The sequence below is a fragment of the Prevotella sp. TF12-30 genome, assembly GCF_003436715.1.
GTDB lineage: Bacteria > Bacteroidota > Bacteroidia > Bacteroidales > Bacteroidaceae > Prevotella > Prevotella copri_A.
In genome coordinates, this window is the sequence record NZ_QSQJ01000021.1 from 1 (window position 1) to 57671 (window position 57671).

Sequence of the window (57671 nt, forward strand, 5' to 3'; positions counted from 1 at the left end):
AGTTAAGAACAAGCCTTGACACAGTTTAAATTACACCCCCTTCCCTCTTCCGTTATCAACAATCTATTAACCTTAAATAAAAACCTTTAGCCTATGAATTTTAATTTCAAATCAATAAGATCAAATGAACAAAATATTTCTAAGAACCCATTAACCTTCCTCCTCAGACATCTGCTTCAACTTCTCTGTAAGCGCATTTGCAATCTCACGCTTATCTTCGAGAGTGACGGTCTGCAGCTTCGGACAATTAAACTCCAGCATCTTGATGAAGGTGCTGACCTTATCCTTCGGCTCGCATTTGTACCATGCAGCCATAAAATCATCCCAAGCGTCTCTCGTGAAGTCGGCACACAGCTCACGAAACTCCTTCTTGATAGGAGACTCGTAACCTTTCTGCTTTCCGCCGGATTTCGCCCGACCTTTTTCGAACTGACCTTTTGAATTTCTGTCTGTAGCCATATCCTTCACTAAATATGATGCAAAGGTACACACAATCCTGCACATAGAAATCTTATCTATTAACTTTTTGCTGCTAAGTTAATGGATAAGATGCTTATATAATAAGGTATAGTTATCTTTGCTGCAGTTTAAACGTTTAAAATAAATTTTTATGTTAGGATCATTAATCGGTGCAGGACTCGGTGTTGCAAGTAGTATCTTTGGTGGCATTTCTGCCAGAAAGGCAAGACGAAAGCAGGAGCGGATGCTTGCACAGCAGGAACAGGAAAATCAGGCATGGTATGATAGGAAGTACAATGAAGACCCTACCAAGCGTGCCGATACGGTTCGTTTGCTCACTCAGATGCAGGAGCAGATCAAGAACAGAAACAAGGCTGCTAAGGGCAGACAAGCGGTGATGGGTGGTACGGAAGACTCCACCACTGCGGTGAAGGAAGCGAACAACAAGACTCTTGCCGACACGACCTCCCAGATTGTTGCTGCAAACGAGGCTCGCAAGGATGCCATCGAAGGTCAGTATCAGGCGAGAAAGGATGCTATTCAGAACAAGAGGATGGGGCTGGAAGCTGAGAAGGCTGCTGGTACTGCTAATGTGGCTGCTGGTGTTGCCGGAACTGCTGCCAATATCGCTGCCACCATTGATGGTGGATTGGGCGGTGTAAAGAAGGCTCCGAATATGAATGTGACTCAGGAGCAGTTAAGTGGTATCGCCAAGAATCCTGATGATGTTCTCGGCTTGAAGGCTAAGACTACTGGTCTCCCTTCTGAGGGTGAGCTGAATAGTCTAGGTGCTAAACTTCAAAAGGTAAACGTATAGTTATGGGATTGGCAGATTATTTACGAACGAACAATGGCTTGAAGACTACACAGAGTGTACTCAACAAGCAGCAGAGTGGTGTGGATGCTGCTCAGAAGGCTTCTCCTGAACAGATCAATATGAACACCGCACAAGCTATGCTCCATGGCAAGGAGGAGCAGCTTACTCCTCCCAAGGATGCACATGAGCAAGCGGTGAGGATGAACCAGCAGACTGCCGAGGGTATGCTGAACGGCTCTATCCCTATCGTGAAGAAGGAAGAGCCGAAGCCGGAAGCTAAGCAGGAGCCGGAAAAGAAGCAGTTGACCTATGCGGAAATGTATAAGATGCTGAATCCTGCTGATAGTGAATCTCCTGAGCAGAGAGCACAGAGAGAGAAGAACGAGAAGCGGAAGGCTCGTATCGCTGCCTTTGGGGATGGTCTTCGGGCACTCGCCAACATCATCTTCGCCAGCAAGGGAGCCAAGGTGGTACACAATCCTGAGTCGGATATGACTGCTGCCATCAACAAGCGCAAGGCTTATATGGATGCCCAGCGTGAGAAGAATCGGGCGGCTTGGCAGACTGGCTACCAGAGGGCATTGGCTCTTGATGAGGAAGCGAGAAAGAATAACCTGACTCTTGCCGAGCAGATGAGGTATCACGATATTATTGCTAAGAACAATGATAGCAAGAATGATCTGAGCCAGCAGAGAATTGATCAGGGCAACAGAAGACTTGATTTGTCGAAGATGAAATATGATACTGATGCTGATTACAAGAAGTCTATCTTGGCTATCAAGAAAGCTCTGGCTGATGGTCAGATTTCCCACTGGCAAGCACAAGAGGCTATTCAGCGCATTAATGCTGCGACTGGTCGTATTCGTGCCAACAAGTCGGGTAGTGGTGGCTCCCGAAAAGGTTCCTATTCGGGAGAGGTTGATGAGTATATGGATTTGATGGAAAAAGACCCTGATGGTATGGCTGAGGCTGCTAGGGAAGTCAGAAAGATGGGGTACTCCCCTAAGACTGCTGCCGGAAAGAAGGCTCAGAAGATTGCCTATCAGCGTAAGCATGGTAAGCCTAAGCAGCATCATACATCATCATCCAATAATGGAGGTAAGAAGAAGACTGGTGTAAACTGGTAACAGAGTTGGTAACAAAAAATTGGTAACAAACATATATATATTATGGCAGAAAGACCATTATACACTTTATACAAGAATCTGAAAGCACAGAACTATGATGTGCCGGACGATTACAATAAGTTTGAGAGTGCCCTGACCAGAGACGGAAAGGGCGGTGCTGACAACAGACACGCTATCTATGAGAACTTGAAGGCTCAGAACTTCGATGTTCCTAATACTTATGAGCGTTTCTACTCGGCACTTTTTGAACCTCGAAGCAAGACTTCATCTAGAGCGAAGGGTGGCAGCGTTCCTATGTCTGCTGTTGACCGTGCTCGTTTCTCGGCTGGGGCAGCAGCTATCTCGGCTAGTGCTAACAATGCGGTAAGACAAGCAAAGCGAAACATTCAGACCAAACTGGGGCAAGCAAAGAAGTTCAATGGTGGCAGGGTTTCTCCACGTCTAAAGAACCCTTTGCAGAATCAGAATGTACAGAAGAATGAGTTCAACTACAATTCCACAACTGGCAAGACTGGAACCTATACTACAACAGATGGTGTAGAGTTTAATAACGAGTATGATGCTGCTCAGTATCAGAATCAGTTGGATAAGCAGGGGGAGCAGTATATCAATGCAGTAAACACTGGCGAGATTCCATCCGTCTTCGATGTTCGTGACAAGAATGGAAACTATGACTTGCAGGAGAACATCAACAAGAATGGAACCTATCTTACTGAGGAGGGTGCTCGCAATCAGTTTGATAAGAAGCTGGCGGATGCCTATGCCCGAAAGAAGGAGATTGAAGCTCTTATCGCTGAGGATCATCGTCAACACGGAAATCCTTTGCTCTCTTATGGTGCCAGTATCGGTGCAAGTAACGGAAGAACTGCTGAGCAGAGTGACTATAGCAACAAACTGGCAACATCCCTTGCTCTGGTTAAGCAGCAGATTGGTGCGCTTGAAGCGGTGAAACAATACCCTACCAGTAGTTGGGGTGAGGACGCTTTGAAGGCTCTTGACAATACGGCATTCACGGCTAAGACTTGGGATTTCGGTCTGACTGACTTTGCAACTATGGGGCAGATGGAACGTATCAAGACCAAGATGGACAACAACCTTCCAATCTCCGGCTCCGATAAGATGCTCTTGAAGAGTAAGCTGGGTGCTGATGCTGCTGCGGCTCTTGAAGACGAGAAGATGGGCAACATCTATCGCTGGACAAAGATTGCCGGACAGTCTCTCCCATTTATGGCAGACTTCTTCCTGACTGGCGGCTATGGTGGTATTACTAAGGCTATCAGCCGAGGGGCTTTGAAGTTCGCTGCTAAGCGTGGCATGGGCAAGGTGAGTGCTGCCATCTTGAAGAATACTGGTATCGTGGCTGGCGATGTTATCGGTTCGTATGCCATGGCAGGATCAGAACAGGCGATGAAGACTGGAGCAGACATTATGCAGCGACATCTGGGTAGTCTATATCAGGATGAGAAGGGTGATTACAAGTTCGGTACTTTCGATGAGAACGGAAATCTCATGCATGAGGGTGGCGAGTCTATGGGTACTGCTCTCTATAAGGGTCTGACCTCTGCTATGGTGGAGAACTATACTGAGAAGCTCTTCGGTCATAGCTATGGTATCAAGAAGGGTGCAATCAACTTTATGGAGAAACATGGTATGAATGCTTCTGCTGAGTTCTTCAAGAATATCGGCAAGAGTGGATGGTACACCAATTCCAAGAAGTGGATGGAAAAGTTCGGCATCAATGGCTTCGGTGAAGAAGTGATGGAGGAAGAGATTGGCATTCCTCTTCATGCTCTATTGGATGGAGATAATGAGTTCTCTGACCTCCTTGATACTAAACAGCAACTTGACATCATCGGTGGTATGGCTCTATCTGTCGGCTCTATGTATGCGATGGGTGCTGGCTCCCGACCAGTCAAAGGTGTGTACAATCGTGCTCAGTACTACCGATTCCGTAACAAGGTGAACGTGGCTGATAGTGATGCTCAAAACCTGATGGGCGATAAGTGGGCAGACATCAAGGATAAGATTGATAACACGACCAACGAGCAGATGGGTGGTGTGTTGGCTGACATTCTCAGACAGAGAGACACTATGAGCAAGGAACAGATTAATGCTGCCATCAACTATGGTATCAACCTGATGAAGATGCGTGGCTACAATGTTGCCAAGACTGCCGAAATGAATGCTAGAGAGATTACCAACGAGCCAACAACTCCTGAGGAGCAGCATCAAGAGGATATTGATAATGCTTACTCTGAGGGTCACGATGCTGATGATGCAGACAAACACGACATTCAGTTGGAGCATGAAGACCAGATGAAGACTCTTGCCGGATTGCTGAATATCTCCGAGCAGCAGTTGTCTGCTATGAATGATGATGAGCTTCAATCCCTGACTGGGCAGAACGACAAGCTCGACCAAGCTATCTATGACTACCAGTTGTCTTCTGCTCGTTACCAAGGTGTGACAGATGATGCTCAGGATAAGATTGATATGGCGGCAAATCAGGCAGCTCAGCGTGTTGATATGTACACAGACAAGAGCCGTGGCTCCGTCCGTAACGCTACGGTTAAAGCTAGTGGTGGTGCTGAAGATTATGGTGTGTACATTATCTCCGGCAATATTGCTACCAACGAAGATGGCTCTATCAATGTAGCGGATAGCGATGATATGATTCTCTTCTATGATCCTACGACAAATTCTGTTGAACATGCTGATGCTCTGAGATTCGCTGAACTGGGTGATGAAGTTCCTGCCGATGATGTGAAGGCTCAGGCGGTAGCTGATGCAAAGGAAAATGCTATCAAGGAAGTGGCTGGCATTGTTGACGGAACAATAGATGTTGGCTCCCAGTTCAAGGTTACTGGTGCTGATGGTTTGGAACATACCTACGAGATTCTTGCCGACTATGGCGATGGTACTGCTGCTATCTCTATTGATGGTAACGTGGTAGAGAATCCATATTCGCTTGAAGACTTGCAGCAGTTGAAAGACTTGGAGGATCAGAAGAAACTGGAAGCAGCGAAGGCTCAGCGTGAGCAGATGGAGAAGGAGCGTGCTGAGCAGACTCAGGAGACAGAGCTGCCGGAAGAGACTCAGTCTTCTCTTGACTTCAACCAGATTCTTAATGATAATGGTAACGTGGTGCTCGTTGATGTACTGGATAAGGATGGCAACACTAAATATCCTGACTCTAAGTTGTTCCTCATTCGTGATACTGGTGCTAAGGCAAAGGTTGTTGAAATGAAGAGTGATGGCACATTCGTTCCTCATGCAGTGAGCAAAAAGAATGTGGCTACAATCTCTTCTATGTCTCTTGATGAGTACAAGCAAGCGATGGCAGAAACCTCAATGATAGAGGAGAATAGTGGTGCGATAGAGGAGAATAGTGGTGCGATAGAGGGCGATAGAGGTGGAATAGAGGTGAATGATGAACTCCCACCAGTTCCTGATAATGTGACAATCAATGGTGATGGAACTTACTCTGTTGATGGTGCTGTGCAGGGTGGAGAAAATACTACTGCTCCTGCTGAACAGACAGAACAGACTCCTGCTATGACTCTCGAAGATGGAACCATCGTGCCTATGCTGGAGGATGGCAATCCTGATTTCTCGAAGTTGACTGCTGATCAGACTGCTGAGTTGTATGACTCACAGTTTGGTGAGGATGCTGATAGCGTAATCAGTGGATGGGTATCTGATGCCAAGAAGGCACTCGACAAGGCGAACAATATGACCGTGAAGGGTAAGAACTTCGTGGAACAGAAGGCGGCAAAGGAAGCCAAGGAGAAGGCGATTGCTGATGCTCAGGCGGCTTATGACTCTGCTATCGCTATCCGTGATGCTTATAATGAGCGACAACTTGCCAAGGTGGAAGACACTGCAGATGGAAGAAAGAATCTCATTGAGAAGGCAAGAAGAAAGTTCTCTCGCTTGAAGAGTGCTGTAAAGGATGATGCAAAGGCAGTATCTCAGCTATACAAAGATGTTGTCGGCTCTCTCCTGCATCGTCTGTATGATGGCACTGGCATTGATGTGACTGATACGATTCCGCTTACCGCTGAGGAGTATGTGGCTAGCAACCTCGGTGCTCACTCTCTCAACTATGAGGGAACAGAGACAAGCAAGGGTGTTAAGCAGGAAACTGGATTGAGCAGAGAAGAGTTTGCCAAGACTCAGCTCCTCGCTGCTGATGGCAAGGGAACTACCATTGATGATCTCGTACATAGTCTGTGGGAGAATCGTCCATCCAACCTTGAATCTCTCGATACTCAGAATATTCGCAATGCCCTTATTGGTGTGCTCACTAGCGGTTTCAAGGCTTCGGAAGCTAGAAACTATATTGAGAATCTCCGTATCGCTCAGGCTGAGAACATTCTTGAAGAGCAGAAGAAGGCGGCTGACAACGCTGTGTTCGCTGAGGAGAATAAGGCTGAATCAGAACAACAGACAGAAACGGCTCCTGAATCTGAGGAGAAGATGGGGGAAGATAACTCTGATGAGATTAATGATGAGGAGAATGAGAATATAAATGAGCAGACAAATGAGAATATAAATGCTCCTGAGGTTCCTGAGGATGCAACGGATGAGAATCCGCTTGGTGCTCAGCGTGACCAGACTGACCTTCCTTTCTCTGCAAAGGAGAATGGCAAGCAACAGACAACTGCCGAGCGTGCTGCTGATGTAGAGAAGAATAAGGTGGATGATATGAAGGTCGTTGACAACATCGTTGGCGAGAAGACTCGCAAGGCTTTCGAGAGACTGGCTAAGATGATGGGTGCTAACATTCAGTGGCAGTACTCAGACAAGTTGGGCAACGGATGGATTCAGGAGACTACGGATTCCGATGGCAATGTGTCTCGTACAATCTTCCTTACTCTTGACTCTTCTATCACGGAAGGTGCTCAGTTTATCTTCGGTCACGAAATGACCCACCAAATCAAGAGACTGAATCCTGCTGCATACAATGAGTTGACTCAGCTTGTGCTCGATACCTATGGCTCTGATGCCTTCGACAAGGCGATAGACGAGACGATGAAGAGATATTCCGATGCAGGATTCTCTGGACGTGCTAGAGATTACTACGCTGAGGAGGTGGTTGCTGATGCGGTAGGCGAAATGATTCGTGATCTCAACTTGGCTCACACTCTCGCTATGAAGATGTCTCATCCTCTGCTCGCTGCTATCCATGAGATATTGCAGAAGATTAAGTTGGCTTTCTATGGTACAGAGTATAATGATGTGACCAAGAACATCATCCGCTCCATTGAACAGGCTTACGTGAAGACTGCCAAAGGTGAGGTGACAAATTCTGAGACTGGTGAAGATGTTTCATTCTCTCTCCGTCAAAAGCCTGAGCCTAAGAAGAAGGGTATCGGCTATAAGGTGTTCGTATTGAAGGATGGCAAACTCTATCCACCTATGGTAGCGAACCCTGATGGTGCAGCCACTCCAGTTGGTGTATGGCTCGATGCTGATGCGGCTCCTATTGCTGGAGAAAGCAAGACTGGCAGACCTCAGGTTAAGCAGGGCGGCAAGGGAACACAAGGAGGTAGTGGTAAGCTAGCCTATAGACCAGGCTGGCATCTTGGTGTCGTGCCTTATGCTATCCAGTTCAACCGCAAGGATGCTGATGGCAACAAGACTCTCTTCCCTAAGAACTTCGTCTTCGCTGAGGTGGAGTATGCTGCTGATGTAGATTATCAGGAGGAAGCTCGCCAAGAGGGTATCAATCCTTCGGGTAAGTATCAGCATTCATTGGCTGGCTTGAAACATCTGCCTACCGATGGCTATTATATGTATCGTACCAACCCGAACCCTGAGACTGACCCTTGGGTGATTACTGGTGCGATGAAGGTGAACCGTATCTTGACCAGAGCAGAGCAAGCGGAACTTGTGAAGAATGCTGGTCGTGAACCTCAGCAGATTCAGGATGGCGATATTGTTACTGATGATGTTGTGAACAGCATCAATCAGGAGATAGCTGCTGCTCCTAAGTTCTCGTTAAAGGTATATCATGGTAGCGGTGCTGACTTCACAGAGTTTGACTTCGACCATATGGGCGAAGGTGCTGGCTCACAAGCATTCGGTTGGGGTGGCTATGTTACATCTTCCGAAAAGATAGCTAGAGGGTACACAAGTTTAGCTGCTCAAAGTAACGGATTGAAACGAGAAGAACTCAAAAGCAATATATCTAGAGCAAAGGAAAGACTTCCGTTTATGCGTGAGGGAGAATATAAGACAGAGTTGGAAAACGAGATTAAACAGTGGCAGAAAGAATTGGCTAACCTTGATGAGTCAAAGAATCTGTATGAGGTTGAAATTCCAGAGAATAATGGCAGCAACTATCTGGATTGGGATGCTCCTATAACTGATGAACTTATAGATAAGGTGGTTAAAGCACTACCTTCTTTGCGTAGTTACGATATTGAGTACTTTAAGAAGGATAGAACCTTTGATAACTTCTATAAGACTATCTCAATGAGAAGTGTTAAGGATGATGCGTCCTTCAATGATGATAAGGCAGCAAGCAAGCTTCTCGCTTCTCTTGGCTATACTGGCATCAAGTATAAGGCTGGTCGTAACTTTGGTGGTGCAAAGGAAGGCGATACCAACTATGTTATCTTCAAGCCTGAGGATATGAAAATCACAGAGCACACCAAGTTCTCGTTGAAAGATAATCAGGGGAATCCTCTGAATCAGGATGGTACTTTGAAACTGGATAAGATTAAGTCCGTTGATGAATTGACGGATGGAGACTTCTTGCATCCTACCAGAAATGTAGAATTGCCTAGTTTACCAAAGAAAATTGCTGATGCTATCGGAACAGAAGGCAAGCCAGTTGTTATCAAGAAGAATATCTTTGAGCGTAATTATATAAGACATAAGGACGTTACTCCTGAATTGAGTAAAGTAATCTTTAAGTCTGCTTTGTACAATCCTGATTTGTATGGTCAGAATCAAAAGAAAACTAGACCATATAATTGGGTACTTATCAACACGAAGGACGAGAAGGGCAATAACCGTACAGTATTATTAGAGGTAAATCCTAATAAAGATAATGTGGAAATCGTTCATTGGCACTTTGTTGACGAAAGAGGATTGCAAAAAATAAAAAAGCAAGCTGACCGTGAGGACGGGCAACTCCTCATACTGCCTTCCAATAAGGAAGAGGTCGGTGCCCTTTCCGACCCTACGGTCAACTTGTCTGCTGCAAAGATAGACAATTCTTCTGAAACTGCCAAGGAAAATGGCGAAAAGTTTTCATTGAAGGATGAAAAAATCAAAAGTGTTGCAGAAAAGTTTGGAGTAAATGAGGATGATGTTGCTATGTATGCGAATGCAGTTGAACGAGGTTCTACTGCTGAGGCAGCACGTGCCAGAGCAAACATCAAACGATATTTATTGCAGGCAAATGAAGACAAGATTTCCTCATTTAAGGATATTATTAAGTACACCAAACCTATAAATGAAGCCTTGAAAGAGAACTTTGGTGACCTTGACGCTATGATTGAGGAACGAAGAAAGCAGGTGGAGGCTCAGCGTAATGCTATGGAAGCTGCAAGAAAAAGAGCGCAGGAAGAGGAAGAGAAGAGACAGAAACATCTGGATGAACTCTCTCTGATTCCAACTGATGAACTTGATAAGCGTTATATGGATGCCATTGCTAATAATGATGAATCAACGGCAAGGGAAATGCTTGATGAATCAGCCAGACGTAATGGTTACGGTGACGTTGATAGCGATTACCAAGGTCAGGGAGCGTGGGCTGCTCCATCAAATCCTCAATATGAGTCTGATGAGGCAAGAAGAGCCGACATAGAAAACTCTCCTGATGTAAACTTGGAAGATATTGCATTAGGTTATAACTTGCAGCCTGATGATTATTTTGACAATCCAAGAGCGTATATGAACAATACTGCTTATGGATTGGAGTCTGCTCATGTTATAAAGAATGCACTTGATGCCATTAAGAATGGCGAGAAAGATGTTAAGGTTAAGGTTTATCGTGCAGTTCCTACTTCTGTAAAGGAAGGCAAGTTGCGTAATGGTGACTGGGTTACTCCTTCAAAGAAGTATGCTGAAATGCACGGTGACAATAGATTGGAAGGAAAATATCGTATCATTGAAGATGAAGTTCCTGCAAATCAATTATGGTGGGATGGCAATGATGCTAATGAGTTTGGCTTTGATGATGGCAGGGAATACCGATATAAGAATGCTAAGAATAATCGTAAGTTGAATGACCTCATAACTTATGATAATAAAGGCAACGTAATACCTCCTTCAAAGCGTTTCAATTCTCGCAAGAATGATATTCGTTTCTCTCTTGCTGGCGAGCGTGGTGCGGCTGCTGCTGACAAGGCAGAGGAGCGTACCATCCGTATGGATAACCTCTCCGTGGCAAAGGATATGGAGAAGAACAAAAAGAAAGCTAAGGCTATCAAGATGGCTACTGGCTGGGAACGTGGTGCTGATGGCAAGTGGAGATACGAAATGCCGGATGCCATGATCAAGGACACGATGGATGTAGGCGGTGGACATATTGTTAAGCGTTATGAGGATGATATGCTATGGAATGGTGGCAAGCTTTCTGATGTGATTGATGCTCCTGAACTATTCAAGGCTTATCCTCATTTGAAGGATGTACGTATTGAAACGGATGCCATTATGAACGATATGCCTTCAAATGGCGAATATAATGCCAAGACAAACACCATTACCATCCATGCTGACGAGCTGAAATATATGAATAGTATATTGAATCACGAGATTCAGCATGCAATCCAGTCTATTGAGGGCTTTGATAGAGGAGGTAGCCCTAGATTGGTTAGAGGTGAGATTAAGAAGAGATTAGCAGAGGTCACTAAGCAGATTCGCCAGTTGCGTGCAGAAGGCAAGGAAGATGAGGCTAAGGCTATTGTTGAGAAGAACAGAGGTCTTTATAACGCTTATCAGGCGAATGATGATTACAACAGCTACAAGTCGCTTGCTGGCGAGGTGGAAGCAAGAAATGTGCAGGAAAGAATGAATATGTCTCCTGAGGAAAGAAGAAGAACTCTCGCTGAATCTACTGAGGACGTGGCTCGCAAAGACCAGATTTTCTTGGGTGTGGGCGATGTGTCCTTCTCTCTCCGTGATATGGCTGACGGAAAGGAGAGTGGGGCGGCTGATATGGCTGAGGACTTGAAGAGTCTGAACACTCCTGGTGAGGTGGATGATGCTATCAATACTGCCATTGATGATATGCCTAGCGGCTGGCAGATGGCTAACAAGAAGATGATTCATATTGCTCAGGCTCTGGGCGAGAACCGCAAGGCTGAGATTGCTGGCGTGGAACCTAAGTTCTCCCTGAAGGATGGCTCTCTCATAAAGGCTGGAACCTACTTTAGCGGCGGCGGTCTTGTTGAGGAAGGCTTAAAGGGTATCATCGACCCTGTGGTGGCAGTGGAGTATGACGAGAAGATAAGCGGTGTTTATCGCAATAACTTCGGTCAGCATATCGTTACTGCTGATGTTCGTGACGTTGATCCAAAGGAATTGGTGAAGCAGATAGATGGCGAGGTTGAGTACTTCCATGCCAGCCCAGTCTGCAAGAACTACTCTCAGGCGAAGAGTAACCATGCAGAGGTGGAACTTGACAAGGAGACTGCTGCTAGTACTGCCGAGTTTATCAATGCTGTTAAGCCAAAGGTGGTGACCATTGAGAATGTGAAGGGCTATAAGGATTCAGATGCGATGAAGATTATCACGGATGCGCTTGATGCCAACGGCTACACTTGGGATGCAGATGTGTATAACGCTGCTGACTTTGGCGGCTACACCAACCGAGAGAGATTGATTGTCCGTGCGGTTCGTGATGGCAAACTCCCTGCCAAGCCTGAGAAGATGGCACGCAAGAGCGGATGGTATGAAGCTGTGGCTGATATTATCCCGACCCTGACCGAGAAGAAGAATGGTGTGGCTCCTTGGATGGATATTCGCTTGAAGGCTGATGGCATTGACTGGAGAAACATTGACAAGCCATTATATGTGATGGGTAGTGCCTATGCTGACGGAAAGATTCCTCATGCCTTCGCTGATGAACTGCTGCCAACACTCAGAACGAAGAGTGGTGATGTGATTGTGATGCCTGACGGCAAGGTATATCGTGCCATGGGTAGAGTGCTCGCAAGAGTATCAGGAGTGAGCGATGATTACAAAATGCCATTCTCTGAGAACCTGAGCCATACCATCATCGGTAATGGTATTCCTACCCAGTTGACCGAGCATGTTATTGCTCCTCTTTTGCAGAACACCTTGCGCCCAACAACTCCTGAGGATGGCAATACCAAGTTCTCCTTGCGCTATGATAAGTTTGAACATGACTTGAACCAGTGGAAGAAGGATAATAATCTGCCTAAGGATGCCCAGCGACCAACCATCCCACAACGCAACGCTGGTGAGAGTGCCGTTGACTTCCTGAGGAGAGTGGACGAGTACCGCAAGCAGATGGCTCTGTGGAAGACTGCTCCAACCTACGAGCAGCATCTTCTGAGTGATGATACTGCCCTTGGTGAGTTCAACCGAGAGTTGCAGAAGGGTTCAGTGCTCAAACGTATCGCCTTCCAAGATAGTATGCTGGCTATCCGCAAGGCTCAGGAAGCTATTATGAAGGAAGTGGGTGTTGACCGTCTGAATATGGCTGAGGATGCCTATACTGCCGAGAACCGCAGTCATGGCAAGGGAAAGAACGAGTTTGAGGAGTACAACAACGAGTTCCTTCAGCCACTCAGAAAGGCTTATCATCAGATGAAGAAGGTACTGGGCGATAGCTACGACAATGTGCGAGTCTATATGATGGCTAAACACGGCTTGGAGCGTGATGCTCAGATGGCTTTCAAGAAGTCTCTGGAAGCTGACTATGAGAATGTGAATCAGAGAAGTGCAGCATACAAGGCATACAAAAACGACTTGGATCGTGTGTCAAATGATGCAGACTTGGAGTTTGGCAGGGTAGATTTCACCACTTGGAGACAGAAGGATAATGCTCTCCGAGGAAAGTACTCTCCATCCTATATGGACTACCGCTATGATGATAACGGAATCGCCTACGATTATTCCGGCTTGTCTTCACTCTTCGATGGTTCAGACTTCGAGGAAGCTGCTCACAGACTGGTAAGAGATGTGGAGACCAAGCATCTTGCCGAGGTTCAGGCTCTTTGGAATGCTACGAATGCTGCCACCAAGAAGATTCTTCGTGATGGCTTCAAGGCTGGAATGATGAGCAAGGATGCCTACGAGTATGTGAAGGGTATGTATAGCCACTACATTCCTCTCCGTGGCTGGGATGGTACTACTGCCGACCAAGTCTGGGACTATATCGGTGGTGGCAAGGGTGCGTTCAATCAGACCTTGAAGACTGCACACGGACGAACCTCTATCGCTGATGATCCTATCGCATACATCGAGAATATGGCAGAGAGTGGAATCCTGCTGAACAACAAGAACTGGGTGAAGCAGCACCTGATGCTCTTGGCACAGAATCATCCTACCTCCCTGCTCACCCTGAGCAAGGCTTGGTATGTGAAGAGTACGGATGCCAACGGCAACGAGGAGTGGATTCCTGCTACCCCTCAGATTACTTCTCAGATGAATAGTAATCAGGTGAAAGCTGCCATTGATGCTTTCGAGCAGAAGATGGAGCAGATGGCTCAGACTGGTGATGCTACCCAGCAGAGAGACGGACTGAACATAGCCTATCCTCAGACTCATAGCGAGGAGAGAGAGCATGAGGTGCGAGTGATGAAGGATGGCGAGGAGTATGTAATCTACGTGAATGGTGACCCTCAGTTGGCTCAGGCGATGAACAATACCAGAGCACACCGAGTAAGAGAGATTCAGAGCGGTAAACTGGATAGGGCTGCTGCTTGGTTGGGAAGAAAGATGGCTGCTGCCTATACCAGTCTTTCACCTCTCTTCATTCCTTCCAACTACTTCCGAGACCTGACCATGACGCTGGCTTCTACCGCTATTCGTGAGGATGGCAGATACAATTATCTCCTCCGAAAGAATCTCGCTACCTCTTGGAATCTCGGTTTTATGCTGAGAGACTATCAGAACGGCAAGTTGAGAGAGAAGGTAAGCAACGGAAATGCTACGGCAAAGGAACAGATGTTCTATGACTTTATGATGAATGGTGGCGAGACTGGCTTTGTCTCTTCGCTTGACGTGGAAGACTTGAAGAAGAAATTCAAGAATGACTTGAAGGATTTGGATAGATGGAAGGCGAACCCAGTAAAGGTAGGTCATACCATCATGGATAGTATCGAGTTCCTGAACAGAATGATTGAGGATAGCAACCGATTTGCGGTCTATATGACTTCCATCCAGTATGGTCGCTCCATTGATGAGGCTGTGAATGATGCCAAAGATGTAACTCTGAACTTCAACCGCAAGGGTACTGGCGAATACGGATGGCAGATGATTAGAAACCTCTATCTCTTCATCAATCCGGCTGTACAGAGCTTGCAGACCTTGGGTGCGCTTACCAAACATCATCCTTTCAAGTTCACGGCTGTTACTGCAGCTTGGTTGGCGAGTGGTGTGCTGGTTCCTATCGTTAACGCTGCCCTGATGAGTCTGTTGGGCGGTGATGATGATAAGGATAAGTATTGGCAGTTCTCTAAGTGGGATAGACGAAACAATGCCATTATGTGGATTCCGTTTACCAACGAATATGTGAAGATTCCGCTTGCTCAGGAGTTCCGTGCCTTCTATGGCATAGGCGATATGATTGCTTCCAAGATGATGGGTGGCGAGTTGGCAGAGGAAACTTGGAGCCAGTATGCAGAAGACTTGCTCGGTCAGGTAGTAGATATGCTTCCGCTTGACCCGACTGGATATGATGGCAACATAGCAGTCAGCCTGATGCCGAACCCTATCCGTCCTGTCTTTGAGTTGGCTTTCAATGTTGATTTCACTGGCAAGCCATTATTCAAGGAGACAGAGTACAACAAGTATGACCCGAACTTCACCAAGGCATACGTGGGAACTCCTGATTGGCTGGTGCGAGTATCAAAGATGGTTAACTCAATCGGAAATGACTATCCTGATGTACAGCAGAATGCCATAGATGCTTTTGGAGACCCAAGATATAATCTGAACAACCCAGCAGTGGTTGATCACGTCTTGTCTTCCTATCTCGGTGGTGCATACACAATGGGTAGTCAGGTGCTCGGTGTCCTCACCAAGTCACTCAACGACCCGAAGGAAATCAAGATGGCAGACATACCATTGGTAAGCAAGTTCGTGAGCAACCCAGATGATAGACCAGTCACCAAGAAGCAGGGTGATGAGTTCTGGAATATGAAAGAGAATCACGACCGAGCAGCCAATACCCTGAACAAGTTGAAGAAGCAAGCTAAGGTGGATGGCGATTACTCTATGCTGGAGCGGTTCTACGGCTCTGAGGAGTATAAGCAGTACAAGCAGGAAGATGTGAAGGTGAAGAAGTATGAGGAAGACAAGAAGAAGGAACGTGCTGAGGAGAGTGGGGAGGAGTACAGACCTCACAAGCTGAATGCCGAGGATATATATAAGGCTCACGCTACTCCGAAGGATGATTTCGAGGATTTGAAACTGAAACAACTCTACACCAAGTTGAACGGATTCAAGACTTCCTACGACCTCTTGGTTGACACGGCTCCTGGTCAAAGCGATGGTTACTACAACACCAACAAGGTTGCCATTGATGCCATTGACGAGATTTCCCTTGACAAGCAGGAGATTTCCGAGTTGAAGAAGGGCTTCTTGGAAGATGGCAAGGATGCCTACAATGCCGAGGACATGAAGAGAATCCGTGAACTGAGAAAGCGAATCCTCTCCGTGCTGGAGCCAGCCAATAAGGTGGTTGTGGCTAACCAGAAGGCGAAGGCTGAGAAGAAGTAATGCAAATATGACTATCCCCCGAAGGTGTCATGCTTTCGGGGGATAATTGTCTCTAGGCAAGGAATCTGCTTTCAATCCGGCACAAAACACCCTTGATTTGATAGGAAAAAGTTTCAATCTGAAAGTATTAACAAAGATTATACTTTAAATTCCCTCAAAATAACTTCGTTTTCAAAAAATCCCATTATCTTTGTAGTATCTAAGAACATCTGTTTATCAGATATTTAAATCAACGGTTCAATACCATTAAACTTTAAAAACGAAACGCTTATGGATAAAAATGAAAATGACCAACGTGTCAGTAGAATGTTCGGCGAGATAGTTAAGCTTATCCCCGAACGCAGCAAGATCAAGACAGACTTGCTTTATTTCAAGTATGCGCCTATATTGGTCATGCTTTTCAGATGGTATGGTATATCTCAGTTCTATGACAACAAAATGGAGATAACGCTGTGGTATGAAGAGAACGAGGAACCTATCTGGTTCTTCTACTTCATCACTTACATTCTTTACCCGATTTCTCTTTGGAAAGGTCAGGTGTTGCACCGATTGTGTGTAGAGTGGCGCATTCCGATTTTCTATATTGCAGGAGTCAATGTGATTCACGTCATGTATGATTCCATCGTTATCACGAATCAGATGTACTATTGTGATATGTTCCTAATTACACTCATTTTAATTATATATGCTTATGTCGCAATTAGTAAATTACAGCATCATCGAAGCAGGACTTCGTGCTCTTGCAGATAAGGCACATGAATCAGCAGTAGCCCAAGCAGAAGGCAAGCCTATCCCTTGCGGTCTGTCAGAGAATGATATGGAACTGGTGGTACTCCTTACTGCCATGATGAATGATACCCAAGCCAACAAGGGCTGGTGTGCTCACGAAATGGGGAAGTCTATCTCTTCCTTTGAGAAGTATGTTCACGATGGAAAGATACCTGAGGGCATCCACGACCAGTTCGGTCACGAAAAGAAGTGGAACAAATCGCTCATCAGGTTCTTCGCCAACAAGAAGGCTTTCTTCCGCAAGCAAGCCCGAAAGTATGGCATAAGCATATAGCATCCACTACACATTATTATATATAGGAGAGACCCAATCGCCCCTCCTGTATTTTTACGACCTTTTCCGTAACCATAAATCTTTGCTCATCATATACTTATAGAACCTTTTACGAGTTTATCAATCTCTATCCATATTATTCGTATCTTTGTGCTCGTAACGTTACAAAGTGAGTATCATTTAGTGTTTAACAAAAAAGATTTCAGGATAATATGGAAAGTAAAACGTATGTATTCGGAAACGAAGGCTCAACATCCAACAATGGGATGCTCGGTCTTCTCGCACCCCTTCTCCAGAAGCAGGGTGTTGACCCAAATGTCCTTCTTGCCATGAAGGGAAACAATGGTTTCGGTGGCGAAGGTGGATGGTTTATGTGGGTAATCTTCCTCTTCTTCCTCATGGGCTGGGGTGGTAATGGATTCGGTTTCGGCAATGGTCGTGGTGGTCTTGCCAATGAGATCAACAATGACTATGGTCGTGGTCTCCTGATGGATGCCATCGGTGGCAACCGCAATGCGCTCAGTAACCTTGCCACTCAGCTCAACTGTACTGAGGGGCAGATTCAGAATGCCATTTCTGCCTTGACTTCTCAGGTTCAGAGTGTAGGTAATCAGGTTGGTATGAGCGGTATGCAGACTATCAATGCGCTGCAGCAGGGTAATATGCAGATTGCTCAGCAGATTGCAAACTGCTGCTGCGAGAACCGCTTGGCTATCTGCCAGCAGACTGGAACCTTGCAGAATGCCATCAACAACGTGGCTGTTGGTCAGGAGCGTGGCTTCTCTAACGTGGCTTACGAGACCCAGCGACAGACTTGTGACTTGCACAACGCTATCAAGGAGAGCACTCAGATCATCGTTGACGGACAAAAGCAAGCTGAGTTCAGGGAAATGCAGAACAAGATTGATGCCCTCCGTGAGGAGAACAGCACCTTCAAGTCTTCTGCTATGACCTCTCAGATTGTGGGTCAGGCGGTGGCTCCTATCAATCAGGTATTGGCTGGCTTGCAGAACGAGGTGGCTGGTATCAAGTGTAAGTTGCCTGAGACCGTAACCACTCCTTACAGCCCATTTACTGCGGTTCCTAATTGTGTTGCTTATCAGGCTGGTTTGTATGGACTGAATGCTGCAAACAATGCAGGATTCTGGGGTTAATAAGGAAAGGAGGCTGCTATGTTTTGGTTAAGACCATTTACATGGGTGAATCGTAATGGTTCGGCAGCTATCGCTTCTACGGGCGTGGTGGTGAACACCAACAATGTTGTTTTCTCGTTCAAAAACCATGCCTTCGTGAATGCCAGCTACAGAGGAACGATTTTCGTGAACCTGATGCAGGCTATTCCGACTGGAACGACTGGCACGCTGCCTATCCTTTTCGAGACCAACGGAGCGACACAAGCTGTGAGCAAGTTCAATGGCGAACCATTGACGGTTGCAGATGTGCCGGGTACTGGAGTGGTTCAGCTCTGGTTCGAGCGAGATACTAACACCCTTCAACTTATGACGGGTATTGTTTAACAACAGAATAGATAATAGGAGATTACATTATGTTTCAAGGTTTAAGAACAAATTCTTTATTCTATGTCCTCGACAAGGGCGAGAACCCGAGCTTGCGAATCGGTCAGGTTGTTTCGGTAAGCAACCCTCAGACGAGATACCCTTCTTTCAATAATGGCTTCACTCCTCAACCTATGGAGACTGTGGTTGATGTGAAGGTGAAGATCAATGATGAGGAAGTGGATTTCAAGCAACTTCCAGCTAACGGACAGATAGCCAACGACAAGAATCTTGTGGTAAGCGATAGCAAGGATGCCATGAGTTCCGAGGTCGATGCAATGCTGAGACAATCCAAGGCGATACTGGAGAGCGTAGATTACCACGAGAGAGTCGTAAAATCTTGCGAGGAAATGCTACTGCATCTCAACCCCCAGATAGCCAAGGAGAAGGAACAGACCGAGAAAATCAACAAGTTGGAAGGCAAGGTTTCCGGCATTGAGGGCAAGATTGACAAGATGATGGGATGGCTCCAACAGAGCATCAACAAGTAATCTCCTATCTATTCACTTTAATATCTTATGATTATGGTAATGATTGAGATTACAGAAGATAAGTTCGATGATTTGTATGACAACATCGAGTCTATGCTTGGTTTTGGCAGCAAGGCTATGTCTTGTCTGAAAAAGATGAAGCAGGAGCGTATGGGTGAGCGTATGCCTGATTATCGTGACGATTGGAGAAGAGAGCATGAGGAACGTGAAGAGCGTGAGAACAGACGCAGATTCAACAACGTGAACGATGATTGGAACTACTCGAACCGCTATGGTGAAAGAGGTGGTGGCGGCTACAATGGTGGCGGTCGCTAGTGTTTAACTTGGGAGTTTTGGCACAGACATTTATGTCGTGACCAGACTCCCTTTAATATTCAGCAATATGGGAAAATGCAGAATGCCATTGGATATGTATGACCTCAAACCTGAGGCAATGGTTGCCTATCTCAGATACAATGGCTATCATTTCAGCAAGAAGATGTGTGAGTGGGCGGTGAAGCAGATGTATAAGTACGACCCTTCCTCCAAGCGTGATGTAAGTGTCTCGTTTTGGGATAAGGAGAAGGTGGATGCCCTTCTGCTCGGTCAGGGAATCGAGGTGAAGAATAAGATAGGCTACGACCATGTATATGTGGCGAATATGGCGAGGGCAGACTTCTATAAATCTTCCATCAAGGATGAGGAGCAGCTAGCTCAGTTCATCAAGGATATGGTGGATGATGCCGACCAGAAGGATGGTTTCATCTTCAACAGATTCTATGCCGACTGCTGCCACAACGGAGTGCCTATCCCTTGGGAAGATGTGTTATGATCAGAAGAGTAATACAACTCCCGAAGTACGATTGGAGCATAGTATGTTTCATAGGTTATCAGCCGGATGATGCCGATGAGATATGCTATGCTCTTTCTGATATAGGATGCAGTGGCAATCCATTATCAGAAGCCAAAGAACATCTAACCAAGCAGAGTGCAGACAGAGGTCTTACGTATTCCAACCTTGCCCAACGGAGAAGCGTTCTTGCCATAGGTAAGGGCAATGCCGCAAGTATTATAAATACCATCGGTCACGAACTCCTGCATGTAGTAGCGCATATCTGTGAGCAGGATCATATTGATATGTTTAGCGAGGAGCCTTGCTATATGATGGGGAGTCTGTGCGAGAAGTTCTTCAAACTTATGGGTTAAGCTTTCTGCAAAAGAAAAGAGGCAGTGCTAAGCACCACCCCTATTAAATTTTCTAATCCTCGAAAGCCAAAAACAATTCAACATCAGTTCTCGGGTGTACCTTATCTAGGTTGACTTTAAATTTGTTCCAATCATAATCAGACATTACTACTATTGTATGAATTGATGCAAAATACTCTTTCAGTTTAGGAAGCCCTTCCTCTCTGCTTAGGAATTGATGAAATTTCTTAGAACGATGTCCATTTGCATTCTTTGGATTGAGTTTCTCTAATTCAGGTAGAATAGGAGCTATACGCTCATAGACAATATCTCTAATCCAGTTACCCATAACACCTGGCATCTTTCTAGTACTCTGCCAATCCCAATGTTTCATCTTATAAATATCCATAAAAAACTCATCAGGAAATGTCTTCACCCACTTAGCGGCTTCTTTCATCAAGAATTGATTCAAGAAAGTTTGCAACTTGTCTTTGACATCATCCTTTACCTTATCAAAGCCAGTGGCTTCATCCACCATGGCAATTATACCAAGTCTTGCAAAAGCTCTCATTAGTATTTCACATTGTGCAGCTATAATAGCTTGTCTTGAAGACAGGGTTACGTGCTTTCTAGCTTCCAAGAAAGCATCACAAATATCTGCCAATGTCTCTGCCTTATAGCCATTGATGATACTATTACCATCTGTGCATTTTATCGGCTCTAGTTGGCCTCCATCTAAATACTTAGAAATAAATGGGTTAAGTGTCTTTTGACTAAGATATCTGGTCAACCTTGTTCCTGATGGTTTTACCTCATCCTCATCTATCATACACAATGCTTTTTGCATAGCATTACCAGAGATAACTCTAGTTCCATCACTTAAAACATAGCAAGGAATTTCAATCCCATTTAAATCCAATATTCCCCGAAACTTAACAACTCTATCTTCACTATATAAATCACCGACTTCAACTCCTAGAATGTCTGCCACTTTTTTCATTGTAGCTTTAGAAGTAGTTCCATTTACTATTTTGCTAACTCCTACTTCTGTCATATCTAGTTTTTCGGCAAGTTCCTTTTGGCTCATGCCTTTTTCTTTTAAAAGTTCTTTAATCTTATTCATATTATAATTTGTTTTATTTTGATTACAAAGATAAAACAAATTACTTATTAAACAAAGAAAGAATTAAACTTTTAACTTATTTTAGTAGTGTTTTTATGTATCAAACTGAAATTTCCCACAAAAGTGGAGGGTAAGCCCTTGACCTACCCTCTATCTTATCTACTCATACTTAGGTTCCTCATACACCAAGTTATGCTCATCTACGTAAGCCTTGGCTTCTGGGTATGTGTCAAACTCTACTGCGGTGGCATTTACTGCTGGGAATACCTCAGCATTGTCACCTTCCTCTGTGAGAGGGAACACCATCTTGGTTCCCTCATGTACTACCTTATACTTCTTTGTTAACTTATTCATATCTTGTTTCCTTTCTTTGCTTTAATGTTAAACTTATGATACCTTATGCAGGAGTGATTGAGACCGTATATCCCTTACTCTGCAAAGTCTGTACTGCTGCATCTGATGCTGATGTACGAGTGCCAATCAACGAGATTGTCTTATACCAAATATATTCACCAATAAACTTAGCTTCAAGCGTTGCCATATCGTTGAGGAAAGCATCAATATTATTACACTTACACTTTTCTAATGCTAAGATATTTGTTCTGTTTTTAATACCTGTCCATGTAAATGTGCCAGTATTACTGTTTCCTTGTACCCATAAAACATTATTTGGTAAAACAGATAAATCACCATAAACACTTGTGCCTTTAAATTGTAATTGGTTAGTTTTTGTATTCTTATAAACAGAAATATCACCAGTTACTTTAGTATTCAAAACACTTGGAATATCAGTAAGACCAGTCAATTTACCAAACACAGCAATATCACCTGTTACCTGAGTGTTGGATAAATTTAAATGTACGAGACCCGTCAATTTGCCAAGCACAGCAATATCACCTGTTACCTGAGTGTTGGATAAAAATAATATTTGAAGACCAGTCAATTTGCCAAGCACAGCAATATCACCTGTTACCTGAGTGTTGGATAACATTAGATTTATGATATTTGGAGAATACTTCAGCGATTCTATATCGAAAGAAAGTTTACCTTTAAAATCTTTCCAATATTTTGATAAGGAAGAACCAAAACTTCCCAATGAATATTTTTCAGATACAACAATTTCATAATCACCATTGCTGTAATACACTAATGTTTCAGTATTAGCTGCAATATCCATTACCTTACCTTTATTTTCAGATAAAGTCTCATTCGTAAAATAACCATTACCTATAATGCGAAGATGGGTGTCTTTATTATTTCGTACACTAAATTTTTGTGAATCAGCAGTAGGAGACTCCACCTTGCTAACTTTAATACAGAACTCTCCAATACGTAACAGAGAGTCATTCTGTACAGAGCCATTTAATTTTGTAATCAAACATTTTTCCATAATCATTTCTTTTTATTATTTATAATTCCATAAAACATCGCAAAAATCAATTCTCTTTTCTAGCCACATTTTGATTCTTTCCTTTGAATCATATATTCCGTTTGTATAATAGTTACCATCAGTTGTTGGTGTACTTCCTAAACATTCTTTTACACACTTATAATAGTAGTTATCATACCCACCATTACCATAACAAACAATAGTACCTACACTATAATTTGTTTCTGCATTATATGAATTTATAGATTCCAATTCACTCTTTGATAATGGTATGTATGGTTCCCAATGCTCATCAAGATTTGTCGGCTTTCTATATGATGGAGAATTATTCCATTTAGTTACACTCCTTTTTAATGCATCAGTACCTAATCTGTCAAACCAATCATCAACTATCTTGTTTAGATTCTCTTTAGTTATGATACCTTTGTCTCTAAGAGTTTTATACATAGTCCCAATCTCCTCTGCATACAATGACTTTATTACAAAAAGAGGATTTGTTGAATTAGAATCAAAAATCTCCCTAGACAGCGATGAAGTCCACAATATGCCGTTCCATGCTTTTCCAAGACAAGAATCACAATCATAGATATTATATCCAACCTTTTTGTCATAGATGGTTATCTGAGCATTATTATACCATCCATCCTGATTATAAGTCAATTCACAGAATATGATATATGCTAACAAATTATCAATATCAAAAGATTTCTCTACAATCTTTTTCTTTTCCTCGTTAGTAGATGCAGAGTTCACTTCTGACTTATATGCCTGACACGCTTCTATAATAGCCTTTGTCTTTGCAGTATTTACCATATCCTTATTGTCAGCATTATAATTTACAGATGTGACTTTAAATGTATCAGTGCCAGTTGTTGCAGCATTTAATTTTGAGAATGTGTATTGCTGACCGGCAACAGTATCTGTACCAATAAGCTCTCCCATGTGTGTATCAGCATCATATTCCTCGCCATCTACACAAATAAGTTTTTTAGGATTACGTATTTCTGCACTTATCCAATTAAAACTATCTCCATTAAACATACCTCCAACATTATCTATCAGAATGCTGGTGTAGTCTTTTTTGTTCATGGAATAATTTTTCCTGTTCTTTTTAAGAGACCATATAAAGAGACCATAATACTCACCATTCAGATACACTTCGCAAGGAAATTGTGAAGGCATACATTTGGCTTGTGAAAAATCGTTGTCCATATCACCAGTTCCACATATGAGAACATTATCTGAACTTATGTGAAATCTGTTTGAACGTACATTAAGGAATGACGTGATTTGCTCACCAATTTCATAGCAAATTGGCTGTGTTGACTTTAATGAATCCTTGTAGAAGGCTTTAAGATGAAAACCATCCTGTGCTACCCAATCACCGAACTTTATTTCAAACTCATTACCACCCCAATCATCTGAAAACAAATCTATAGCACAAGATTTCATAGGGTCATGCATTGTGCTAGCACCTTGTGCATTAAGATATGCTTTTATCTTAAAATAGTTTCCTGCAAAATCAAAGAACTCAATATAAGCCTTATCATTAACCAACTTTTTGCTAGGCATTTGATTAACACCAGTAATGTTAATTACTGCTTTAGTGGGAATTGGTAATTCAAGAGCAGAATCATGCTTGTCATACCAGTCACTCCAGTCTGTTTTACCTTTAGTGTCAAAGCCATTTGCTTTGAGAGCATCTTGGATATTATTCACACTATTCCCTTGAAGATTGAGATTTGACACATCAAGGTTAGTAACTTCCATATCATGCTCATGTTTTTTTCCCCTTGAATCACGCCATGACATTACCTTATTTTCTGCATCAGTTGTAATCTCAGTCCTTCCCTCAGGGTCTTCAATATGAGAAAACTCTTCTGGGATAGTTTCAGATTTGGCATTATGGATATAATGACTACCATCATTGTTAGTAACAGACAGAATCTTTCCGTCTGCATCTTTCTCTACTGCAAGATACTCAGGATTCTCCTGTAAAGAGAAAACATCAAGGAGTTCTTTGAGATTGGTATCTATTGTACCTACCTTCTCCTGTAATGATGTAAAGTCTGATTGAAGCTGAGAGATAACTTGCTTCAAGGCATTGACAGCATGGATTTCTCCAATGATTTGTCCGTCTCTTCTGATACCAAGGAGCACATGGTTTGAAGCATCCTTCCAAAGAGCGAAGAACTCTTCATTCTGTTCAACGTGATACATTTCATTGAGAGGATAATAAGGCTTGCCAGTTGCTCTGTAGAAACCAAACAGAACCTTATCATCTGAATCCACTATAGCTTTGATAAACTCCTCATTTTCGATTACTCTAAAGTACTCCTTTACTTCATCTTCAATGAGAGACTTTCCTTCTTCCTTGTCAACCTTACCTTCCTGCAATGCAGTGATGCTTGCAGACAATTCTTCTTTGGCAGCATTAATAGATCCAAGAATATCTGTCTTATCCTGCTGGCACTGGTTGATAATTTCCTGTAACTTGGCTCTGATTGGTGCAGGAATACCCTTGCCCCATTCAATGGAACCATCAAGCTGAATACCAAAAATGAAGTGGTATTCTGCATCTACAATTACCTTGATGAACTCTGGAGATTCAATTTCACGGAATGGAAGTGCAAACTGGGAAACTACCTTGTCCTTTGAATCACCAAACTCTTGGGCAATATTTTCCTTGTTGAATTTCTTTCTTGCAAGTTCATCAATAGCTCCCTGTGCTGTTACAGAATCAAGACCACTCTCTGTGTTCTCGTATGTTACTGCTGTGGCTTGGCTTGCACCACCACTTGCGGAAATGCCCTTGATGGCTTCCTCCATCTGAGTGCTGCGAGTCTGCAACAAAGAAATGTCACCATCGTTGGCAGTGATTTGCTGCTGCTTATCGTTAATCTGAGACTGGAGGTCTGTGTCCTTCTCTTTCAGTTGCTTGACAGACTTATCTACATCTTGGATCATCTGACTTAAATCCTCAGGAAGACCAGTGGCGGCTTGGATGGTTTTGCGAAGCTCTGGATCAAACTTCTCGATGCCAAGCGTATCGTCTGCTACCTTTTCATTTGTGACTGAGCCGTCTTTGATTTTTTCCGTAGTTACAGATCCGTTGGCGAAATGTTTGGTCTCCAAGGATGCCTCACGAACTACCCTGCCATCAACCGACTGGTTGCCAAGTTTCGGGTTTGTAATAGCTCTCTCCTCTACCTTCTCAGTTGTTACAGCCCGGTCGTTGAGCTTCTCGGTGATGATTGCCTTATCCTTAACCTTATCGTAGGTGACTGCCTCAGGAGAAAGTTTGGAGTTATCAACTGCGCCATCATTCAACTTATCCGTGGTTACTGCCTTGTTGTTGATTTTTTCGGTCTCTACGGATGAGTCGGCAAGTTTGGAGGTGGTGATGTTTGCATCTGCTACCTTGTCGGTGGTGACGGATGCTGCATCCAGTTTCTCTGTAGTAACGGCTTTGTCGGCAATCTGTGTAGTTCCGAGTTGGTCGGTCTTGTTGACCTTCTCGTCAAGAATCTCCTTGGTGGATTTGCCCGAACTCTCATCCTTCACATACTTAGTGTATGTCAAGGTCTCATCGGCTCTTCCACTTACGAGCGTGTTGTTGAATTTTACTTCTTCTGCCATATTATTTTAATTTAGCGTTATATGTATATTCTCCTGCTTTCAACTCATCTGACCAATAATAGTATATATCTCCTACTTTAGTAGAGTTGAGATTTGCCGTGAATCCTGACTGAGTGAAGACAACAGGAACACGGCTGGCAAACCAGATATATGGCTTGTCCTTGGTGGTAGTGATGGTGATAGACTTATCAACCATGTCACCCACAACCTTGGTGAGGTCTTCTATGTTGAACTGGCACATATTCTTGGCAGCGGTTGATCCGTAATAGTAGATATTATCATCGCCATTCGCCATGATGCTTACGTAGCCTGATACGGCTGGAATCTCAATCTTGCCATCCTTGTAAGCATCTCTTGTGATGTCGGCTCCATCCATGATTACTTTCACCAAACCGATATTGAATCCTTCGGCAGGAGTAAGAGTTGCTTCAAATTTCTCACCCAACTTCAATGTAGCAGGAGTAGAGGAGAGGGTAACATCATCCAAGGAATAGACGAATGTACAATCAGACTGATTCTTGGTGACCATATAATATCGAAGGTCGAACATTCCAACCGTCTCACCTTGGAAGACTCCTACTGGAACTTTCACCCTTTGATTGGTCTCTATGATCTGCAAGATGTTTCGCTCCACACTCTTCATCGCATAACCCTCATAAGTCCACGAAACGGCTACATTGTAGTTTCCGATTTCCAAGGTGGATGGAATATTGCATACCAGCACATTATGCTCGATGCCACCGATAGAAGTAGGAACGATGATGGAATCATCGAAGCAGCATTGTAGTTCCACCTTGATATCGGATGCTTGTGTCATATCGAAGTCAACCAAACGATTGAACTCCTTGGACATTTCCATCTTCCGCACCAAGATATGAAGCTTGAAAGCATTTCCTTGTACTATTTTATAAATCATATTTTGATACACATTATTAATAATAGCGCAAAGATAGGCAGAATTTTCTCTACCTATCTCTTATCCATTAACTTTTGGGCATTAAATCAAGCCCTTCCATCTGAGGAACTTGCGCTTGCGGATGCGCTTTCCTCTCTCGCTCTTGCAGTTGGTATGATAGACACAATCACGGAAGAGGTCTCTCGACTTCATATCCTTATCTACCAGTTTGGTCTTCTTGAAAGCCTCGAAGAGGGGGCGGTTCATAATCATCAGGTTGCCCTTCTCCGTAGGTAGGACAAAGTAGATTTCACCCTTGTTCTTCTTGGCTGCATAGTCTGCCTTAGCCGTAGCTTGGCGGTACATAATCTCGCATTTGATGCGCTTGAAAATCTTAGTAATCTTCATAATCGTATAATTAAAGTTGAAACTATATGATGGTTGCTGCCGAAACAGAAACCTTTTTTCTCATTACCCTAGTCTGATACAGAACCATCTTAGGCATTTTCATTTCATTGAAGCAGATATGGAGTCCAATAGCTCTTGTCATGAGCAAATCATCGTGCTTGCCATCAATGGCTCCGTATGCTCCATTCTTCTTGCGCTCGTAGGTAAGGAACTCGTTCAGGCATCGCTGGTCTCGTTCAACGTATAGATGCTCTCTGACTACCTGAACCAGTACAGAGATAACCATTGGCTTGGTTGCTACATTGGTATGGAATCCGTACTTGCGTGGAACACCTTCCTTAATGTCTGCTTCACTCTGTTTGCGTGCATAGAGATTGTCATATACATCCTTGATTTGATTCAGGATGAACTCAGACTGATCACCACCTTCCAAGATATGTTCCTTGTCTTTCGTCTCCAAGGTGTTGGATTCAATCACCAAGAGGGCATTATCATAGAACTTGGCTATCTGTGCTGCTTTCCAAGCCAGCAAGTCCATATCAATATGCCCATACCATTGGGCTACCACATACGGCTTGCCACCTTCCATCATCCAGTATCGGTCAAAGACACAGATAACAGACCAGTCAGCCTTACTACCTCTACCACCAATATCCACTACAACCAAATATCGGTTGGTCACCTTGCAATCGTCAAAGTACTCCGGCTTGCTCCATATCCACAACTGCCCAGTCTTGTCTTCCGTGAATCGCACGTTCTGTAGGCACTTCTTGCCCTTGTAACCATCACCATAAACATCACCGATAAACTTAGGTGATCGGCAACCTTTCTTGAACTGGTCAACCTTCTCCTCAGCAAATACCTTGGCTCCTGAGTGCTTGAATGCCTCAACTGGGTCAGATGGGAATCCGCTAGCCATATCTCCATGGTCTGTGAACTTCTTGCGCTCCACAATATACCAGTTGATGGCTTCCAAAGGTGCTCCCATCTGCCACAATTTCCAAAGGTATGTACCCGGCTCATCACGGTTAGACATTGTGTTGGTGTTGTTGCGGTTGTCGTATAACCATTTGGCAAACTCCTCCTTCTTTTTCTTGCTTTCAAAGTCAAGATGGTAGAGGTCGTAAATCTCAAACCAAGGAACGAAGAACGGCTCAAATACTGATTCACCTTTCTCTGCTGCCAGCCATTCCTGATGGAAGAAGTTGCCAGTACCATTGGCGGTTGACTCATATACAATCATGGTGTATGGTCTGTAGAGCACACCATTGGTTGCATTCTGAACAACTTGCTCAGGAGACTTGCCTTCTGTCTTCTCCCACAATCCTACCTCAGAACAATGGATGAGGTTGTAATCTTCACCATTGGCGGAAGTCGGATTCTGCATAGAACCTACCTTGATTTTGCAGAATCGCTGAGGAACCTTCTTCACGTTGCCGGATGTACCAAATCCTACAAACTTAGGCTCGTTCTCAGAATAGGCTTCTCCCATTTCGTGCAGGAACTTGGTCGGAAATTCCTTCAACGCTTCATCAAACATTCCTCGGATGGTTTCTGCCGTGTCCTTGACCTGAGCGATGATGAGCGAGTTGAGACCCTTCTGCCACATAATTTGCAGCCAAAGGAAGTACATCTGAATGACCGTTGAACCTCCCCATTGTCGGGCTTTCAGCAGGATGAGTCGGATAGGGCGGTTCTTCTTTCTTCTCTCTTCCAGCCACCTGAGCAGTCTGCGCTGCGGTCTTCTCAGCACAAAGCGGAAGGGGAGACCTCCACCTTTCGGCTTGATATAGATGAACATGGCGAAGAAGAAGAAGGGGTCGTGCTTCATCCTGATTCGGGTGAACTGCTCCACCAGTTGCTCCATTTCCTCTTCAAGGTTGTATGGCTCATCCATATCCGCATGCAGTTCCTCGATCACCGCCTTGCAGCTACCCAGTTCCAGCAGCATCTTGATGAGCGGAATCTTCTTCATGCTCATCGGGAGGTGCTGCTTCTGAATCGGGAAGTCAGGCAGGAAGAGCAGGAATCGCTTATCTCCACAACCCTCACCCTTGATCGGGCTGAAAGGAGTGTTGATTTCCTTGATGCGCTTCTCATTCTCAGTCAGGATGCTCAATACATGTTTGTCTAGTGCATCTGTCAGCTTGGTTCCTATGGCTACTTGTCTTGGCATATCGGAGAATTAAGATACCCCCACAACAGACCGACTACATAGCAATAGATGTGGATGCCCACTGCCATGCAAGGAATGAAAAATCCTACACATATATACGTGAGAATGATGATGTTGTATCTCACCTTCTTCTCTACGAATGGGGCGATATATCCCATATAGGCATATACGATACCGCTGAGACCGATGATGGGTACGCTAGAACTGGGGTAATAGCTTACGGCTATGAGATAGAACACCACCATATCTACGATGCCGCAAGGTCTGGCTTTCAGGCATTGGTGCAGCACCCAAATGTTGATGGCAGCATGGAAGACGTTCTGATGGAAGAACGGGTAGGTAAGTCGGTTCAGCATAGAGCAACCTTCATAGAGACCCATTCCATCATATCCAAGGAATGTGATACACATTATTATAATGTACCCAGCATAAAGCGCAATCTTTTCTTTCTTAATTCGTAACATCTTTCCTTCTCCTCCTTTCTCACCTTGTGAAGAATCACGTGTATGGATTTCGGAGAAAGATAGAAACTGGGAGCCTCCTGATTGCACACGTAACTAATGGCATCCAACTTGGTGATAGAAGGATGCTGCTTGGTATAAGCTATAAATCTGCGGTATATTTCCTGAAACATTTCTCTCTTGGTAGGGTTCATGTTATTCAAGGATTTCCCTTTGATCATCGTCAGAATAACATTGTAAGCCCTGATATCCGAGACCCAAAAACGCTTGCTTGAAGATTGCAGTAATCTCTGCTCAATCTCCAAGAGGCTGATATTGTCTCTTACTGATATGATTTCCTTGTAAGCTCTCAATATGTCAGCGTTTCGCTCTTGTGTAAAGTCACATCGTGATCCTTTATGTTTCATTTTCTTATGATGCAAAGTTACAAAAAAGTATTGAAACAACCAAATTATTCATATACGATTAATTAAAGTTAACGGATAAGATTAATTATAGGCGGAAAAGCATTACTTTTGGGCATTGATTTATAAATTAATACATATATATATGCCTGATAATACAAATACGGAACAGAATGCTGGTGCTGCTGCACAGCAAGCTACGAAGACCAAGAGAGACTTGGCTTTGGAGCGTTTGAAGACTCGTCACCCCGATACCGAGTATGCGGATGATGAAGCTATCTATGGTGCTATCAATGATGATTATGATGCCGATCAGAAGTCTTTGCAAGGTTACAAGGATAACGAGAAGGCGATGGCTGACTGGATGGGAAGTGACCCTGCAGCGGCTACCTTCCTGCAGGCGATGAAGGCTGGCAAGAGTCCTTATGCAGAATTGATTCGTACCCACGGAGAGGATGCTATCGACTACTACTCTGATCCTGATAATGCTGACGAGATTGCCAATGCTCAGTCTGAGTTCTTGAAGAATGCGTCTGATGGCAAGAAATTGCAGGAGGAGTATGACAAGAATATGCCAGCCAGCTATGCGGTCTTCGACAAGTTGGAGAAGAAGTATGGCGAGGAAGCGGTGAACGAAGCTATCGACCAGTGCTTCCAGACGATGAACAATGTGGTGAAAGGTATCTTCACAGAGGATATGATTACTGCATTCATCAAGGCAAAGAATCACGATACCGATGTAGCTGATGCTGCTCATGAAGGTGAGGTGCGTGGTAAGAACACCAAGCACATGAAGAACTTGGAACTGCGCAAGAAGGGCGATGGTACTGCCGACCTGGACTCAGCGAATGCCGAGACCAAGAAGACCGACAACCAGCCGGAATTTGGTGCGCTTGGCAGGGTTACCCGAAGAGGAAACATCTGGGAACGTGGAAACGAGAAGCGAACACGCATCCGATAAGATAGAGTTAGATTTATATAATGTTTAATTAATATTTAGGATAATGAAAGTAACAAAAAGTACATTTAATCGACTGTTCTCCATTTTTATTATGGTGATGGCAGTTATTTTTGGTGTCAATGGTCAGGTGCTGATGGCTGAGGCAACTCTCCCTGATGGCGGTACTTCTGAGAGTGGTCACCCTGCGGAAGCAGGCGGTGCTCCTGCTGCTGGCGAAGCTGGCAATGGTGGTGCGGCTCGTCAGAGTGAGGGTATCGCTAACGAAACCAAGGGTCGTGAGCACTTCAACGAGAAGGGTATTGAGTTTTACAACAATGACATCAACGAGAAGATTATCAAGATTCGCCCGATGGCAACACCAGTGGATCAGATTTCCCGTTATGCCACAACCAAGTCGGCAAGCTCCTTTGTTGTTGAGTATTGGAGTATCGGTACTCGTCCTATCCGAACCACAGTAAAAGAGAATACTGAGGCAAGTACTGGTACATCTATGGTATTGAAGGTAGAAGACCCTGAAATGTTTACGCTTGATGATACCATCCGAGTGGTTGGTGTGAAGGCTGTCACTAACTATAAGGGTGTCGCTTATTCAACCATTACTGATGCTCCTACTCCTGATTTGGTGCTCTGTGTGTGCGGTAAGGACACAGAAGGCTATCCTATCGTGTATGCCATTAATGGTAACATGGTCAGCAAACAGCCTATCGGTGTTCCTGCCTTGAAGCAGGGTCAGAAGTTGATTCGTATGGCAAAGAGCTGCGGTGAGCTGGATGTACAGACTGGTCGTTTCAACAACCTTCCTGATTCTGATATTCAGTACTGCCAGAACTTCATGATTCAGGTTGAGCAGAGTACCTTCAATAAGATTGCTGACAAGCGAGTGGATTGGGATTTCTCAGACATCGAGGAGGATAGCATCTATGATATGCGACTTGCCATGGAGGGTTCTTATCTCTTCGGTGATATGGCTTGCATCAAGCATACTACAAAGGATAATTCAGCTCAGTGGTTTACCAAGGGTATCTGGTGGATGGCTGGCAAGGATATTGAGGTAGGTCATATTGCTACTGCCGATGAGATCAAGAAGGGCTACACCAAGAATGAGCGAGTTATCACAGACTTGGAGCTGGTAGATATTTCCAAGGATATGTTTGTCGGTACTGGTATCGGCAACAAGCGCAAGGTGGTTATCGCTGGCTCAGACTTCGTCCGTGCATTCAGTAAGATTGATTCAGACAAGTTCCGCTTGAAGGACACCGTTGAGGTATGGAACTTGAAGTTCAAGAGTTGGGAGACAGATTTCGGTGAGGTATTGATGATTCACTCAGAGTTGTTCGACCTCTTCGGTATGAGTGACTGCGGCTTCGCTCTTGATCCTGAGTTCTTGGTGAAGCGAGTACACTTGTCTTGGACTCGTAACGTTCTCGACTTGAAGAAGGCTGGAATCCGTAACACCGATGCAGTAGTTATTCAGGAGGTTGCTTGTCTGTACTTGAAGTACCCTAAGGCACATGCTCGTATGCGACTTGCCAAGGTTCCTACATCTGAGGCAGAAGAGACCAAGGCTGCTGCTTAATGCAGGGCAAATTCGGCAAATTATTCATTAAATAGAGAGGGGTGTGGGCACTAGCCCCATCCCTTTTTTCATAACACATATATAATAAGGTATAATCATGTATAAGAAATATCAAGCTGGTACGGATTTGTCGTTCAGCGTTATGGTTGGTAACGAACGAGTGAGAGTTGTCTTCGAGGGCAAGACTATGGGTTGCAGTATCTATGGCACAAGAGACGAGAATTTGCAGAAGGCTATCGAGTCTCATTATTGGTTCAAAGACAAGTTCTTCTTGGTGGAAGCCGTTGACGAGAAGAAGGAAGCTGCCGAAGCCAAGAAGAGAGCGGCTGCCAAGACCAAGAAGAAGGCGGCTGAGGAGAAGAAGACCCATATCGTGACAGACTTTGAGGATGCCAGAGACTATCTGGCTGAGACCTTCGGTGTGAGCCGTTCGAAGTTGAAGACCAAGGAGGACATCTTGTCTATTGCCAAGGAAAAGGGTGTTGAACTAGAAGGACTTGAATAATGAAGAAGTATGCTGTATCTGATTTGGTGAAAGAAGTGAAGGTGCTCTTGGATAGAAACCAAGAGTCTTCCGGCTTGCTGACTCCCGATGATACTGATACGCTCTCTCAGGCAGAACTTATCAAGAGTAAAATCGTAGATGCAGCAAGTATCATTCTTTCTGATGCGCCAGTAGATATGGTGGATGGAATCAAGCTAGACAACATCAGAGTATCTTGGGCATCGAAGAACAATGCTTATGTCGGTACGGTCTATATGCCAGCCGATATGATCAGGCTGCTCAGTGTAAGAGCCAGCGACTGGAACCGCAATGCAGAAATCATCACCGAGAATGATGAAGCCTACAAGTATCAGGGCTGCAAATATGGAGTGAGGGGAAATCCTGACCGACCTATTGCGGCTATCATCCATACCAATGGCGGTAGATACCTAGAGCTATATACGAGCAAATCGAATAGCGTGACGGTTGACTTCACCTATGTGGCTCAGCCGGAAATCATCACGGAAAGCAGTGGTGCAGAGTATATCAATCTACAGAGCAACCTGAAAGGTGCTATCCTCTATATGGCTGGCTATCTTACTTGCGTGAGTATGGGAGATACCGATACTGCGGCTGGGTTATTGGGTGTAGCCAGAAAACTGGCGCATATTGTTGAACCAACAACATCGTAATCATGGCAAAGAAGAAAGAAAAAGCAAAGTTGTTGTCGCTGAGCAAGGTGGTGGACAGAGAGGAACTGGACAGCGTAAAAGCTTCCAAGAACCGATTCGACAAGCCATACGAGCGTGCCTTCTCCATCCTGCTGGAAGCACAACGATACTATAACAATATGGATAACTTCCGAAAGCGTAGGGAGAGAAACAAGCGGTACTGCTATGGAGACCAGTGGGGAGACCTCATTGAAATCGAGAATCGGTGCGGCTTTACCAAGCGTATCAAAGAGGAAGACTATATCCGTGAGCAGGGTAGTGAGCCGTTGAAGAACAACCTGATCCGAAGGCTGGTGAAGAATGTGCTGGGTGTGTATCGCTCCCAAAGCAAGGAACCTACCTGCAATGCGAGGGATAAGGATGAAAAGCGGTATGGCGAAACGATGAGTGTGGTGCTGCAATGCAACCGACAACTGAACCGAGAGACGGAAATGGATGCCCGAACGATGGAGGAGTTCCTGATCAGCGGTGCGGCTATCTATAAGAAAAAGTATGGATGGCGAAGGGGAAGGTTGGATTGCTGGACAGACTATGTGAATCCGAACAATTTCTTCATAGATAACAATATGAGGGATTTCCGTGGCTGGGATGTTAGCTGCTTGGGCGAGGTTCACGACATTACCATCGGCAATGTTCTGAGAGAATTTGCCAAAACTCCTGCCGAAGCAAGGAAGTTGAAGGAGATTTACCGACTGGCTGCTGACCGAGACTTCGTGATAGCTGACTGCACCCAGCGTTTCGGAGAGTTTGATCCGAAGACCATCGACTTCATGAATCCTGCCAATCCTTCACTCTGCCGAGTGATTGAGGTATGGCGCAAGGAGAGTAAGCCACGCTATCGCTGCCACGACTATAACAATGGTGACGATTTCAAGATTGACATTGAAGATTGTGATGAGATTGTAGATGCAGAGAATAGAGACAGAATAAGGAGAGGTATGGCTGCTGGCATGATGGAAGAGGATATTCCTCAGATAGAAGCCGAGTGGTTTATGGATGATTACTGGCACTTCTACTATCTTTCTCCTTTCGGTGATATTCTTAGAGAAGGTGAGACTCCTTATGCCCACGGAGAGCATCCATACTGCTTCAAGTTCTATCCGTTTATTGATGGCGAGATTCATAGCTTCGTGGAAGATGTGATTGACCAGCAGAGATATGTGAACAGGCTGATCACGATGTACGACTTCATTATGAGGGCGAGTGCCAAGGGTGTACTGCTCTGTCCTGAGGATTGTCTGCCGGATGATATGAGCTGGGATGATTTCTGTGACGAGTGGAGTAGATTCAACGGAGTGGTAAGATACAAGCCGAACAATAGCGGTCAGGTTCCTCAGCAAGTAGCCAATAACTCAACGAACATCGGTATCGGTGACTTGCTCAACTATCAGTTGAAGTTCTTCGAGGATATATCGGGTGTGAATGGTGCGCTGCAGGGTAAACCAGGAGTGTCGGGTACGAGTGGTTCACTCTATGCCCAGCAGACACAGAATGCCACCATGTCGCTGCTTGACATCTTGGAGAGTTTCAGCCAGTTTATCATTGATGGTGCTTACAAGACGGTGAAGAATATGCAGCAGTTCTATGATGTGGCTCGCAACTTCAACATCGTTGGCAGGGCAGGACAGATTGTTCGCTATGATCCGAAGAAGATTCGTGATGTAGAGTTTGACATCAATATCACCGAGAGTACGGCTACTCCTGTATATCGTCAGATGGCAAACGACTTCCTGATGCAGTTGTGGCAAGCTCAGGCTATCACCTTGGAGCAGTTGTTGCAGGTAGGTGATTTCCCATTCGGTGACGAACTTCTGCAGTCGGTATCATCCCAGCAGGAGGCAATCAAGAATGGCGAGACTCCACAAGGATTCTCTCCTCAACTGCAAGAGCAAGTGGATCAGGCATCCCAGAGCAATCCGAAGGCTCAGGCGATGCTGCAGCAGATGATGAGCGGTCAGGGTGTGCAGCCTAGCGAGCAGTATGCACCGCTTTCGGCATAGTGATTAGTTATTAATGTTTAGTGTTAAGATATGATAGCAGACAAGGAAAACGAAAAGAAATGGTATGGCAATGGCAAGGACAATGCCGACCAAGGCAGCAATGCCAACAAAGGTATTGCTACGGAGACCCAAGGCAGGGAAGACAATCCCGACCTTTACGAGAATGACGTACTGGGCAAGGTGGCGAAGCGCAAGAAGAACGACATCTGGTCGAGGGGTGGCGAGAAGAGAACTAAATTCAAGGACGAATAAAGAAAGGAGGTGTTTTATCGTAACTGTATTCTTCTGATATTCAGATGGCTACAGAAATCTTTGGGAGTTTATGGTGCTCAGCGCAAGATATATGTATCTTTGCAGCATCATAAACTCTTAATTTTTATATATTATGGATTTTGTAGATTTCGTTGATAAGTATCAGCAGGATATGACTCCTGAACAGATGTTGAGTATAGCCAAGGCTATGGGTAAGTATCTCTCATATAAGTTGAGCGATGTAGAGGTACATCATCTTTGTGCGATGGTGTATGGTGTATTAAGCGAAGGGCATTTTGACAAGCACTTTGCTGATGATGCCATCAAGAAAATGTGGTACGAGGATGAGGATGGAACCAAGCACATGGCTCCTTTCTTTACGGACGAGGAGATAAAGGAAGCCTTTGACCAGCATAAGGATGATATTTCCGACTACAACATCTTTGACTTGGCGGTTACGATGAATCTGCTCAGAAGCGACCATCATAAGCTGCTGAAACAATATAGCAAGGATGAGGAGGAATTGAAGGAAATGGTGGTGATGATGGCTATTGAATACCTTCAAGACCCTGACTGCTTGCATCCTACAAGCAAGATATGGCACAACATTAACGGATAAGATAATAGTTACGGGAACATATCTTATCTTTGCATATTATTAATAATATATAAAGATAAGATATGACTCCAAACGTGCGTGAAGGTTTGCAATATGGTGCAGCTATTGGAATGTTAGCGAGTGGTGTTGTCCTCACCTTCCTATCATTCTTTCTCAATAATTATGTAGTTTCGGATGGTGTACTCTGGTACGTCAGCCAGACGTTGGTTTACTCTGGAGCGATATTCGGGGTAAACGTTTATTTTAAGACTAAGTTGGGCAACTTTGAGAGTATGGTGAAGAACGAACTCGCAAATATGCAGAAACAACAAGTGAAGGAGGGCAAGTAACTATGAAGGTAACAAGAAAACAGATTTTAGAGATTATGCCAAATGCCAAGGATAAGGTGGATGCTTTCTTGCCTTACATCAACGGCTATGCCGAGGTTTTCCATATTGATACACCGAAGCGAATGGCACATTTCTTGGCTCAGATAGCCCACGAAACCAGCGAGCTGAGATATACCAAGGAGGTGGGCAACAAGGCTTACTTCCACAAGTATGATGAGGGCAAGTTGAAGAATATGCTAGGCAACCTGAAAGATGGCGATGGCTACAAGTATAGGGGCAGGGGCTTGATTCAGATTACGGGCAGAGCCAACTATCAGGCTTACCAGAAGAGCAAGTACTGCAGAGGTGACATCATGGAGCATCCCGAACTGCTGGAGCAGCCATTGGGTGCAACCAAGAGTGCGATGTGGTGGTGGTGGAAGCACGGCTTGAATGAGCTGGCTGATAGTGATAGCTTCCTAGCAATCACCAAGACCATCAATGGCGGCACCTACGGCTTGGAGCACAGACGAACATTCTTGAAGAGAGCTAAGGCTGCATTAAAAGTATAGGCTTATGAAGAAGTGGTATGATTCAGATGTATGGCAGTTGCTGATCTACATTTTGGCTATGCTGCTGGTAGCATTTCTTATGTCGGGATGTAAGACTTCCTACGTCCCGATGGAGAAATTCGTATATCGTGACGTAGTAAAATGCGATACCCTGCACACTTCTGACAGCATTTTCGTGCACGATTCGGTATCAAGTTCACAGAAGGGAGATACCCTGTTCGTTGACCGATGGCACAAGAAGGTGGTTATGAAGACCCAGTATAAGGTAAGGGTGGATTCCTTCATCCGAAGAGACTCCATCCCAGTACCCTATCCAGTAGAGAAGCAGCTATCCAAGTGGGAGCAGTTTCAGTTGAAGTATGCGATGTGGTCGATGGGAGCGATGTGCGCCCTGCTCATCATTTTAGGTTTAATCATCTATAGGAAACACAAGAATGGCAAATTTATCAATTTCAATTACAAAAAGTAGCATCTATGAGGAGGTGGCGAAGACTACCGCTTACATCGGTGGCAAGAACTTGGATGCAAACGGCAAGAGTCTGTATGATCAAGTGTTTGTGACGGATGCAGATAGGGAAATGCTGGAAGGCTTTTGGAATGATGCCATCAATGACGTTTCCGTAGCCTTGGAGAGCGTTCTTGCTACAGAGAAGAGTGATTCGGGAGAAGAGGAAATCTTCGGACTGAGAGTAAGCTCTCTTTTTAAGGAGTCATTGGTGAAGACTTTGGAAACTACAGCTTTCAGCTATGTAGTAAATAAGATTGTAGCAGATTGGTGCTTAGTAGTTTCTAGGGATAAGGCAGAAGATTATCTCAGCAAGGCAAACGCTTTGCTGGTGAAGATGGATGCCATTCTCTATATGCGTAAAAGACCAACAAGATAGGATGGTAGGATATGAAACATTGCAATAAGGGATATAAAGTGATGATAGAGTTGGAAAAGAAGGAGTTGATATACGACATCAAGAATACGGCTTTTTCTTTTTCTGACTCTTATGCCAGTCAGAAAGATATGGATGCCAAGCAGTTGAAAAATGTGTTTGACGTATCTGAGGAAGGCAACCGTGATAAACTGGCTAGAATATTGGATTCAGCCGTAGAGGATTGCAGGGAAATGCTTTTCCGCTTTACCAAGGTAGAAATGTATTGTGGCGGCTTTGACTCGAACGAGTGGGCAGAGTGCATCGGTTCTCCTACCAATGAGGAGGAAGCCTACTATCTGGCTCTGAGAATGCCAAAGGGATTCTCTTCTACGAGTGTACATACCATGACCGTGTATATTCACGACTATATCGTGAATCAGGCATTATACGAATGGTTGATGGTGGTCTATCCCGAAGGTGCAGACAGATTCTGGGCACTGGCGGAAGAGAAGAAGGAAAAAATAAAGAATGCAAGTAATCGCTCTGCTGTAAGGGCGAGAATCAGGCTTCATCCTTTCTAGACTTATGGTTAACGAAAAAGCAAGGGCAGCTATCTTCACAGACGGCTGCCCTTTTTGTTTTAATATAAATTTATGTTTATGAAGAAAAACTTATCTAAGCTTGTTTTGCAGTCGGGCAACAAACTCTGTTCCTACGCTATGAATGGATTCATCGTAGCTGAGACTGCCCATTACCGCAAAGCGGAAATACTTGTAAGGTGATCCTGCCATACCAGCAAGAAGCTGGTTGACGGAAGAATGAATGTAGAACCAGTTGAAAAGGTCGTTGCTTCCATAGAGCACCACACCCACCTTACCTTTTGCAGCGTTGCGGAAATAACCACGGATGATACTCTTGAACATTGTCTTGTGGATATTCTCCTGACCGAGAGTCAACGGACGTGTACAGAAGAAATAGGAAACGCTTCCCGATGGCTCCTTGACATATACGTCAACAATCTTTCCGCTCTGATTGATGGCATAAGACTCAGGGTAAGAGTTGACGGTGGAACGGAACACGTTGTGCATCGTTCCCCACATTCTGCTCTTCAAGGAATACACATACGCATAGGTGTAGTCGGGTCTGAACACGATGATGCGGTTATCGTAATAATCATAGATCAGACTTGCCTTCTGCAGGAATGTTCTGAATCGGATATATTGGGTATCAGATTCAGGAATGCCACCAAGGGCAAGCAGCTTCTTCTGATAGTCGTTTTTGAATATCTGGGTGAAGACAAACGGATAACCATCAAGCACATCTGTGATACACTCGGAATCCCTGCCTCGCTGCATCATGATTCCTCGTTCCGTAGGGAACAGAACGGCATCATCAATCTGCAAGATACCCTTAGGGTTGGAGCAAATATCTCTGTTGGCTGGCTGTCGGGCATCGTAGGTTCCTTCCTGATTGGTCATTAACACCCATACTCCTTCATCTGTGAAAGCATAGAGAGGAGCTTCGCCAAACTGACCCTCGCTGATTGGTCGGGTATTGGCGGTAAGCGCATTGATAATGGATGATCCAACCTGAACCGAGTTCTTGGCAGGGAACACCATCGGATTCTCGGCTTCGCTGACCTTGACTACATTAGGCTGCTGAGAGACATACTTCTGATTGTCGGTCTTGCTTAATGCAGCATTATATTCGGCTTCCGTAATCTCGGTGAAGTCTCCCGTATCAATCGGTGTAGAATCCCAAGTATATTCAGAAGGGATAATGACTCCACTTCCGCTACCAAAGTTTCCTCCACTGGTTTCGCTTGCTTTAGTGCTGCCACCTCCAAAGTCTCCACCAGAAGAACCGCTCTTGATGAGCTTATGGCGATATACTTGCATAAAGGCTGGAAGTCCGGCATCATCGTGATAACGATACATATAATCAGACAACTCTGAACTTTCTGTTTCTGTTGGTGCATCTGTTCTTCCTCCAAATCCCTCGTTGTTCAAAGTATTTGAAGTCTGTCTATCTGCTGCAACTGGTGTCGAGCGGTTCTTACTGATGTTGATATAGTAAGACATTCCGAACGTCTCGGAAGGTTTCAGCTTAACTTTCTTTGAGTAGTATTTGCTGTATTTAGGGAGATAGAAGTAAATGGTCATAGCCGTAGCAAGAGTGCTAGGATATGCCAAGATAGGGCTGAGAGGGTATTGCAGCTTTCCCTTGTAGTAAATATCTCTCTTGATACTATTATCGCTGATGCTGACCTGATATACTGCATCACAGATGTAATCGGTAGAGAGTGTTTTATTGGGGGCAAGATCAGTGTACTCATTCAGGTACATCTGATTATTCGAGACTTTCCGGCTGGAGAAAATATTCGTATCGAAAGCATTGAAGATGGTCTTCTTTACGTTTCCGATATGCAAGCGGTTGTTGTATGTAATGGAACATTGACCGCCAAATGAGCTTCTCTGAAAGTCTGCAAGAGAAATACTTTCCTCGGTCTCCAATACTCGTTTGAGAGGAATAGCTGTGCCGAATTTATCCTTGCTGATGCTTGTGCTCAGATAGAAAGATTTCTTCTCGAAAGACTGATATACATCTTCCTCTGACAGATATTGAAAAGCATCGCAATTAACTCCTGATGCCATTTTGTCGTTCCAAAGGTAGCACTTATATCGTGATATACCTTTGGTTTGTTTCTCCGTATCAATAAATGATTCCGGCTGGGAAAGATAAACATCTACACCGCTGATGAGGTCTTCAAGACCTTCGGGTATATCCATATTGATAACGATGGAGTGAGTATGAAGGCTTGTGCTAGTACCAACAGCCTTTTTCTCCTGATACCAGATAAACTTGTTGAATGTTGTTTCAGGTGCAAGAATGAATGGATTTGATATATTGATGTATGATACACCATCATATAGACGGATGGCGATTACACCAAAAACGGTATATTTGAAATACTCCGTGCCATTCTCCTCCAACTGCTTATTGATCAGCGCATCCAAAGCATTGAAAATGATGGATGCACCTTTAAGAGAAGTATCTGTTCTATTGGAATAATACTTGTTTGACACAAAAGCGGAATCCCAATCATCACCAAGATTAACGGAAGCATTGCATACAACCGACTTTGTATTTGAGATAATTGCACTATAGTTAATGGCAGATAAGTCGAAACTAGTGTAATCGCTTCCGTTCCAATAGGCATACTTGGTGTTTTCCTCTCCCACAAAGCACAAGATATTTCCGATGGCACTTACGGCATTGACTTGGAAATTGCCAAGACTGATGGTGTTCTCACTTCCGTTTCCACCTTTCTCTGTCCAATACCAAGTATTGCCATTACGGATGATGTAGTGGGAGTGAATGGTATTATTGTGAGCAACCTTGTGAATCAGTTCGATGCTGGTTCCATCAGGTATGGTGATGGCAGAATCAACCACCACTGGCTGGTGGATAGGGTGGAGTGCTCCATCCTCGTTGATGAGGTTCAGGCAAGTTCCCGACTCACCCTCCTGACTTTCGTGGTCGGAAGGCGAGTGGGAAAGACCTTGAAATAATACTTCTTTAATCATATTTGTATTGTTATGTGTTTGGACGGATGATCTCGTAGTATGGCTCGCCATTTTTGTTCTTACGAGGAATGCAGGTCAGGCGCACCATCTTGTTGAGTGGGAGATTGTAATCATCAAGGATGGCTGTAACCGATGGACGTTCGCTTCGGAAACCAATCTTCTTGTGCTCCTGATTGTACTGGAGCGGACAGAAGATAGTCTGAGACTTGCGAAGTTCCTCCCAGTCCTCTCTCAGGCAGAATCCGTATGTTCCTCTGCTGGAGATACGGAAGACGAAGATGGAGCTATCTGTGCGCTCTATCTGCATAATATGGTTGTAGATGCCCTGCGAGAGAGTAACAGAATTGGCTCTACCATCAAGCACTACGAAATTCTTTCGATGCAGGAAACCTTGAATGTTCCGGCACTTGTCTTTAATATAACTGAATATCATTTTGCAAATATACGAAGTTTTGGTTAGAAAAGATTATTATCCGTTTACTTTTGCCTTCTTCTTGTTGTACTGGCGAAGGCGAAGCTTGGCATTCTCTGCTCTGAGACAACCGCAAGACTGGGTCACTCCTCGGAGCAAATTGCAGGATAGGACAGAAACACCTCTGCCACAATCACACTTGCATATCCAATAAACACCATTCTTACTGGATTTGCCGGAGCGGCAGCAGACATAAAGTCTGCCAAACCGCTTTCCTTTCAGGTCAATCAACTTTCCCATACCTTATTTCTTGCTAAGTTCCTTTGCCTCTTCAAGAGATAATGGCTTACCGCCAAGAGGTATGCGGAAGTCGAACTTGGAACGGAAGGAGTAGTAGCAGACGAAATCGAAGCTCTCCTTCATTCTCTCGTCAGTGGTGATGTATTTCTGATAAGCGATAACATCATCTTCTGAGCGATAGATGGTAGAGTTAACGAAGTAGTTGCTGGTTCCCTTATTGGCAATGACTGCGATATAGAACTTCTTGCCAAGGATGCGCTCTGTGATGCGCTGAATAATTGAGATTTTCTTTGTATTCATATATTAAATTTGATTAATTATTAAGAAGAATGCAGATAGGCTGCACTCTTTTTACTATTCGATTCCACAAGATACGATACCATCTTCTTTGTTGATTCCTCGGAAGTGCTCGCATCGCTGGCAAGCAAGGCTACCAACCATCAGGATTTCATTTGTGTACTTGCCTTTAATGCCGAATGGGCAGGGTGTGGTGTACTCGAAGTGCCCACCGACAAACTCGTTGACGTTATATTTTGGATATTTCATATACTATCTACACACAATAAATTAAGTTTTTTATATTCTCTTCTGATTATTTCATAGGAAGAATAAGTACTTCTTCCACATGACTTCTGCTCTGGGCAGAATCCTCTGTATATACACTGAGGAACGCAAGCGGATGCGAGGTAAGGCTCAATACGAACCAACTCGTCAAGTACCTTATACCAAATCTCTCTCGTCTCTCTTGCAGCCTTACTGCATAGTCTCAGCTTCGAGATATTGATGATCTCCTGAGCGTTGAGGGATAGCTGCAAGTTGACCAAATCATCCTGACGCATATCGTGGCGAGATACCTTGGAGCCCGTAATATCCGGTCGGGAGGTTGAAACGAATGGCTGAGCGTGAACGTGGCGAACAAAATGGTTGCTCACCCAGTATGGTATGCCATACATCTTAATATCGAACTCCAGCAATCTCAGTGGCGAGTGCTCGCTGAGAATCATCTGTTTCTTGAACTCATCGCTAGGCTCCTTACCCAGCGGTTCTTTTCGTTGTGTGAAGCGAGCAGCATCCACCACTCGTTCCCAATCTGTAACTTTTGCAATTTCTATTTTCATAACTATTTTTATTTTAGTTTCTGACCTTTCTTCTATCTGATCCGGCAGCTTTCTCCTTATCCCATTCAGCGATAGCTTCAGACAAATACTTATCCATAGCCTTAGTTAATCTTTCCATGACTATTCCTCTTTACTCGCCTGATCACCAAGAATATCCTTGATTTTCTTTTCGATGAACTCATTAGAAGTGAGTTTCTTAATAAGTTCATCTATATCAGGTAACTCTGCATCAACTCCGACTTCCTGATTTTTGGCGGAAACATATTCCTTTAGTGCTTTCATCCAAGAACTATTAGCCATGTCTGCCAACGAATCTTTTTTGCTCTCGTAGGCTTTCTTCAATTCTCCATTATCACGGAAATATCTGAGCACTTCCGTTAATGCAACAATGAAGTTCTTGTCTATCATCGGGTTGCTCTTCGCCTCTTCCAGTTTAAGCATCAGGAAGAGTAATGATGAATGTAAATCTGTTTTATCCATAATTATTCTTCGTTACATAAAGTTTCTACTACCTTTGTTCTTATGGTTTTTGTTGCAGGGTCATATTCGTCATGGCGAGCCTTTACCTCGCCTTTTTTGTTGGTAAAATAAACCACTCTGCCACCATCATAAAAACGATATACGGTTATACCATCCGCAACAAACAGTTTCTCTACTTTAATTTCATTAATAGAGTCTGATTTTGGAACATTAATTCCTTTGTTCTCGTTGCAAGAAACGAGCAGGAATATAACCGATACAAATAATAATATAATCTTCTTCATACGCTATTTCTTTTTATCGAATTTATTGCCAATAACGACCATATCTTCAGAAGAGTAATGAACTAATAAACCTTGCCCAAAGCAGAAAGCTTTACTATCCCAATTAATATCACCTATTCTTTCCGCATTGTTATCTTTGTGCTTAACTATATCCCCCTCATAGATAGATGTTCCATTCTTGTCTTTCAGACCTGTGAATTGGCAGACCGTTAAAGGGTCAACCTGATGTGCCTTGTTTCTATTAAGCATTGATTCACTCTGCTTATCCTCGATGATGTAAGTGTTATCACATTCAGCATAGAAGTAACCTTCAACCCACTTGCCATTGTCAAGACGTTTTGCCTTAAACTTAATATTTTCTATTTTCATAAGCTATTTTTCTAAACTTGTACTATTATCTTTACACTAGACTTAAACCAATTTAAGCCATAAGAATTAAGTAGAGATTGTAATCGGCTCTCAATTTCCCAAGGAGTACATAAAGGCTCTGTTCTGTAAGTAGAACCATTTATAGTATATTCTATACATTTTTGTGTAACCATAACTATTCTCCTTTAAGTTCTACTGGCTCATCGTTCCAAGTAAGTTCTCTTCCGATGAGTTTCCTGATGCTACCTTGTGGTATTTCTATGCATTTGCAAGAACCATAATCGTCTCTCCAGCTATATGCAGATCTGTGAGGCTCTGTTTCAAATATAAGTTCTGTACCAAAACTATTAACACATACCCAAGCCATAACTATTCCTCAACTTTTAATACCAAATGGAGTACCGTCTGCAAAGGTGTTGTCTTGGTAGCTGTTTTTTGATGCCAGCGAGATGGAGCTACCATCGGGATCTGCCAAGCCTACATAGTAGTCATCAACATAAACGATATTGAAATAACCTTCTTTGCATTTTATCCACCCGAAAGGCTGATGTTTGAGCATTTCAGCCCAACACTCTTCTGCGTTGGCAAAAGGGCGGTACTTTGGCTCTGGCTTGATGCGATACTCTGTATTATTCCAGTACTCAATCTCCTTCATTTCCGTCCAATCATTCGGAGTATCCTTTCTTTTTAATGTACTTGGGTCTGTTCTAGTTTCTATCACCTTTCCTTCAGCATAAGCTTGCAGAATAGGATAAAATTCTTTAGCTTGATTTCTGTCCATAATCAATCCTCCAACTCTTTAAGTGCATCATGTAAATTAACAATCGCTTTTTTAAGTTCTTTCTGTCTGTCTTCTATTACCTCTGTCTTTTCATCAAAGATAGCAGAACAGGCATATACAGAAGCTACTTGCATTTTAGCATACTGTATTTTCTTGATAGCTTTTTCTTTGTTCATTGCTTATCCTCCTTTGCGTTACACGTTGCTTGGTCTCCTTCATAGTAAGGAGCACCGACTTTAGGTAATATCTGAGTGTTTCTATTACAGGAACATTGTACTACCCAAGGTGCGTTTACCTTTCCACATCTAGGGCATATCCATCCTTCTTGTGCCATATTGCATTTAACTTTACTTATTATTTATCCTTATTTAATTTAAACTGCCTTGATAAAAATGAATCATTCTTTATCAAGTTGACAATTTCTTCTTCTGTATGAATGCCTTTCCAAAACAATTCGGTATGATCTCCAACTCTGTCTTCGTCTACAGAGAACGGAACACCATAATTTGTATAAACCTCTCCGTGATGTTTGATAACGTGGCGACCAGGATTTTTTCGGATATTATTTATCCAAGCTTCATTATCGCATTCGCACCATATCTCATACTCTGCTCCTGTCAGCGTTTTGTCAATGCCAATAGGATAATGACCGGAACCCCCTTTCGTTCCAAAGTAAATAATCTCTGCCATATTCTCTTCTTTTTACCCTCTCCCTGTTGCCAAGGAGAGGGTGGTGATGTTACTTGCCTTTTGATTTGCATAATGAAGGCGATTTACAAAATGAGTATGAATCTGCCTCTATAATACGAGCTTCTAATGAGCTTAAATATATACCCATGCCGACTTTCTGTTGTATTGCTAACTGATACTGATAGTCTCCTACCTTTTCACGGAAATCATCCTTCTGTAAAGCGGTATTTAGCTTTCCTAATTTGTCACTCAACTCATTATACTCAATACGGAGTCTATCCATGAAATTCTCGAAAGGCTTGTATGCTTCATCAAACACACTCTTAGGAGACCAAGACTTATATCCGTCCTTGTACTCTACCAAGTAACCATCTTCCTCAACGGTTGCTGGCTTAATTTCTCTACCAAGCACCTTCTGTGCTTCTGTCATAGTCATAGGCTCTGCCATAATGACCTTTGTTCCAATGTACTTTTTCATATTACTTATATTTATATCCCATAAGGGATGGTTAGTTACTAAAGCTCATCAAACTCTTTTTGCAATCTCTGTTTTGTTTCATTCAGAAGTTGCTTGAATTTAGTCTCAAATTCCTTATCACACTGTGATAGCCCCCAAAGGGCATCAGCAAGTTTACCATTGTATGAATTTGAAGACATAGCTAAGAGTTCATCTGCTTTCGGAATCAAACTCTTGGCTAAGATATTTGCTCTTTCTAATTTGTCTATATTCATATTACTATTTATTTATGCCCGAAGGCGTTAAACAATCAATTCATTAAATTTTCAACCACATTTGACAGCTTCCTTGCTTTGTCTTGCAAGAACTTAGGAAGATTGTCGAAATCAGAATGCTTTAATCTTACGATACACAATATACCTTTTGCTATCAGTATTGATAGAATAAACAATAATACAGCCATTGCGTATATAGGAAACTTTATAATTGCTATTATTCTTTTCATACTTACACCTCCATTTCTGAGTTGATATTCAAGCCAAAGAGAAGGTGCTGCAACTGATCCTTAACTTCTTTAAAGATTACATTCTTGTGGTCTGAACGCTTTGATTCTCTACACTCAAAAATATCGTCTCCTTCATTGTTTTTGTATGGGTCATTACATGTATGATTCATATCGGAAGAAAAAAACAACCATCACAACCCTCCTGCTCCACGGCTTCAATAGTAACTTTTTCTCCAACTTTAAGCTCTTTCATTGTTTGCCTCCTTTCTGCAAATCATCAAGGTAAAGCCACTTAGAACACCATCCTCCTTCATCGCAAATCATCTTCCAAGTATCCTCATCATATCCATCTTTCCCTGTATTACACAAGTCGTAATATTCATCATTATCTAATTCTCTTTCACCGACAGAATATGATTCGAACCACATAAGAACAGATTTATTCTTTTCTTTTGGTACTTCTTCGCCGTCATGCCACAAATCTTTCAAGAACTCCTTGATAGCCCACTTAGCACCATCTTTAAACAACTCAGCGCCAAATTCTTGGCAGAAGTGATGCTGACCGTCAACCTCTGTGTCTTCATTATAAGACATTATAGGCAAGTCTTGCTCATACAAGTCTGCTGCTCCTTGTGCAGCTTCTTCTATTTTCTTATCGTCTATCATAACTTACTTCTCCTTTAAACGTTCTATTAATTTATCTGCGATTTTGATGGCAGAATTAACAATACTGTCATACGTAGAGTTAGGACGTTGCACAAGACCTGCTGCAACATCTTTTGCTATCTCATATCTTCTCTGCTCCCAAATGGTTTCTTCGTTGTCATTATTCTGTGTAAAGCTTGAACAAAGTATTACATCCTCCTCATTTTGTTTGGGTCTTTTGCTACAAAAAAAATATCTGGAGCAGTAACTACATAATCCTTTCATCCTTCACCTCCTTTCCAATCATCAGTCGTTCCTAGTAGATGTGCTGTCTCTTCGTTGTAAGGGATACAATACATCCATAAATCTCCTACACATAAATACTTACCACTCTGCGTGTAATCAATTTCTTTTCGTGTAAGACGAGCAAAGAAATCAGCTTCCCAAGTATCATCCTTAGAATTTCGACAAAGCACCTTATCAAATGGTTTTAGCTCAACCTTTGGCTTCAAATCCACAATCTGTTTCTTCTCAGCATCCCAAGTCTTGCCTTTCTTTGCGAGAGCATCAAAGAGTTGCTGCTTCTCGGAGTCTGTTGCTGAGCGGAGGCTATAATGAACTTTTGTATTACAATATTCAGCTACAGCAAATTTATCGTCAGCATTATAGAAAGCATAGTAAAAGGCTCTTTCGTCTCCATCTTTATATTCACCTTTTAAGATGAAAATACAATTTGCAAAAAGTTTAATTCCTTTCATAAACACAATATTCCCATCCTTGAACTCAGGCTGAGTCTTCTCAATCTCCAAGGTTTCACGATTAAGTTTTCCGCCCAATCGCTCCTCGATGGTGCTGATGTAGGTCTGAGCATCACTTTCTTTCGCTTTGCTAAATAAAGAAGTTTGCATGTAGCCATCATTCTCTTCGTATCTTTCTGTACTATTTTCGTATTCCAAAAGATAATGCTTACCATGAAACGTTTTGTAGGTATCATCATCAAAACCTTCAAAGATAATATGTACATTTCCTTCTTTGTGAACAAGAATATCTCCCTTCTTCCAAGCGAATTTATTCCAATCTCGCATTTCCTTAGAAGGTAGGAGAATCTGTAAGCCATTAAGTCCTCCTCTTACTGTACCAAATTCGGAATAGCCACGAAGGCAAGTAGTATTATTATCAGTCTCATTCGTACACCAAACTACTGTTCCTGTATCTGTAGTACAGATGGTATCTAACTCTACATCTATATTATATAACAAGTCATATAACTTAGTTTCTTGCGGCTTATCCTTTAGGATAGCCGCTACATTTATCTTTGTCTCCATATTACTTTACTCTTATGAATTGAACATTCTTTCCGTCTTTTCGCTCGATACGAGCACACTTGATTCGCTCACAAACATCCGCATTAATATTGCTTGCAATCTCGTAGAAAAAACAATTATCACAACCTTCGTGTTCAACTACCTTTAACACGACTTCTGCTCCAATAGGTAAATCTTCCATATGCTTAATTTCTCATTACGTGACACTTAACAACCTTGTTGACCATATTTGGCTGCTGCTTTTTAAAACTTTCTATAAACTCTCTTTCCATTTTCTCTGGGAAGATGGGCTTGGTGGGTTTCGGGATTGTCAGGATGGCAAGAATCTTGCTGCCATCCGACAATTCTATGAGACACCTTCTACTCATTTGTTCTATTCCAAACATACGGCTGTCCTCCTAGTATTTATATCCGTGAAGATACGGACGAGTTTCGTTATACTTCATTTTCAGCCTGATCTGCTCTTTCAGGTCGATGTTGTTGCTATGGGCAATCGCAAAGATGTCCATCAGAAGCTCCTGAAGGTATTTTGCGAGATACCAGCTTGGTGAACTATCCAAGTCCAAGACTCCCATCTTTTCGATGATGCGGTATAGGTCTCCGGCTAAATCAAATCCGAAGATATAACGTGCCAGCTTATACTCACCTATGAGGTCTTCATCTTCTGATAGCTCGATTTTGTCTCCATCCATGATCCAACCCAAGAGTGAGAGGATGCGAATGGCGATGTCGGCAAACTCAGACTCTACCGTACCATCCAGCGTGTTCTTGTAGGCGGTAGGCATATCCCAGCTCGTTTTAATCATGCTCTCGTAGTCTTCGATGGAGCCGTGTCTGTCTTTTCTGTCGGCTTGCAATACCTCGCTCATTTCCACGATGATGAACATCAGAAGAAATGCGGTATTAACATCCTTTGGGTAGAAGCCCTTATTCTTGGCAGACTCGTAAGCTTGCTTTGATAATACTTCCAGTTCCTCCTTTAAAATGATTTTTAATTCTTTTTCCATATTGATTTGATTATTGTTTTCTGATAGTGAATGCCATATCATTGAGGGTCTTGCACCAGTTTATCCTGCCTTCTCTGACTAACTCATTGAGGGATTGATAAGGCTTGTGGAATCCCCGATTGATAATCTCTGTGGTTCTGACGTGAGGAGGCACGATGTGAGCGGCTTCTCTCTTGTCTTGAATCTCAGCGATGATGGCTAGGATTTGTTCTTTCTCTGTCTTCATTTGGTGAAGGTAAGAATGAGACGTTGGTTACTTCGGACTGGAACATTAATTGTTCACACATTCCGTTCAAGTCTTTTTGATACCACAAGCCATCGTACATCGTTCCGATGATTGGATTTCCTTTGTACCAGAGTACCATGGTCTTGTGAGTAAAGAGGGCTTTATGCGCCTTACTGATGCGCTTGCCTACCTTAATATATCCGAAAATATCCATAAGCTAGAAGAGTGATAGCTGACCAGTCTTGTCGTGGTAGTGATTACCCGAAGGGAAAATCAGTTCCTCGAACATAGCGGTCAGGCAGTTGGTGACTATTGAGTTTCCTGCGAGGGCATAGAGCTTGCTCTTGCAGATGATGCTGGCTCCCGACTTCTCCTTGCTCAGGAGCTTGTCTATGTCGGCTTCGTGTACACCCATCAGCCGGAAGCAGTCTCTAGGAGTGTACTTCCTGATTTGGATTGAGTATTTCTTGCCGTTGGGAGCCGTATGAATGATTTGTTTGTTCATAACTGTAACAAATGTCATGTTTGATTTATCTATGGTTGTCTTGATGGTGGGGCTGATGCCTTTGAGAACCATCTGGTTGTAGAGATCTAAGATTTATCCACCCATATCAGGCTTCACCTTCCCCGAAAGGAGCAGGGATTTCATTCGCTTTCCTCCTGTTATCATACTCGATTGATGATTAAGAATAGTGGAATATTGTTTCCTCCGTTTCCCATTACAGAATTGAGAGTAGGGGAGATTCCTTTAACGGAATAAACACGATTCTGTTGCTCAAATCTCTCAGGTCTGTTAAGACTTACCAGCTTTATAATTTTGTCGCACATTATAATTTCTTGATGATTAAGACTCCACCCTTTGGATAATGACCAGTATCTAGCATATTCATTACGCTGGTCTTTGAAAAACTGGAGGTGACAGCAACAGAGCAACCATCAGCCGTTTTGGGTATTGAAATCTTCGGGGTAGAGCTTTTGGATGGATTCATTGATGTCTGCTTTGGTGAGATACTTTTCTAGAAGGGGCTGGGAGAGGTAATACTCAGGAGATACATCATCTTCCAAGATGTCCTCAACCGTTGTCTCCAGCTTGATAGGAGAGGGGAAGTGATACTCTGGGTTCGGATCATCCTCGGTGCGGAGAATGGAAATGACAAAGATACGCTCACGATTCTGTGGGATTCCGTAATCTTTGGCATTCAGAACCTTGTAGAAGGAAGTGTAACCGAAGGAGTCTAGGTCTGCGAGATATTGGAAGAAGTACTTCCTCATCTTCTTGGTGAGCAGACCTTTCACATTCTCCAGCATCACATATTTAGGATGCTTGGCTTCCAACATTCTCCTTTCTTGGAAAATCAGGGAAGAACGTGTACCGCTACCTTCTTCTGCTCCCTTGCGAAGTCCTGCGTTTGAGAAGTCTTGGCAGGGAGAAGACCAGGATATGAAATCAAAGTCGGGAACCTCATTCCAGTCTATCCTCGTCACATCACCATAGTTAGTGATGTCTCTTCCGTGCAGGAGCCCATAAGCTTGGATGGCAGATGCTTCTATCTCGGAATAGCCCACTACCTTGAAGTCGAACTCATGGTGCTTCTCTTTGAGGTACTTGAAGGCTAGGCTCTGACTGCCATAGCCAGCGAAGGCTTCAAAGATTCTGAGCGGATGCTGCTTGTTGTATTTGCTGATTTGTATCATAGAGTTAATGATGTTATGGATTCCATTGGATGCCCAAGCGTTCCAAGGTTCCGTTGTCACGATATATCTCCAACTGCTTACGGCAGAAGCTTTGAGGATTGTTGTGAAGAACCTGAATCATACCATAGATACGCTGGCGAAGAGCGTGGTTCTTGGCATCTTCCGTGTTCTGTTCCTGTTCTACCTTTGTCTTGGCGATAAGCTGACTGATTTCTGATTCAGACTCATTGGTTGAAACTGGTGGTGGAGTGCCACCGATGATCTCGTCTTCCCAAGCTCTCTGGTTGAGGAAGGTCTGAAAGTTCTTGCGATATTTTTTATCCTCGGTTGCAATCACATATAATGGGATGTACTCGATAGCAGCCTTGCGGTCTTTCTGACTCATTGAGTTCCATTTCTTTTCCAGCTTCTCCTTGCAGCCCACCTTCTTCTGATATAAATCCCAAGCTCTCGCAAAGGTATATTCATCTTTGACTTGCTTGGGTGGGGCAGTAACCTTGTAGCCGTTCTCCTCTAGGAGCAGGATGGCTTGTTTGATTTCGTCTGTCATAGTTCACCATTAAGATAATTGTCGATTGCTTTCATAAATTCATCTATAGAGCGGACGATGATGTACTTGCCACCATGTCGTTCCACTTCATGCTGGAATACCTTCTGTTCGGGTTCCTGCCTACCTTTCGGAGTCTTGTTTTCGATGCAGAGGAAACCATACTGAGAGGTGCTTTTAAGGAGGATCATATCTGATACCCCTGCCTTCATACCTTCCTCTTTCAGCCATGCGGCTTGTCTGGAGGTTCGCTTGCCACCATTAGGAACGGCAAAGAAGACCCCTTCGAGGTCAGGATGTACCCCACGGATATACCTGACCTCTGCGGCTTGCAAGTTGTGCTCATCATAGGATGAACGCTTGCGTATCTTCTTGCCTTCCTGCAATAGCTTTGCCTTGATTTCAGCGTAGCTTGCCATTACCAGTCGGTTGAGAAAAGGTTGTTGAGAGAGTTTTCACCCATCAGAAGGATGGCTCTGTTTGCTGCTTCTTCTGATTTGAAGTAAACAGAACCATTATTAAACCATTTAAAGAATCTGACAACATATTTTCCGTTTTCAATACGAATAAACCAGTTTTTGTTGTTACCATCGAAATATGGCATCCAATCACCATTGAGATACTTGGCGATGTTCATCAGCTTGTTGAAAGCCAACAAACGTTTTGCCTGAGCCTCGGTAGTGCAGTTATTTTGGTCATTATAGTAAACTACCCCTATCGTTGCTGTGTAGATTTTGGTTCGACCAATCCAAGATGCAATCTTGTCTAAGAAGAGTTCTTTGAGAATATCATCGTAAGTGATAGTCTTCTTCTGAGTCTCCTCATTTTGAGGATGATCATTCTGAGCATGCTTCTTGCACACCATCAGCTTGCCTTCCTCATTGAAGAAGAACTTTAGGTTCTCAGGGATAAAGTACTCTACAGCCGTACCATCATTCGGGATATACAACTTAGATAAGGAAGCATTACCTTCGTTGATGTTCTGAATATCCTTGTCGGTGATACCATCGGTATGGATGGAAGGGGTGTTCTCGTCCTTCTCCTTCATCTTGTTGGCAATCATTTCTGCACACTTGCCGAGGATTGCTCCGAAAAGCATCTGGGCGAATGGTGGTAACTCTGGCTGGTTGTTGCGCTGAAGGTTACGTCTGTTGTTGCGCTTGTCGTTTCTACGTGTCATATTATGTATAATTTTTTAGAATGTTATTAAACTCGTCTTCTGATACACCATCGGCAACCATGATTGTAAGGATGGTGTCCAAGACCTTGGAATAAACTTCATTGAAGGCTGGCTCATCCATCTTGGCGAAGGAGATAGATTTTGCTCTCTCTAAGAACTTCTGTCCGTTCAGGTCGTAAAGCGGTTCGCTGAATCCTGATGTTATCAGAAGTTGCTCACGGAATGTCTCTACGGAACGGAGATTGATGCGCTGCTGCTCGGTGAGACAATCCCAAGCAGCTCGGATCAGGGAGAAGAACTTGCGGTGGAACTTCACGTTGCGTGGGCGGACGATGTTCGCCTTGACAACAGAGCCAACCTTAATCTTTCTCAACTGCTCATAGTCTTCGTCTGCATAAGCTTGAAGACCAAGAGAAGTACGCACAAAATGGATTTCCATAACCTTTGTTTTTGAATATCAACTAATTGTTGGCTGGGAATGGAAGATTACCCTGCTGACCACCATATTGAGCTTGCTGCGGAGGATTCTGCTGGAATCCCTGCTGAGCACCCTGCTGGTAGTTCTGTCCTACCTGACTAGCGTACACCTGACCCTGCTGCTGCATCTGCTGAGGCTGGGCGGTTGGTCGCTGCACCTTCCAGCAATCCAACTGATTGAACCATCGTCCGTCCTTAGACTGATGTGCCTTCAATCCGATGTGAGCGGTGATGATCTCACCAACTTGGATGTTGAACAGCTGCAGCTTGTCAGAGCCATAGACCTGAATCACGGCTCTTGCTGGGTACTGCTGGTTCAACTCCTCGATAACATATTCACACGAACTCCATTGAGTTCCGTTTTGGCTTGTTCCTGATTGGACTTGCCCTGCTGCAATAATCTTGCCTGTAAATGTTACGTTCATATCTATACTTAATTAAGTTTGATTCTGATGGATGGCTTCGTAGTAGTATCTTTCAGATAGTACTCATAGTGTTCCGGCTCGGTGTCCTTGAAGAGTTTCGTGTCGAAGGTCTTCTTTGTGGATGCTGCCACATAGGAGTAGGAGCCATATTGAGTCTTGATGGATTTCTGCTTGTTGGCTTCCATCATCTTCATCAGCTTCTCCTTCAAGGCATCCTGCTCTATCTTCAAGGCATCAATCCTAGCGGTGACGAGTCGGTACTGCTGCTCGGTGCTGGAGAAGGCTTCCGGCACTTCCACCTCATACTTGTAGTCAGGATCATCCTCCAAGTATGCCTTGATAAGAGCATCAATCTTCTCTTCCGATACCCTAGGCAGCGGCTGGAATCGGCTCTGTCCGTTCTTGAACCACATACATACCAGTTCCTTCACCTTCAAGTCGGGATTCTGCTCCTCGAACCATCGGGCATAGATGGATAGCTGGAGAGAAACGTTGTCGTAGTGCAGGGTGGAGGTGGTCTTGTAATCTACCAGATAGATGTTGCCATCGCTATCAGCGAAGACTCCATCAATGGCAGAAGCGAAATCCTCACCATCGGTAACGAGATACTCGGAATCAACGTGATGGAGACCGTAGGAGACCAGCATACTATTGAATGCCCGAATCTCTTCTGTCGGGTTCGGGTACATCTTGATGTCGGAATCGAAGACGGTACAGAACAGCTCGAAGGAGTTATGGATCATACCTCCTCGTTCTGCAGCCTTCATCAGTACAGACTCAGGAATATCCTTGTAGGTGTCTGGGAATGCCTTTCTTACCAGCGTTCCTGTGATACCTTTCAGTTGCTTCTTGCCAATGAAGTATTGGTGAGTCTCCTCTATGAAGGTGATCTTCGGCTTATTCAGCTTGATGTTCTGTGTCATAGCCCTAACTCCTTTCTCTTAGCGGATAAGGCTTGCATAAACTGAGGGTTGCTGTTGAGCGGCATATAAGTGCACATCACCCATTTGATGTTGTCTCTGTTCACACATCGCTTCACCATTTCCAAAGCTTCGGCTAGGTTGTCTGGATGATACTTAGGTTGCGCTGACTGGTCGGTTGCCTGAGATTGCTGCTGAGTCTGTGCAGTCTGCTGAGCTGCCTGATGAAGAATGTTATCCTGCTGACCAGTATTGGTTGTGTCAGAATCAGCGTTATCATCAATGGCAAACAGACCATTGAGCGCATACTTTCGGGCATAGGATGAGGAGGCACCAGTAATCTGACTTCCGTCCATACCTTTCTTGGTTTCCTCTTCTCTAGCCCAACCAGTGGTCTCCTCGAACTCGCCCTTCTCATTCTTGATGGTGGCGGTAGCCTTCACATAGATGCGGTTGCCTATCATAACAATATCATCTGATATGATAAGCGTACACTTCTGCTTGGCGAGCAAAGGCTTGACAGCTTCAAGGATGTCTTCTGCCTTGCGGTACTTGTAGCCACCGAATTTGTTGAACTGACTCTTCGGTGCTTTCAGTTCCGATTGAATCGTAATAAGCTCTTTCATGTCCTTATTATATTAATAGTTATTGATACTTCCATTCATAGCCCTTACATCTGTAAGTGCCATCCGATTTCTTATTCGGGTTGTCACATATCTGCTCAAACAAGCAGTCGTGGCAGCTTTTCGGTTTGAATAACATATCTTGTTTCT

63 protein-coding genes are annotated in these 57671 nt (G+C 43.7%); 23 read left to right on the plus strand and 40 right to left on the minus strand.

Annotated elements, in window-relative coordinates:
- Positions 1–150: 150 nt before the first annotated feature.
- Complete coding sequence (locus DXD25_RS09195) at positions 151–459, minus strand: hypothetical protein (RefSeq protein WP_118311935.1); 309 nt, start codon at positions 457–459, stop codon at positions 151–153.
- A gap of 151 nt (positions 460–610) precedes the next feature.
- Between DXD25_RS09195 and DXD25_RS16950 the strand changes: the two genes are divergently transcribed.
- The 11 genes from DXD25_RS16950 (at position 611) to DXD25_RS16495 (ending at position 20627) form a co-directional block, all read left to right on the plus strand.
- On the plus strand, positions 611–1276 hold the full coding sequence (locus tag DXD25_RS16950; RefSeq protein ID WP_187360463.1) for a hypothetical protein: 666 nt from the start codon (positions 611–613) through the stop codon (positions 1274–1276).
- Between the two features lie 8 nt (positions 1277–1284).
- The gene (locus DXD25_RS09205) at positions 1285–2403 is read left to right on the plus strand and encodes a hypothetical protein (protein ID WP_147327881.1); all 1119 of its coding nucleotides are present in this window, start codon (positions 1285–1287) and stop codon (positions 2401–2403) included.
- A 42-nt stretch (positions 2404–2445) separates the two neighbouring features.
- Positions 2446–16332: a DNA cytosine methyltransferase gene (locus DXD25_RS09210; protein WP_117663135.1), complete on the plus strand. Its 13887-nt coding sequence runs from the start codon at positions 2446–2448 to the stop codon at positions 16330–16332.
- Positions 16333–16602: 270 nt separating this feature from the next.
- Positions 16603–17082, plus strand: coding sequence for a hypothetical protein (locus DXD25_RS09215; RefSeq protein ID WP_117663137.1), 480 nt, complete (start codon positions 16603–16605; stop codon positions 17080–17082).
- Positions 17024–17395: a hypothetical protein gene (locus tag DXD25_RS09220; RefSeq protein ID WP_147327882.1), complete on the plus strand. Its 372-nt coding sequence runs from the start codon at positions 17024–17026 to the stop codon at positions 17393–17395. Before DXD25_RS09215 ends, DXD25_RS09220 begins: the two co-directional genes overlap by 59 nt.
- A 212-nt stretch (positions 17396–17607) precedes the next feature.
- The gene (locus tag DXD25_RS09225; RefSeq protein WP_147327883.1) at positions 17608–18549 is read left to right on the plus strand and encodes a hypothetical protein; all 942 of its coding nucleotides are present in this window, start codon (positions 17608–17610) and stop codon (positions 18547–18549) included.
- Between the two features lie 18 nt (positions 18550–18567).
- Positions 18568–18912 carry a hypothetical protein gene (locus tag DXD25_RS09230; protein WP_117663143.1) on the plus strand — a complete coding sequence of 115 codons (345 nt, stop codon included), beginning with the start codon at positions 18568–18570 and terminating at the stop codon, positions 18910–18912.
- A 29-nt stretch (positions 18913–18941) separates the two neighbouring features.
- Positions 18942–19442, plus strand: a complete 501-nt coding sequence (locus DXD25_RS09235) for a hypothetical protein (RefSeq protein ID WP_117663145.1) — start codon at positions 18942–18944, stop codon at positions 19440–19442.
- Positions 19443–19481: 39 nt separating this feature from the next.
- Positions 19482–19757 carry a hypothetical protein gene (locus DXD25_RS09240; protein WP_147327884.1) on the plus strand — a complete coding sequence of 92 codons (276 nt, stop codon included), beginning with the start codon at positions 19482–19484 and terminating at the stop codon, positions 19755–19757.
- 67 nt (positions 19758–19824) lie between these two features.
- Positions 19825–20253, plus strand: coding sequence for a hypothetical protein (locus tag DXD25_RS09245; RefSeq protein ID WP_117663149.1), 429 nt, complete (start codon positions 19825–19827; stop codon positions 20251–20253).
- A complete protein-coding gene (locus DXD25_RS16495; RefSeq protein ID WP_147327885.1) occupies positions 20250–20627 on the plus strand; it encodes a hypothetical protein in 378 nt (125 codons plus the stop codon). The genes DXD25_RS09245 and DXD25_RS16495 overlap by 4 nt, the downstream gene beginning before the upstream one ends.
- A 52-nt stretch (positions 20628–20679) precedes the next feature.
- Here DXD25_RS16495 and DXD25_RS09250 read toward each other — a convergent pair whose 3' ends face one another.
- The 9 genes from DXD25_RS09250 to DXD25_RS09290 form a co-directional block, all read right to left on the minus strand.
- Entirely contained in the window at positions 20680–21729 is a 1050-nt protein-coding gene (locus tag DXD25_RS09250; protein ID WP_117663151.1) for a P63C domain-containing protein, read from the minus strand.
- 159 nt (positions 21730–21888) lie between these two features.
- Positions 21889–22083: a hypothetical protein gene (locus tag DXD25_RS09255; RefSeq protein WP_117663153.1), complete on the minus strand. Its 195-nt coding sequence runs from the start codon at positions 22081–22083 to the stop codon at positions 21889–21891.
- A gap of 43 nt (positions 22084–22126) precedes the next feature.
- On the minus strand, positions 22127–23119 hold the full coding sequence (locus DXD25_RS09260; RefSeq protein ID WP_147327886.1) for a hypothetical protein: 993 nt from the start codon (positions 23117–23119) through the stop codon (positions 22127–22129).
- Between the two features lie 15 nt (positions 23120–23134).
- Positions 23135–26758 (minus strand): CotH kinase family protein, encoded by a 3624-nt coding sequence (locus DXD25_RS09265; RefSeq protein WP_117663157.1) that lies wholly within the window; start codon positions 26756–26758, stop codon positions 23135–23137.
- A 1-nt stretch (position 26759) separates the two neighbouring features.
- On the minus strand, positions 26760–27674 hold the full coding sequence (locus DXD25_RS09270) for a hypothetical protein (RefSeq protein WP_117663159.1): 915 nt from the start codon (positions 27672–27674) through the stop codon (positions 26760–26762).
- 81 nt (positions 27675–27755) lie between these two features.
- Positions 27756–28061, minus strand: coding sequence for a hypothetical protein (locus tag DXD25_RS09275; protein WP_117663161.1), 306 nt, complete (start codon positions 28059–28061; stop codon positions 27756–27758).
- 22 nt (positions 28062–28083) lie between these two features.
- Positions 28084–30237, minus strand: coding sequence for a terminase (locus DXD25_RS09280; protein ID WP_117663163.1), 2154 nt, complete (start codon positions 30235–30237; stop codon positions 28084–28086).
- Positions 30222–30647, minus strand: coding sequence for a rhomboid family intramembrane serine protease (locus DXD25_RS09285; RefSeq protein ID WP_158556321.1), 426 nt, complete (start codon positions 30645–30647; stop codon positions 30222–30224). Before DXD25_RS09285 ends, DXD25_RS09280 begins: the two co-directional genes overlap by 16 nt.
- A 2-nt stretch (positions 30648–30649) precedes the next feature.
- Positions 30650–31105 (minus strand): hypothetical protein, encoded by a 456-nt coding sequence (locus DXD25_RS09290; protein WP_147327887.1) that lies wholly within the window; start codon positions 31103–31105, stop codon positions 30650–30652.
- Between the two features lie 142 nt (positions 31106–31247).
- Here DXD25_RS09290 and DXD25_RS09295 point away from each other — a divergent pair, with 142 nt between their 5' ends.
- The 12 genes from DXD25_RS09295 (at position 31248) to DXD25_RS09350 (ending at position 40049) form a co-directional block, all read left to right on the plus strand.
- Positions 31248–32063, plus strand: a complete 816-nt coding sequence (locus DXD25_RS09295; protein ID WP_117663169.1) for a hypothetical protein — start codon at positions 31248–31250, stop codon at positions 32061–32063.
- 97 nt (positions 32064–32160) lie between these two features.
- The gene (locus DXD25_RS09300) at positions 32161–33639 is read left to right on the plus strand and encodes a hypothetical protein (protein WP_233522254.1); all 1479 of its coding nucleotides are present in this window, start codon (positions 32161–32163) and stop codon (positions 33637–33639) included.
- A 97-nt stretch (positions 33640–33736) separates the two neighbouring features.
- Entirely contained in the window at positions 33737–34144 is a 408-nt protein-coding gene (locus tag DXD25_RS09305) for a hypothetical protein (RefSeq protein WP_147327888.1), read from the plus strand.
- Entirely contained in the window at positions 34144–34815 is a 672-nt protein-coding gene (locus DXD25_RS09310) for a hypothetical protein (RefSeq protein WP_117663175.1), read from the plus strand. The genes DXD25_RS09305 and DXD25_RS09310 overlap by 1 nt, the downstream gene beginning before the upstream one ends.
- A gap of 2 nt (positions 34816–34817) precedes the next feature.
- Positions 34818–36854: a hypothetical protein gene (locus DXD25_RS09315; RefSeq protein ID WP_233522255.1), complete on the plus strand. Its 2037-nt coding sequence runs from the start codon at positions 34818–34820 to the stop codon at positions 36852–36854.
- 30 nt (positions 36855–36884) lie between these two features.
- Positions 36885–37106: a hypothetical protein gene (locus DXD25_RS09320; protein WP_117663177.1), complete on the plus strand. Its 222-nt coding sequence runs from the start codon at positions 36885–36887 to the stop codon at positions 37104–37106.
- A 133-nt stretch (positions 37107–37239) separates the two neighbouring features.
- The gene (locus DXD25_RS09325; RefSeq protein ID WP_117663179.1) at positions 37240–37725 is read left to right on the plus strand and encodes a hypothetical protein; all 486 of its coding nucleotides are present in this window, start codon (positions 37240–37242) and stop codon (positions 37723–37725) included.
- A gap of 62 nt (positions 37726–37787) precedes the next feature.
- Positions 37788–38054 (plus strand): hypothetical protein, encoded by a 267-nt coding sequence (locus DXD25_RS09330; protein ID WP_117663181.1) that lies wholly within the window; start codon positions 37788–37790, stop codon positions 38052–38054.
- Between the two features lie 2 nt (positions 38055–38056).
- Positions 38057–38605, plus strand: coding sequence for a glycoside hydrolase family 19 protein (locus DXD25_RS09335; RefSeq protein ID WP_117663183.1), 549 nt, complete (start codon positions 38057–38059; stop codon positions 38603–38605).
- Positions 38606–38609: 4 nt separating this feature from the next.
- Positions 38610–39074: a hypothetical protein gene (locus DXD25_RS09340; protein ID WP_117663185.1), complete on the plus strand. Its 465-nt coding sequence runs from the start codon at positions 38610–38612 to the stop codon at positions 39072–39074.
- Complete coding sequence (locus tag DXD25_RS09345; RefSeq protein WP_117663187.1) at positions 39040–39489, plus strand: hypothetical protein; 450 nt, start codon at positions 39040–39042, stop codon at positions 39487–39489. Before DXD25_RS09340 ends, DXD25_RS09345 begins: the two co-directional genes overlap by 35 nt.
- An 11-nt stretch (positions 39490–39500) precedes the next feature.
- Positions 39501–40049: a hypothetical protein gene (locus tag DXD25_RS09350; protein ID WP_147327889.1), complete on the plus strand. Its 549-nt coding sequence runs from the start codon at positions 39501–39503 to the stop codon at positions 40047–40049.
- Positions 40050–40139: 90 nt separating this feature from the next.
- Here the strand turns inward: DXD25_RS09350 and DXD25_RS09355 are convergent, their stop codons facing one another.
- From DXD25_RS09355 to DXD25_RS09510, 30 genes are all read right to left on the minus strand, one after another.
- Positions 40140–43055, minus strand: coding sequence for a hypothetical protein (locus DXD25_RS09355; RefSeq protein WP_117663191.1), 2916 nt, complete (start codon positions 43053–43055; stop codon positions 40140–40142).
- A 10-nt stretch (positions 43056–43065) separates the two neighbouring features.
- A complete protein-coding gene (locus tag DXD25_RS09360; RefSeq protein WP_117663193.1) occupies positions 43066–43488 on the minus strand; it encodes a hypothetical protein in 423 nt (140 codons plus the stop codon).
- Between the two features lie 36 nt (positions 43489–43524).
- Positions 43525–43767: a hypothetical protein gene (locus tag DXD25_RS09365; RefSeq protein WP_117663195.1), complete on the minus strand. Its 243-nt coding sequence runs from the start codon at positions 43765–43767 to the stop codon at positions 43525–43527.
- Positions 43768–43770: 3 nt separating this feature from the next.
- Positions 43771–44067 carry a hypothetical protein gene (locus DXD25_RS09370; RefSeq protein WP_117663197.1) on the minus strand — a complete coding sequence of 99 codons (297 nt, stop codon included), beginning with the start codon at positions 44065–44067 and terminating at the stop codon, positions 43771–43773.
- Between the two features lie 54 nt (positions 44068–44121).
- Positions 44122–44313, minus strand: a complete 192-nt coding sequence (locus tag DXD25_RS09375) for a hypothetical protein (RefSeq protein ID WP_117663199.1) — start codon at positions 44311–44313, stop codon at positions 44122–44124.
- The gene (locus DXD25_RS09380) at positions 44310–44885 is read right to left on the minus strand and encodes an FAD-dependent thymidylate synthase (protein ID WP_117663201.1); all 576 of its coding nucleotides are present in this window, start codon (positions 44883–44885) and stop codon (positions 44310–44312) included. The genes DXD25_RS09375 and DXD25_RS09380 overlap by 4 nt, the downstream gene beginning before the upstream one ends.
- Positions 44886–45005: 120 nt before the next feature.
- A complete protein-coding gene (locus DXD25_RS09385) occupies positions 45006–45365 on the minus strand; it encodes a hypothetical protein (protein ID WP_117663203.1) in 360 nt (119 codons plus the stop codon).
- Between the two features lie 2 nt (positions 45366–45367).
- On the minus strand, positions 45368–45649 hold the full coding sequence (locus DXD25_RS09390; RefSeq protein WP_117663205.1) for a DUF4884 domain-containing protein: 282 nt from the start codon (positions 45647–45649) through the stop codon (positions 45368–45370).
- A 3-nt stretch (positions 45650–45652) separates the two neighbouring features.
- Positions 45653–46018 carry a YopX family protein gene (locus DXD25_RS09395; RefSeq protein WP_117663207.1) on the minus strand — a complete coding sequence of 122 codons (366 nt, stop codon included), beginning with the start codon at positions 46016–46018 and terminating at the stop codon, positions 45653–45655.
- A 376-nt stretch (positions 46019–46394) separates the two neighbouring features.
- Positions 46395–46799: a hypothetical protein gene (locus DXD25_RS09405; RefSeq protein ID WP_117663211.1), complete on the minus strand. Its 405-nt coding sequence runs from the start codon at positions 46797–46799 to the stop codon at positions 46395–46397.
- A gap of 2 nt (positions 46800–46801) precedes the next feature.
- Complete coding sequence (locus DXD25_RS16695; RefSeq protein ID WP_158556322.1) at positions 46802–46975, minus strand: hypothetical protein; 174 nt, start codon at positions 46973–46975, stop codon at positions 46802–46804.
- A 178-nt stretch (positions 46976–47153) separates the two neighbouring features.
- A complete protein-coding gene (locus DXD25_RS09410; RefSeq protein ID WP_117663213.1) occupies positions 47154–47489 on the minus strand; it encodes a hypothetical protein in 336 nt (111 codons plus the stop codon).
- Positions 47490–47538: 49 nt separating this feature from the next.
- On the minus strand, positions 47539–47967 hold the full coding sequence (locus DXD25_RS09415; protein ID WP_187360464.1) for a hypothetical protein: 429 nt from the start codon (positions 47965–47967) through the stop codon (positions 47539–47541).
- A 38-nt stretch (positions 47968–48005) separates the two neighbouring features.
- Positions 48006–48221, minus strand: a complete 216-nt coding sequence (locus DXD25_RS09420; protein WP_117663215.1) for a hypothetical protein — start codon at positions 48219–48221, stop codon at positions 48006–48008.
- Positions 48222–48700: 479 nt separating this feature from the next.
- Positions 48701–49117 (minus strand): hypothetical protein, encoded by a 417-nt coding sequence (locus DXD25_RS09430; RefSeq protein ID WP_117663219.1) that lies wholly within the window; start codon positions 49115–49117, stop codon positions 48701–48703.
- A gap of 3 nt (positions 49118–49120) precedes the next feature.
- Positions 49121–49381, minus strand: coding sequence for a hypothetical protein (locus DXD25_RS09435; protein ID WP_117663221.1), 261 nt, complete (start codon positions 49379–49381; stop codon positions 49121–49123).
- On the minus strand, positions 49378–50421 hold the full coding sequence (locus DXD25_RS09440; RefSeq protein ID WP_117663223.1) for a hypothetical protein: 1044 nt from the start codon (positions 50419–50421) through the stop codon (positions 49378–49380). The genes DXD25_RS09435 and DXD25_RS09440 overlap by 4 nt, the downstream gene beginning before the upstream one ends.
- A gap of 185 nt (positions 50422–50606) precedes the next feature.
- Positions 50607–50789 carry a hypothetical protein gene (locus DXD25_RS09450; RefSeq protein ID WP_147327890.1) on the minus strand — a complete coding sequence of 61 codons (183 nt, stop codon included), beginning with the start codon at positions 50787–50789 and terminating at the stop codon, positions 50607–50609.
- Positions 50790–50819: 30 nt separating this feature from the next.
- Positions 50820–51428, minus strand: a complete 609-nt coding sequence (locus DXD25_RS09455; protein ID WP_117663229.1) for a hypothetical protein — start codon at positions 51426–51428, stop codon at positions 50820–50822.
- A gap of 10 nt (positions 51429–51438) precedes the next feature.
- On the minus strand, positions 51439–51654 hold the full coding sequence (locus DXD25_RS09460; protein WP_117663230.1) for a hypothetical protein: 216 nt from the start codon (positions 51652–51654) through the stop codon (positions 51439–51441).
- A complete protein-coding gene (locus DXD25_RS16500) occupies positions 51614–51868 on the minus strand; it encodes a hypothetical protein (protein ID WP_147327891.1) in 255 nt (84 codons plus the stop codon). Before DXD25_RS16500 ends, DXD25_RS09460 begins: the two co-directional genes overlap by 41 nt.
- A 3-nt stretch (positions 51869–51871) precedes the next feature.
- Positions 51872–52159: a hypothetical protein gene (locus DXD25_RS09470; protein ID WP_147327892.1), complete on the minus strand. Its 288-nt coding sequence runs from the start codon at positions 52157–52159 to the stop codon at positions 51872–51874.
- Between the two features lie 431 nt (positions 52160–52590).
- A complete protein-coding gene (gene dcm / locus DXD25_RS09475; RefSeq protein WP_117663236.1) occupies positions 52591–53349 on the minus strand; it encodes a DNA (cytosine-5-)-methyltransferase in 759 nt (252 codons plus the stop codon).
- 13 nt (positions 53350–53362) lie between these two features.
- Entirely contained in the window at positions 53363–53899 is a 537-nt protein-coding gene (locus DXD25_RS09480; RefSeq protein WP_117663238.1) for a hypothetical protein, read from the minus strand.
- On the minus strand, positions 53896–54315 hold the full coding sequence (locus DXD25_RS09485) for a VRR-NUC domain-containing protein (protein ID WP_117663240.1): 420 nt from the start codon (positions 54313–54315) through the stop codon (positions 53896–53898). Before DXD25_RS09485 ends, DXD25_RS09480 begins: the two co-directional genes overlap by 4 nt.
- Entirely contained in the window at positions 54315–55076 is a 762-nt protein-coding gene (locus DXD25_RS09490; RefSeq protein ID WP_117663242.1) for a hypothetical protein, read from the minus strand. The genes DXD25_RS09485 and DXD25_RS09490 overlap by 1 nt, the downstream gene beginning before the upstream one ends.
- A gap of 1 nt (position 55077) precedes the next feature.
- Complete coding sequence (locus DXD25_RS09495; RefSeq protein ID WP_117663244.1) at positions 55078–55515, minus strand: DUF1367 family protein; 438 nt, start codon at positions 55513–55515, stop codon at positions 55078–55080.
- A gap of 22 nt (positions 55516–55537) precedes the next feature.
- Positions 55538–55978, minus strand: coding sequence for a DUF3127 domain-containing protein (locus tag DXD25_RS09500; protein ID WP_117663246.1), 441 nt, complete (start codon positions 55976–55978; stop codon positions 55538–55540).
- 8 nt (positions 55979–55986) lie between these two features.
- Positions 55987–56901: a hypothetical protein gene (locus tag DXD25_RS09505; RefSeq protein WP_117663248.1), complete on the minus strand. Its 915-nt coding sequence runs from the start codon at positions 56899–56901 to the stop codon at positions 55987–55989.
- Positions 56898–57524 (minus strand): ERF family protein, encoded by a 627-nt coding sequence (locus tag DXD25_RS09510; RefSeq protein ID WP_117663250.1) that lies wholly within the window; start codon positions 57522–57524, stop codon positions 56898–56900. The genes DXD25_RS09505 and DXD25_RS09510 overlap by 4 nt, the downstream gene beginning before the upstream one ends.
- Between the last annotated feature and the right edge of the window lie 147 nt (positions 57525–57671).

Bases quoted from the DNA above. Each gene is read 5' to 3' on its own strand.
- DXD25_RS09195 (WP_118311935.1), bottom strand. From the start codon at position 459: ATGGCTACAGACAGAAATTCAAAAGGTCAGTTCGAAAAAGGTCGGGCG.
- DXD25_RS16950 (WP_187360463.1), top strand. From the start codon at position 611: ATGTTAGGATCATTAATCGGTGCAGGACTCGGTGTTGCAAGTAGTATC.
- DXD25_RS09210 (WP_117663135.1), top strand. From the start codon at position 2,446: ATGGCAGAAAGACCATTATACACTTTATACAAGAATCTGAAAGCACAG.
- DXD25_RS09215 (WP_117663137.1), top strand. From the start codon at position 16,603: ATGGATAAAAATGAAAATGACCAACGTGTCAGTAGAATGTTCGGCGAG.
- DXD25_RS09220 (WP_147327882.1), top strand. From the start codon at position 17,024: ATGTCGCAATTAGTAAATTACAGCATCATCGAAGCAGGACTTCGTGCT.
- DXD25_RS09225 (WP_147327883.1), top strand. From the start codon at position 17,608: ATGGAAAGTAAAACGTATGTATTCGGAAACGAAGGCTCAACATCCAAC.
- DXD25_RS09230 (WP_117663143.1), top strand. From the start codon at position 18,568: ATGTTTTGGTTAAGACCATTTACATGGGTGAATCGTAATGGTTCGGCA.
- DXD25_RS09235 (WP_117663145.1), top strand. From the start codon at position 18,942: ATGTTTCAAGGTTTAAGAACAAATTCTTTATTCTATGTCCTCGACAAG.
- DXD25_RS09240 (WP_147327884.1), top strand. From the start codon at position 19,482: ATGATTGAGATTACAGAAGATAAGTTCGATGATTTGTATGACAACATC.
- DXD25_RS09245 (WP_117663149.1), top strand. From the start codon at position 19,825: ATGGGAAAATGCAGAATGCCATTGGATATGTATGACCTCAAACCTGAG.
- DXD25_RS16495 (WP_147327885.1), top strand. From the start codon at position 20,250: ATGATCAGAAGAGTAATACAACTCCCGAAGTACGATTGGAGCATAGTA.
- DXD25_RS09250 (WP_117663151.1), bottom strand. From the start codon at position 21,729: ATGAATAAGATTAAAGAACTTTTAAAAGAAAAAGGCATGAGCCAAAAG.
- DXD25_RS09255 (WP_117663153.1), bottom strand. From the start codon at position 22,083: ATGAATAAGTTAACAAAGAAGTATAAGGTAGTACATGAGGGAACCAAG.
- DXD25_RS09260 (WP_147327886.1), bottom strand. From the start codon at position 23,119: ATGGAAAAATGTTTGATTACAAAATTAAATGGCTCTGTACAGAATGAC.
- DXD25_RS09265 (WP_117663157.1), bottom strand. From the start codon at position 26,758: ATGGCAGAAGAAGTAAAATTCAACAACACGCTCGTAAGTGGAAGAGCC.
- DXD25_RS09270 (WP_117663159.1), bottom strand. From the start codon at position 27,674: ATGATTTATAAAATAGTACAAGGAAATGCTTTCAAGCTTCATATCTTG.
- DXD25_RS09275 (WP_117663161.1), bottom strand. From the start codon at position 28,061: ATGAAGATTACTAAGATTTTCAAGCGCATCAAATGCGAGATTATGTAC.
- DXD25_RS09280 (WP_117663163.1), bottom strand. From the start codon at position 30,237: ATGCCAAGACAAGTAGCCATAGGAACCAAGCTGACAGATGCACTAGAC.
- DXD25_RS09285 (WP_158556321.1), bottom strand. From the start codon at position 30,647: ATGTGTATCACATTCCTTGGATATGATGGAATGGGTCTCTATGAAGGT.
- DXD25_RS09290 (WP_147327887.1), bottom strand. From the start codon at position 31,105: ATGAAACATAAAGGATCACGATGTGACTTTACACAAGAGCGAAACGCT.
- DXD25_RS09295 (WP_117663169.1), top strand. From the start codon at position 31,248: ATGCCTGATAATACAAATACGGAACAGAATGCTGGTGCTGCTGCACAG.
- DXD25_RS09300 (WP_233522254.1), top strand. From the start codon at position 32,161: ATGGCAGTTATTTTTGGTGTCAATGGTCAGGTGCTGATGGCTGAGGCA.
- DXD25_RS09305 (WP_147327888.1), top strand. From the start codon at position 33,737: ATGTATAAGAAATATCAAGCTGGTACGGATTTGTCGTTCAGCGTTATG.
- DXD25_RS09310 (WP_117663175.1), top strand. From the start codon at position 34,144: ATGAAGAAGTATGCTGTATCTGATTTGGTGAAAGAAGTGAAGGTGCTC.
- DXD25_RS09315 (WP_233522255.1), top strand. From the start codon at position 34,818: ATGGCAAAGAAGAAAGAAAAAGCAAAGTTGTTGTCGCTGAGCAAGGTG.
- DXD25_RS09320 (WP_117663177.1), top strand. From the start codon at position 36,885: ATGATAGCAGACAAGGAAAACGAAAAGAAATGGTATGGCAATGGCAAG.
- DXD25_RS09325 (WP_117663179.1), top strand. From the start codon at position 37,240: ATGGATTTTGTAGATTTCGTTGATAAGTATCAGCAGGATATGACTCCT.
- DXD25_RS09330 (WP_117663181.1), top strand. From the start codon at position 37,788: ATGACTCCAAACGTGCGTGAAGGTTTGCAATATGGTGCAGCTATTGGA.
- DXD25_RS09335 (WP_117663183.1), top strand. From the start codon at position 38,057: ATGAAGGTAACAAGAAAACAGATTTTAGAGATTATGCCAAATGCCAAG.
- DXD25_RS09340 (WP_117663185.1), top strand. From the start codon at position 38,610: ATGAAGAAGTGGTATGATTCAGATGTATGGCAGTTGCTGATCTACATT.
- DXD25_RS09345 (WP_117663187.1), top strand. From the start codon at position 39,040: ATGGCAAATTTATCAATTTCAATTACAAAAAGTAGCATCTATGAGGAG.
- DXD25_RS09350 (WP_147327889.1), top strand. From the start codon at position 39,501: ATGAAACATTGCAATAAGGGATATAAAGTGATGATAGAGTTGGAAAAG.
- DXD25_RS09355 (WP_117663191.1), bottom strand. From the start codon at position 43,055: ATGATTAAAGAAGTATTATTTCAAGGTCTTTCCCACTCGCCTTCCGAC.
- DXD25_RS09360 (WP_117663193.1), bottom strand. From the start codon at position 43,488: ATGATATTCAGTTATATTAAAGACAAGTGCCGGAACATTCAAGGTTTC.
- DXD25_RS09365 (WP_117663195.1), bottom strand. From the start codon at position 43,767: ATGGGAAAGTTGATTGACCTGAAAGGAAAGCGGTTTGGCAGACTTTAT.
- DXD25_RS09370 (WP_117663197.1), bottom strand. From the start codon at position 44,067: ATGAATACAAAGAAAATCTCAATTATTCAGCGCATCACAGAGCGCATC.
- DXD25_RS09375 (WP_117663199.1), bottom strand. From the start codon at position 44,313: ATGAAATATCCAAAATATAACGTCAACGAGTTTGTCGGTGGGCACTTC.
- DXD25_RS09380 (WP_117663201.1), bottom strand. From the start codon at position 44,885: ATGAAAATAGAAATTGCAAAAGTTACAGATTGGGAACGAGTGGTGGAT.
- DXD25_RS09385 (WP_117663203.1), bottom strand. From the start codon at position 45,365: ATGGATAAAACAGATTTACATTCATCATTACTCTTCCTGATGCTTAAA.
- DXD25_RS09390 (WP_117663205.1), bottom strand. From the start codon at position 45,649: ATGAAGAAGATTATATTATTATTTGTATCGGTTATATTCCTGCTCGTT.
- DXD25_RS09395 (WP_117663207.1), bottom strand. From the start codon at position 46,018: ATGAAAATAGAAAATATTAAGTTTAAGGCAAAACGTCTTGACAATGGC.
- DXD25_RS09405 (WP_117663211.1), bottom strand. From the start codon at position 46,799: ATGGACAGAAATCAAGCTAAAGAATTTTATCCTATTCTGCAAGCTTAT.
- DXD25_RS16695 (WP_158556322.1), bottom strand. From the start codon at position 46,975: ATGAACAAAGAAAAAGCTATCAAGAAAATACAGTATGCTAAAATGCAA.
- DXD25_RS09410 (WP_117663213.1), bottom strand. From the start codon at position 47,489: ATGGCAGAGATTATTTACTTTGGAACGAAAGGGGGTTCCGGTCATTAT.
- DXD25_RS09415 (WP_187360464.1), bottom strand. From the start codon at position 47,967: ATGAAAAAGTACATTGGAACAAAGGTCATTATGGCAGAGCCTATGACT.
- DXD25_RS09420 (WP_117663215.1), bottom strand. From the start codon at position 48,221: ATGAATATAGACAAATTAGAAAGAGCAAATATCTTAGCCAAGAGTTTG.
- DXD25_RS09430 (WP_117663219.1), bottom strand. From the start codon at position 49,117: ATGATAGACGATAAGAAAATAGAAGAAGCTGCACAAGGAGCAGCAGAC.
- DXD25_RS09435 (WP_117663221.1), bottom strand. From the start codon at position 49,381: ATGAAAGGATTATGTAGTTACTGCTCCAGATATTTTTTTTGTAGCAAA.
- DXD25_RS09440 (WP_117663223.1), bottom strand. From the start codon at position 50,421: ATGGAGACAAAGATAAATGTAGCGGCTATCCTAAAGGATAAGCCGCAA.
- DXD25_RS09450 (WP_147327890.1), bottom strand. From the start codon at position 50,789: ATGAGTAGAAGGTGTCTCATAGAATTGTCGGATGGCAGCAAGATTCTT.
- DXD25_RS09455 (WP_117663229.1), bottom strand. From the start codon at position 51,428: ATGGAAAAAGAATTAAAAATCATTTTAAAGGAGGAACTGGAAGTATTA.
- DXD25_RS09460 (WP_117663230.1), bottom strand. From the start codon at position 51,654: ATGAAGACAGAGAAAGAACAAATCCTAGCCATCATCGCTGAGATTCAA.
- DXD25_RS16500 (WP_147327891.1), bottom strand. From the start codon at position 51,868: ATGGATATTTTCGGATATATTAAGGTAGGCAAGCGCATCAGTAAGGCG.
- DXD25_RS09470 (WP_147327892.1), bottom strand. From the start codon at position 52,159: ATGAACAAACAAATCATTCATACGGCTCCCAACGGCAAGAAATACTCA.
- dcm (WP_117663236.1), bottom strand. From the start codon at position 53,349: ATGATACAAATCAGCAAATACAACAAGCAGCATCCGCTCAGAATCTTT.
- DXD25_RS09480 (WP_117663238.1), bottom strand. From the start codon at position 53,899: ATGACAGACGAAATCAAACAAGCCATCCTGCTCCTAGAGGAGAACGGC.
- DXD25_RS09485 (WP_117663240.1), bottom strand. From the start codon at position 54,315: ATGGCAAGCTACGCTGAAATCAAGGCAAAGCTATTGCAGGAAGGCAAG.
- DXD25_RS09490 (WP_117663242.1), bottom strand. From the start codon at position 55,076: ATGACACGTAGAAACGACAAGCGCAACAACAGACGTAACCTTCAGCGC.
- DXD25_RS09495 (WP_117663244.1), bottom strand. From the start codon at position 55,515: ATGGAAATCCATTTTGTGCGTACTTCTCTTGGTCTTCAAGCTTATGCA.
- DXD25_RS09500 (WP_117663246.1), bottom strand. From the start codon at position 55,978: ATGAACGTAACATTTACAGGCAAGATTATTGCAGCAGGGCAAGTCCAA.
- DXD25_RS09505 (WP_117663248.1), bottom strand. From the start codon at position 56,901: ATGACACAGAACATCAAGCTGAATAAGCCGAAGATCACCTTCATAGAG.
- DXD25_RS09510 (WP_117663250.1), bottom strand. From the start codon at position 57,524: ATGAAAGAGCTTATTACGATTCAATCGGAACTGAAAGCACCGAAGAGT.